This window comes from Photobacterium frigidiphilum (genome assembly GCF_003025615.1).
Taxonomy (GTDB): Bacteria; Pseudomonadota; Gammaproteobacteria; order Enterobacterales; family Vibrionaceae; genus Photobacterium; species Photobacterium frigidiphilum.
Map to the genome: position 1 here is coordinate 1 of NZ_PYMJ01000039.1, position 49,095 is coordinate 49,095.

General features: G+C 40.9%; 39 protein-coding genes and 1 tRNA gene. 22 read left to right on the plus strand and 18 right to left on the minus strand.

All coding sequences use genetic code 11. The annotated features are described in order from the left end of the window. Positions 1-60 precede the first annotated feature (60 nt). Together malE (C9J12_RS24955) and C9J12_RS24960 are read left to right on the plus strand one after the other, a co-directional pair. Positions 61-1,245: a maltose/maltodextrin ABC transporter substrate-binding protein MalE gene (gene malE / locus C9J12_RS24955; protein ID WP_107245174.1), complete on the plus strand. Its 1,185-nt coding sequence runs from the start codon at positions 61-63 to the stop codon at positions 1,243-1,245. 138 nt (positions 1,246-1,383) lie between these two features. Next, positions 1,384-4,179 carry an amylo-alpha-1,6-glucosidase gene (locus tag C9J12_RS24960; RefSeq protein WP_107245175.1) on the plus strand — a complete coding sequence of 932 codons (2,796 nt, stop codon included), beginning with the start codon at positions 1,384-1,386 and terminating at the stop codon, positions 4,177-4,179. A 118-nt stretch (positions 4,180-4,297) separates the two neighbouring features. Here C9J12_RS24960 and C9J12_RS24965 read toward each other — a convergent pair whose 3' ends face one another. Both C9J12_RS24965 and C9J12_RS31645 read right to left on the minus strand, forming a co-directional pair. Beyond that, positions 4,298-4,477: a hypothetical protein gene (locus C9J12_RS24965; protein ID WP_107245176.1), complete on the minus strand. Its 180-nt coding sequence runs from the start codon at positions 4,475-4,477 to the stop codon at positions 4,298-4,300. A gap of 417 nt (positions 4,478-4,894) precedes the next feature. Beyond that, positions 4,895-5,011, minus strand: a complete 117-nt coding sequence (locus tag C9J12_RS31645) for a hypothetical protein (RefSeq protein ID WP_407675701.1) — start codon at positions 5,009-5,011, stop codon at positions 4,895-4,897. A 449-nt stretch (positions 5,012-5,460) separates the two neighbouring features. Between C9J12_RS31645 and C9J12_RS24975 the strand changes: the two genes are divergently transcribed. Both C9J12_RS24975 and C9J12_RS24980 read left to right on the plus strand, forming a co-directional pair. Continuing rightward, complete coding sequence (locus C9J12_RS24975; protein WP_227876454.1) at positions 5,461-6,534, plus strand: efflux RND transporter periplasmic adaptor subunit; 1,074 nt, start codon at positions 5,461-5,463, stop codon at positions 6,532-6,534. Further along, complete coding sequence (locus C9J12_RS24980; protein WP_107245178.1) at positions 6,534-9,656, plus strand: efflux RND transporter permease subunit; 3,123 nt, start codon at positions 6,534-6,536, stop codon at positions 9,654-9,656. The genes C9J12_RS24975 and C9J12_RS24980 overlap by 1 nt, the downstream gene beginning before the upstream one ends. 410 nt (positions 9,657-10,066) lie before the next feature. Here C9J12_RS24980 and malK read toward each other — a convergent pair whose 3' ends face one another. Further along, the gene (malK, locus tag C9J12_RS24985) at positions 10,067-11,176 is read right to left on the minus strand and encodes a maltose/maltodextrin ABC transporter ATP-binding protein MalK (RefSeq protein WP_107245179.1); all 1,110 of its coding nucleotides are present in this window, start codon (positions 11,174-11,176) and stop codon (positions 10,067-10,069) included. 624 nt (positions 11,177-11,800) lie between these two features. Between malK and malE (C9J12_RS24990) the strand changes: the two genes are divergently transcribed. The 3 genes from malE (C9J12_RS24990) to malG all read left to right on the plus strand — a co-directional run bounded on the left by malE (C9J12_RS24990) (position 11,801) and on the right by malG (position 15,524). Beyond that, positions 11,801-12,982, plus strand: a complete 1,182-nt coding sequence (malE, locus tag C9J12_RS24990; protein ID WP_107245180.1) for a maltose/maltodextrin ABC transporter substrate-binding protein MalE — start codon at positions 11,801-11,803, stop codon at positions 12,980-12,982. Between the two features lie 65 nt (positions 12,983-13,047). Continuing rightward, a complete protein-coding gene (gene malF, locus C9J12_RS24995; RefSeq protein WP_107245181.1) occupies positions 13,048-14,622 on the plus strand; it encodes a maltose ABC transporter permease MalF in 1,575 nt (524 codons plus the stop codon). A gap of 11 nt (positions 14,623-14,633) precedes the next feature. Further along, on the plus strand, positions 14,634-15,524 hold the full coding sequence (gene malG / locus C9J12_RS25000; RefSeq protein ID WP_011220507.1) for a maltose ABC transporter permease MalG: 891 nt from the start codon (positions 14,634-14,636) through the stop codon (positions 15,522-15,524). Positions 15,525-16,214: 690 nt separating this feature from the next. On the opposite strand, the gene C9J12_RS25005 is transcribed toward malG, so the two are convergent. The 3 genes from C9J12_RS25005 to C9J12_RS25015 form a co-directional block, all read right to left on the minus strand. Beyond that, positions 16,215-17,456 carry a GGDEF domain-containing protein gene (locus tag C9J12_RS25005; RefSeq protein ID WP_107245182.1) on the minus strand — a complete coding sequence of 414 codons (1,242 nt, stop codon included), beginning with the start codon at positions 17,454-17,456 and terminating at the stop codon, positions 16,215-16,217. 236 nt (positions 17,457-17,692) lie between these two features. After that, entirely contained in the window at positions 17,693-18,235 is a 543-nt protein-coding gene (locus C9J12_RS25010) for a DUF1415 domain-containing protein (protein ID WP_107245183.1), read from the minus strand. A gap of 146 nt (positions 18,236-18,381) precedes the next feature. Continuing rightward, positions 18,382-20,388, minus strand: a complete 2,007-nt coding sequence (locus C9J12_RS25015) for an exoribonuclease II (RefSeq protein WP_107245184.1) — start codon at positions 20,386-20,388, stop codon at positions 18,382-18,384. Positions 20,389-21,003: 615 nt separating this feature from the next. On the opposite strand from C9J12_RS25015, the gene C9J12_RS25020 reads away from it, so the two are divergent. Next, positions 21,004-22,905: a DEAD/DEAH box helicase gene (locus C9J12_RS25020; RefSeq protein WP_107245185.1), complete on the plus strand. Its 1,902-nt coding sequence runs from the start codon at positions 21,004-21,006 to the stop codon at positions 22,903-22,905. Positions 22,906-23,452: 547 nt separating this feature from the next. On the opposite strand, the gene C9J12_RS25025 is transcribed toward C9J12_RS25020, so the two are convergent. Both C9J12_RS25025 and C9J12_RS25030 read right to left on the minus strand, forming a co-directional pair. Beyond that, positions 23,453-24,235 carry a nucleotidyltransferase family protein gene (locus C9J12_RS25025; protein WP_107245186.1) on the minus strand — a complete coding sequence of 261 codons (783 nt, stop codon included), beginning with the start codon at positions 24,233-24,235 and terminating at the stop codon, positions 23,453-23,455. Positions 24,236-24,488: 253 nt separating this feature from the next. After that, positions 24,489-25,271 (minus strand): nucleotidyltransferase family protein, encoded by a 783-nt coding sequence (locus C9J12_RS25030; protein ID WP_107245187.1) that lies wholly within the window; start codon positions 25,269-25,271, stop codon positions 24,489-24,491. 314 nt (positions 25,272-25,585) lie between these two features. Here C9J12_RS25030 and C9J12_RS25035 point away from each other — a divergent pair, with 314 nt between their 5' ends. Continuing rightward, positions 25,586-25,915, plus strand: coding sequence for a hypothetical protein (locus tag C9J12_RS25035; protein WP_107245188.1), 330 nt, complete (start codon positions 25,586-25,588; stop codon positions 25,913-25,915). Between the two features lie 113 nt (positions 25,916-26,028). On the opposite strand, the gene C9J12_RS25040 is transcribed toward C9J12_RS25035, so the two are convergent. The 3 genes from C9J12_RS25040 to C9J12_RS25050 all read right to left on the minus strand — a co-directional run bounded on the left by C9J12_RS25040 (position 26,029) and on the right by C9J12_RS25050 (position 28,121). Then, the gene (locus C9J12_RS25040; protein WP_107245189.1) at positions 26,029-26,385 is read right to left on the minus strand and encodes a HopJ type III effector protein; all 357 of its coding nucleotides are present in this window, start codon (positions 26,383-26,385) and stop codon (positions 26,029-26,031) included. Between the two features lie 128 nt (positions 26,386-26,513). After that, on the minus strand, positions 26,514-26,906 hold the full coding sequence (locus tag C9J12_RS25045) for a DUF2750 domain-containing protein (RefSeq protein WP_107245190.1): 393 nt from the start codon (positions 26,904-26,906) through the stop codon (positions 26,514-26,516). Positions 26,907-27,107: 201 nt separating this feature from the next. Further along, positions 27,108-28,121, minus strand: coding sequence for a transporter (locus tag C9J12_RS25050; protein WP_107245191.1), 1,014 nt, complete (start codon positions 28,119-28,121; stop codon positions 27,108-27,110). 376 nt (positions 28,122-28,497) lie between these two features. Between C9J12_RS25050 and C9J12_RS25055 the strand changes: the two genes are divergently transcribed. The 6 genes from C9J12_RS25055 (at position 28,498) to C9J12_RS25080 (ending at position 33,446) form a co-directional block, all read left to right on the plus strand. Beyond that, entirely contained in the window at positions 28,498-29,193 is a 696-nt protein-coding gene (locus tag C9J12_RS25055) for a hypothetical protein (protein WP_107245192.1), read from the plus strand. Positions 29,194-29,237: 44 nt separating this feature from the next. Further along, a complete protein-coding gene (locus C9J12_RS25060; RefSeq protein WP_011220519.1) occupies positions 29,238-29,570 on the plus strand; it encodes a hypothetical protein in 333 nt (110 codons plus the stop codon). Between the two features lie 204 nt (positions 29,571-29,774). Further along, positions 29,775-30,404: a hypothetical protein gene (locus C9J12_RS25065; protein ID WP_107245193.1), complete on the plus strand. Its 630-nt coding sequence runs from the start codon at positions 29,775-29,777 to the stop codon at positions 30,402-30,404. A 170-nt stretch (positions 30,405-30,574) separates the two neighbouring features. Continuing rightward, positions 30,575-31,249: a C39 family peptidase gene (locus C9J12_RS25070; RefSeq protein ID WP_011220521.1), complete on the plus strand. Its 675-nt coding sequence runs from the start codon at positions 30,575-30,577 to the stop codon at positions 31,247-31,249. Positions 31,250-31,257: 8 nt separating this feature from the next. Further along, a complete protein-coding gene (locus tag C9J12_RS25075) occupies positions 31,258-31,761 on the plus strand; it encodes a hypothetical protein (RefSeq protein WP_011220522.1) in 504 nt (167 codons plus the stop codon). A gap of 335 nt (positions 31,762-32,096) precedes the next feature. Continuing rightward, a complete protein-coding gene (locus tag C9J12_RS25080) occupies positions 32,097-33,446 on the plus strand; it encodes a sigma-54-dependent transcriptional regulator (protein WP_041394953.1) in 1,350 nt (449 codons plus the stop codon). 66 nt (positions 33,447-33,512) lie between these two features. Here C9J12_RS25080 and C9J12_RS31470 read toward each other — a convergent pair whose 3' ends face one another. From C9J12_RS31470 to C9J12_RS25090, 3 genes are all read right to left on the minus strand, one after another. Next, positions 33,513-33,644 (minus strand): hypothetical protein, encoded by a 132-nt coding sequence (locus C9J12_RS31470; RefSeq protein WP_265416165.1) that lies wholly within the window; start codon positions 33,642-33,644, stop codon positions 33,513-33,515. 300 nt (positions 33,645-33,944) lie between these two features. Continuing rightward, positions 33,945-35,387: an MltF family protein gene (locus C9J12_RS25085; protein ID WP_107245194.1), complete on the minus strand. Its 1,443-nt coding sequence runs from the start codon at positions 35,385-35,387 to the stop codon at positions 33,945-33,947. 66 nt (positions 35,388-35,453) lie between these two features. Beyond that, positions 35,454-36,560 (minus strand): GGDEF domain-containing protein, encoded by a 1,107-nt coding sequence (locus tag C9J12_RS25090; RefSeq protein WP_107245195.1) that lies wholly within the window; start codon positions 36,558-36,560, stop codon positions 35,454-35,456. A gap of 317 nt (positions 36,561-36,877) precedes the next feature. On the opposite strand from C9J12_RS25090, the gene nrdD reads away from it, so the two are divergent. The 3 genes from nrdD (at position 36,878) to C9J12_RS25105 (ending at position 40,177) form a co-directional block, all read left to right on the plus strand. Beyond that, on the plus strand, positions 36,878-39,013 hold the full coding sequence (gene nrdD, locus C9J12_RS25095) for an anaerobic ribonucleoside-triphosphate reductase (protein ID WP_107245196.1): 2,136 nt from the start codon (positions 36,878-36,880) through the stop codon (positions 39,011-39,013). A gap of 100 nt (positions 39,014-39,113) precedes the next feature. Then, positions 39,114-39,587, plus strand: coding sequence for an anaerobic ribonucleoside-triphosphate reductase-activating protein (nrdG, locus tag C9J12_RS25100; protein WP_107245197.1), 474 nt, complete (start codon positions 39,114-39,116; stop codon positions 39,585-39,587). 326 nt (positions 39,588-39,913) lie between these two features. Then, positions 39,914-40,177 carry a DUF2960 domain-containing protein gene (locus C9J12_RS25105; RefSeq protein ID WP_107245198.1) on the plus strand — a complete coding sequence of 88 codons (264 nt, stop codon included), beginning with the start codon at positions 39,914-39,916 and terminating at the stop codon, positions 40,175-40,177. 86 nt (positions 40,178-40,263) lie between these two features. Here the strand turns inward: C9J12_RS25105 and C9J12_RS25110 are convergent, their stop codons facing one another. Both C9J12_RS25110 and C9J12_RS25115 read right to left on the minus strand, forming a co-directional pair. Further along, entirely contained in the window at positions 40,264-41,058 is a 795-nt protein-coding gene (locus tag C9J12_RS25110) for a ceramidase domain-containing protein (protein ID WP_107245199.1), read from the minus strand. 8 nt (positions 41,059-41,066) lie between these two features. Next, positions 41,067-41,468 carry a globin gene (locus tag C9J12_RS25115; protein WP_107245200.1) on the minus strand — a complete coding sequence of 134 codons (402 nt, stop codon included), beginning with the start codon at positions 41,466-41,468 and terminating at the stop codon, positions 41,067-41,069. A 287-nt stretch (positions 41,469-41,755) separates the two neighbouring features. Between C9J12_RS25115 and C9J12_RS25120 the strand changes: the two genes are divergently transcribed. Continuing rightward, positions 41,756-41,846 (plus strand) — tRNA-Ser (locus tag C9J12_RS25120). A gap of 242 nt (positions 41,847-42,088) precedes the next feature. On the opposite strand, the gene C9J12_RS25125 is transcribed toward C9J12_RS25120, so the two are convergent. Continuing rightward, positions 42,089-42,769: a response regulator gene (locus tag C9J12_RS25125; protein WP_193944701.1), complete on the minus strand. Its 681-nt coding sequence runs from the start codon at positions 42,767-42,769 to the stop codon at positions 42,089-42,091. After that, on the minus strand, positions 42,762-44,366 hold the full coding sequence (locus C9J12_RS25130) for an ATP-binding protein (RefSeq protein ID WP_107245201.1): 1,605 nt from the start codon (positions 44,364-44,366) through the stop codon (positions 42,762-42,764). The genes C9J12_RS25125 and C9J12_RS25130 overlap by 8 nt, the downstream gene beginning before the upstream one ends. Before the next feature lie 247 nt (positions 44,367-44,613). On the opposite strand from C9J12_RS25130, the gene C9J12_RS25135 reads away from it, so the two are divergent. From C9J12_RS25135 to frdA, 3 genes are all read left to right on the plus strand, one after another. Continuing rightward, on the plus strand, positions 44,614-45,915 hold the full coding sequence (locus C9J12_RS25135; RefSeq protein WP_107245202.1) for a 2-hydroxycarboxylate transporter family protein: 1,302 nt from the start codon (positions 44,614-44,616) through the stop codon (positions 45,913-45,915). A 9-nt stretch (positions 45,916-45,924) separates the two neighbouring features. Then, positions 45,925-47,514, plus strand: coding sequence for an oxaloacetate-decarboxylating malate dehydrogenase (maeA, locus tag C9J12_RS25140; RefSeq protein ID WP_107245203.1), 1,590 nt, complete (start codon positions 45,925-45,927; stop codon positions 47,512-47,514). 113 nt (positions 47,515-47,627) lie between these two features. Then, the coding region (frdA, locus tag C9J12_RS25145; protein WP_107245204.1) for a fumarate reductase (quinol) flavoprotein subunit at positions 47,628-49,095 on the plus strand (1,468 nt) is incomplete at its 3' end.

The window sequence follows — 49,095 nt, forward strand, 5'->3', positions numbered from 1 at the left end:
TCATTATACTGAGGGGGGGCAGAATGCATCCATTAATAAGAATAACAACGGAAATCAATTATGAAACGTGTTCTTAAAACTCTGACTCTTTGTTCTATAACAATGGCACTGGCTTTTCCTATGGCTGCTTCGGCTATGCAGGAAGGCGAAATTCTTATTTGGATTAATGGTGATAAAGGTTATGACGGTCTAGCTGAAGTTGGTCGTCAGTTTGAAGAAGATACCGGTATTAAGGTAAACGTTCAGTACCCTGATTCGCTAGAATCAAAATTCCAGCAGGTTGCTGCGACGGGGGGCGGTCCGGATATTATTTTCTGGGCGCATGACCGTTTTGGTGGTTACGCAAAATCAGGTCTACTTGCAGAAGTTAAACCGTCTGCAGAATTCAAGGACAAGTTAGTTGATTTCAGCTGGGATGCTGTGACTTATGACGGTAAGTTAGTGGGTTACCCTGTTGCTGTTGAATCGCCATCGCTTATCTATAATAAAGACCTATTGGCTGAAGCTCCTGCAACTTGGGAAGAGTTGGTTGCCATCGAAAAAGAAATGAAGGCGAAAGGCAAGAAAGCCATCATGTGGGATGTGAAGAATGCTTATTTCACATGGCCAATGATTTCGGCAAATGGCGGTTACGCTTTCAAGAAAACTGAAAATGGTTTTGATGGCAAACAAGTGGGTGTTAACAGCGAAGCAGGTATTGCTGGTTTAAGCTTCCTGGTTGATTTAGCGAAAAAAGGTGTTATCTCTCCTGACATGGATTACGCCGTTGCAGAATCAGAATTTAACAAGGGCAACGTGGCGATGACCATCAACGGTCCATGGTCGTGGGGTAACCTTGAAAAATCTAAAATTAACTATGGTGTTGCTGTTCTGCCAACATTGAATGGTGGTAAATCAAACCCATTCGTTGGTGTATTAAGTGCGGGTATTAATGCTGCGAGCCCGAACCAAGATTTGTCGGTTGAATTCCTTGAGAATTATCTACTGACTAATGAAGGCCTTAAGACTGTTAATGATGATAAACCATTAGGTGCAGTTACGTTGAAGTCATACCAACACATTTTGTCTAAAGACAGCCGAATTGCCGCTACGATGATCAATGCTGAAAACGGTGAAATCATGCCTAACATTCCTGAAATGACGGCATATTGGTTTGCTGAAGGCGCTGCGATTGAAAATGCACTGCTAGGTCGTCAAACCGTGAAAGAAGCACTTGATACAGCGGCTTCTCAAATAAAAAAATAAGTCGATTCTTAGTCTGTAGCAGGCTGTAATCATCAATTCAATGCGCAGGCCTAGTCTGCGCATTTTGCTTTCTGAATGACCTATTTCGACAATGAATATAAAGCAGATAGCTGTATCTATTACTGATAAGGAAAACAAGTGAACAGGTTAGCACAAGCACCATATAACGAGCAGCTGTACGTTAAAGGCACATTTAATGGTTGGGGTGATGACACTCCGATGTCTTACCTTGATGAAGGCTGCTATCAGGCTGTAATTTGCCTTTCGGCGGATCAGCATAGTTTCAAAATTTCCGATCAGCAGGGCAGTGAGTTGCTGACTTTTTCTGCTGATAAATACAAAGCAGTAGCGTGTGCTGTCGATCAGGTTCAGCCTTTAATGACTGCGAAGGGGATTGGCAATGATCTGACGTTTCTAGCACCTAGTACTGGATTGTATACGGTTACTTTGACAGTGATAGATACGCAGCCATCATTATTGATTTCATTCGGTGGTGAGAATAACGATGCCGAACCTGATCGTGAACTTATTCAAGCTGAGTTTGTTATCCAATCAAAAACTGACACGTTACTCGCCAAAGCAAAGCCAGTTCTAAAGCCACAAGATCTATTTGAGCAGTTGGCTATTCAGGTGAGTGAAAGTGCACCGTTTGTGTTTGGCGACAATGTCGATGGTTATTATGAAGGTGCAACTCATGGTTTTGTTGCCGCAGGTAAATATCGTCATAAGCAGGGTTGGTATCTAGGGACGTTTGCATCGTTTGTTGATGGTGTTATTAATGATAAAAATGATGCCCAGAGCGCAGAAATTCTACCTTACGGTGTGACACATTATTATCAAAACCAAGCGTTAGATACGATGATGCTATTTTCGCAGCAACGCGCATCAGCATTAACGGTTTCTTCGGAAAATGCAGCGACCTTGGCTATTGCTCCACAGCTTAATCTTGCGATTAATACTTCGTCGGTAAAAGTTTTCGATAACGGAATGGTGTATGCACTTGATTCATCTTTGCGTCAGGAAAATACACCATCCTTTATAGCTATTTGTGCGAATAAGTCTTTCCGATTTAGGGAGGCAACGTTCACCGAGATGCCTGCTCTGAAAGAGGTGATGCACCTAAGTGGCAGTCATGTTAAACCTGTGATTGAAACCAGCCAAAAAGAAACCAGCTTCACCGTTTATCTGGCCTTTGCTGAGACAGAAGAGCTGGCTATTGAGCAAGCTAATGCGCTGCTGGATCAAGATGGCTACACACTGCATCAGCAACAAACCTATGACATGTTGACACAGTCTTACCTATGGACCTCAGATCTTGAATACAACCGCGCATTAATGTGGGCAAAGGCATCGGGTAAAGTTTTTGTCTCTAATGAATTTGGTAAAGGGATTTGGGCGGGCTTACCTTGGTTCAAAGATTGCTGGGGACGTGACTCTTTCATCGCCTTGCCGGGTATTACATTGGTTAATGGTGACTTCGATGATGCTAAGACCATCATTGATAACTTCGCCTCTATGCAGTTAACCGATGATCAAAGCTTAAATTATGGTCGGATCCCGAACCGTGTTACCAGCTTGACCAACATTATCTATAACACGACGGATGGCACGCCGTGGATGGTGCGGGAAGTATGGGATTACTTGCGCTATAGCGGTGATCTTGATTATGCGAAAACGATCTACCCGATCGTGCAGACATACATTGATGGGATCGAGAAGAATTATCTGGATCAACACGGCTTGATGACTCACCGTGATCCTGATACTTGGATGGACGCTAAGTTAGAAGGCAAAGTACCTTGGTCGGCAAGGGGTAACCGCGCTAATGATATTCAGGCGTTGTGGTATACCAGCCTGAAGGTGGCGATTGAACTGGCTCGGTTGAATCAGGATCAGGCATCTGCTTTGCGCTATCGTGCAATGGCAGATAAGGTGCAATTCAGTTTCCAAAAGATGTTCTGGGATGAACAGACTGAAATGCTGGCCGATCGCCTGAAGGAAGATGACAGCCGTGATTTGCAGGTACGCCCGAACCAGCTAATGACCTTAACGGTACCTTTTGATGGTGGCTTGGTTGATAAGTTGATTGGTGCGAAGGTGGTGAAAAATGCAGTAAGTGAATTATTGTACCCTTGGGGAATCACGTCGCTATCGCAGTATGATCCTGATTTCCACCCGTTCCATGCCAATCGAGATGAATACCATAAAGATGCGGCTTACCATAACGGAACGATTTGGGGCTGGAACGCAGGCTTTACTGTCTCAAGCTTGGTGAAGTATGGCTATGCTGATTTTGCTTATGAGCTAACAAAAAAACTATCTCAGCAGATTCTATCTATTGGTCATCGTGGGGCAATGAGCGAAAACCTAGATGCTTTCCTGAGCACCGAAGGAGGATTGACGACGACGGGAACCTATGCACAAGCATGGTCTGTGTCAGAATTTACTCGTAATGGCTATCAGGATTATATGGGCTTTTCGCCGAACCTCTTGGCCGATAAGGTAACACTGGCTCCTTGTCTACCTTCATCGTGGCAGTCTGCACAGGCGGTATTGCGTTTTGGTAACAATAATGCCTTGAATGTCAGTTTTGAACGCTCTGCAAACGGCGCAGAAAACTATCAGCTGAGTTACCGACATGTATCTGGGGAGCAGCTTGAGTTAGTATTGTTTGCGGATGATAAAGCCAAATATCAACTCGATCTTGAACTTGGGGAGCAGGTTGTGACGGTCAGCTTTGATCCAGTGAAAGCAGTTGCTGAAGTGAACGGTAAACGTGTGGGTCTTATTTGTGTTCAACCGGGTTATCAGGCTCAAATTGGTGAGTTGCAATTTGCACAACCGGATTTGGATCTTGATTTCAGAGTGCTAAAAAACCAACATGTTTTACAGCAACAGGTAGAATCGAGCGGTTTTGCTAAGGCAACAGATTAAGTGAATTAACGCGATGCTTTTATAAAGATAGAATTTTATAAATATAGAAACGCTGCCCAATGGGCAGCGTTTCTGTATTTATGACCATATCACTCTGTTGTTACTCATGGATAAAGTGTTACTCATCGATAAAGATTTTTCCTTCTATCGAGTAGGGTTCATTTTCATCATAAAGGTTGTCTTTGCCTCTAAGCTGCTTCATTTGGGTTTCAAGCGCATTTGCTTCCTGATAGTTACCTTCTTGATAAGCCATATAGATTAGCTGTTCGATATCTTCGATTCTGTCGTGGCGGCTCATGTCATGATCCTCTATCAAAGAGACTGCTGATTATCTCTATCTGTTTAGTTACACCATTGGTGGTGTCACTAATCCCTTACCAGTATAAGTTTAGGTGTGTGGCCGTTTAACGGCAATAAAGTTGTTCAATCATGGCCGGGAAGCGTCTTGCCCATCATGCATATAGATAACCGGATAGTGCTTTTTACTGCTGTAATAATCAGAGCTGGAAGATAAACGGTTGTATAGAAAAGTTATGCAGAAGTACAAAAGAACTGATTGCAGACACAACTAGGCTGCGGTTCTGTCGTACCGAGGACAGAATTTATTAGAAGCTCTTGGAGCTTTTCTGCCTCACCACTTAGTTCTTTACGTAATTGCGAATCAGCTAAAATCGGCATTGTTGCAACACTAAAACTTTGTGGTCTTTTGATACGGTTAGGCAACCCGGTAGCTATTGGGCATCCCGAGCTTCATCAGTAAGTTTTCAATCAATCCCTGAGCTTGAAGTAGATGAAGCTTATACACCAATCTGATGTAGAGGCAGGCTTCGATGGTGCTGTCAGGATACTTAACGGAAGAGCCGTTATCATCATTAACACGGTCGTCGTGTTACCAATTAATGATGATCTATTCAGATATCCAAATGTCGAACCGGCCGCGTTGCTTGAGAGCCTGGTTGTACTCACAATAGTTATTTAAGGCGTAGGTATGCTTCTTGAAATGATGGCGTTATTGTATTTGTAAGGCATTTGTTAAACAGCCAACCTGTATAAATAGGTTGGCCATGATAACTGAACTCAGTGTTAATGGAATAATTGAGCATTATCTGAGCGCTTCAACAACGCCATGCTTTATCTACCTAAGGCCATCAGCTTTCAATCACATATCTTTGATATTCGGCAGAACTATACTTAGAAACAAGCTGGCTATCTTTTATTGTTAGATAAATAGATTGATGCAGCACCACTGGCAATACTATAACCACTACTAAGGTAGGGATAATGAAAGCGAGCGTGATCACAGGCATCGTTTTGTTGGCGGGTCTGGCCGCCGGAGTCTGGTACAAAGAGCAGAGCCGCGATGAAGGTGCTCAGGTACGGCGAGGGGGTACGCCCAGCGTCATTGTCAGCACGGTGGTGTTGCAAAATGTGCGCAGGGAAGTGGAGGCACTGGGAACCGTTAAGGCCCGTGAATCAGTCGTATTATCAGCCAAGGTGACAGAAAAAGTTGAGCAGGTCCATTTTTCAGACGGGCAACAAGTTAAAGCCGGTGATTTGCTGGTGACCTTACGCTCTGGAGAACAAAAAGCCAAAGTTCGCGCAGCAAAAGCTAACCTCAAAGAGCAGCAACGGGAATATAAACGTATTGAAGGGCTGGTAAAACGCAATACGATTGCAAGTTCAGAGCTGGATAAACTGTTAACCAGCATTGAAGTTGCCCGGGCCATTTTGGCCCAGAATCAGGCGGAGCTGGATGCAAGATTTATTCATGCGCCGTTTTCCGGTTTGCTTGGTTTTCGCCAGATCAGTCCGGGTGCCTTGCTCACCCCCGGGATTGTTGTTACGACATTAGATGCGCTGGAGCAAGTAAAACTCGATTTCACTATTCCGGAGCAGTTTGTCGGTGAGTTGAAGCTGGGATCCAATATCGAAGGAGAAGCCGCTGCCTTCCCCCTGCAGCCATTTGTTGGGGTTGTGACAGGTATTGATAGCAGGGTGAATCCGCAAACCCGGGCGATTGTCGTTCGCGCTGAAATTGAAAATCCTCAGCTGAAACTGCGACCCGGCATGCTGATGACATTAAGGCTTATTGTCGAGCAGCGTAACGGATTGGTTGTGCCTGAAGAAGCGATAGTACCGCGGCAACGAGACAGCTTCCTTTTTGTGGTTAACAACAATAATGTGGTGGAGCAGCGCAAAGTTGAAGTCGGATTCCGTAACCGGGGAGAAGTTGAAATCCTCAACGGTGTCGTTGAGGGAGAGCAGATCATTACCCGGGGAACACAGAAAGTACGTCCGGGGCAAAAGGTCGAAACTCGACCGAGTGAGCGTTTTAGCCATCAGGAGGCGAGCTGATGCTGCTGACGGATCTCTCTGTTAAGCGTCCTGTTTTTGGTTCTGTGATCAGCCTGTTGTTGATAGCTTTCGGCTTGATCGCCTATGACAAACTGCCGCTGCGTGAATACCCGAATATTGACCCGCCCATTGTGACCGTGTCTACTAATTACCGTGGCGCGTCAGCGGCGATTGTTGAAAGCCGTATTACCCAGCTGGTTGAAGACCGGATTTCCGGCCTGGAAGGGATCCGCAATATCAGCTCACAAAGCCGCGATGGCCGTTCATCCGTTACTCTGGAATTTGGTATCGGCCGGGATATTGATGCCGCAGCCAACGATGTCCGTGATCGGATCTCCGGGATCTTAAATAATTTACCCGATGAAGCCGAGCCGCCGGAAGTACAAAAGGCGGCAGGCAGTTCAGAAGTGATTATGTGGTTGAATCTAGTGTCGGATCGCTTGGATACGCTGGAGCTAACCGATTATGCCAGCCGTTATCTGGTTGACCGTTTTTCGGTTATTGATGGTGTCGCTAATATCCGTATCGGCGGGGGGAAAACGTATGCATTAAGGATCTGGATAGACAGACAGAAACTCGCCGCAAGGGGGTTAACCGTCACCGACATTGAAGATGCGTTGCGTGCCGATAATGTAGAGCTGCCTGCGGGATCCCTTGAATCAGAAAGCCGCCAGTTTTCAATCCGTACTCAACGTAGCTTTATTGAGCCCGACGATTTTTCCCAGCTTGTGGTTAGTTCCGGGTCGGATGGCTACCTTATCCGTTTGGGCGATGTGGCCAGGGTGGCGCTGGCAGCAGAAGAGGAGCGGATTTCGTTTCGTGGTAATACCCAGGATATGATTGGTTTGGGGATCAATCGTCAGTCGACCGCAAATACGTTGGCAGTAGCCCGGGCCGTCAACGCGCTGGTTGATAAATTAAATCCCACCTTGCCTGAGGGGATGGAGATCAAACGTTCCTACGATTCCTCGGTCTTTATTCAGGCTTCAATTAATGAAGTGTTTAAAACACTTTTCATTGCGCTGGTGCTGGTTGTTATTGTTATCTACCTATTCCTTGGCAGCGTCCGCGCCATGCTTATTCCGGCACTGACCGTTCCTGTCTCGCTGATCGGAACCTTTATTGTGCTCTACACCTTGGGTTATACCATCAACTTATTGACCTTGCTGGCTCTGATCCTGGCGATTGGTATCGTGGTTGATGATGCGATTGTTATGCTGGAGAACATTCAGCGGCGCATAGAGCTGGGTGAGCCACCGTTGAAAGCCGCATTTCTCGGGGCGCGTCAGGTCGGTTTTGCCATTGTGGCAACCACGGTAGTGCTGGTTTCAGTGTTCTTGCCGATAGGTTTTCTTGAGGGGGATTTAGGCAAATTGTTCCGGGAATTCTCCATCACTATCAGTACTGCGGTTATTTTATCCTCTTTGGTGGCACTCACCCTGAGCCCCATGATGGGATCAAAGGTGATGAGGCCGGTTGAGTACGAGCCCTGGCTGGTACAAAAAATTGGCGGTATTTTAGCCTTCGTCACCCGATTTTATCGTTCCTCGTTGGATAACTGGCTGAAAAGACCCTATCTGGTCGCTGCTATTGTGGTTGTGGCGCTTATTGGCAGCGGCTGGCTTGCAAGCAGAATACCTTCGGAATTTGCCCCGAGAGAAGATCGGGGGGCGATGTTTATTATTATCAATGGACCTCAAGGGGCGAGCTATGAGTTTATGCAGCCTTATATTAATGAAGTTGAGTACAGGCTGCTGCCACTGGTGGAAGCCGGTGAGGTAAAGCGTTTATTGATCCGCGCCCCGCGAGGCTGGGGGCGGATTGAAGATTTCTCGGGTGGTTTCGCTATTGTCGTGCTGGAAGACTGGGCAAAACGAAGGAATGCGTTTGCAATCATTGGCGATATCCAACGAAAATTGTCCGATCTGGCTGGTGTCAGGGCCTTCCCAGTTATGCGTCAGCCTTTCGGGCGCGGGGTGGGTAAACCGGTACAATTTGTGATTGGTGGCGGGAGTTATGAAGAGCTTGCCCAGTGGCGGGATATTATTATCGATGAAACCGATAATAATCCCGGATTAGAAGGAGTCGATCACGACTATAAGGAAACCAAACCCCAGCTACGTGTTGTTATCGATAGAAACCGGGCCGGCGATTTAGGTGTCTCCATTCGGGATATAGGTCAAACGCTAGAATCAATGCTGGGCTCGCGATTAGTGACGACGTTTGAGCAGCGTGGCGAGGAGTATGATGTCGTTATTGAGGGTCAGCGGGAGAGGCAAAATACCGCAGCAGATCTCAGCAATCTCTATGTCCGCTCTGACAGGACCAATGCACTTATTCCACTTTCAAGCCTGGTGACGGTAGAAGAATTTGCGGATGCGCCTCAGCTAAACCGTTATAACCGGGTTCGGGCCATTACCATTGAGGCTAACCTTGCTGATAATTATACCCTGGGCCAGGGGCTGGATTACTTAAATGAGCTGGTGAGAAAACATCTGCCGGCAGATGCGGTGGTTAATTACAAAGGTGCGTCACAGGACCATCAGGATTCAAGCCATTCCGTCCTCTTTGTCTTTACCCTGGCCCTTGTGGTTGTGTTCCTGGTACTGGCTGCCCAGTTTGAGAGTTACATTCACCCTCTGGTTATTATGCTTACCGTACCACTGGCAACGTTTGGTGCCTTGCTGGGCCTGTATTTTACAGACCAAAGCTTAAATATATATTCGCAGATCGGTATCATCATGCTTGTGGGGTTGGCAGCAAAAAACGGTATATTAATTGTTGAGTTTGCCAATCAACTTCGCGATCAGGGTGTTGTCTTTGAGCAGGCTATCATTGATGCTTCAGCGGCACGCTTAAGGCCGATACTCATGACAGCAATTACCACGGCGGTAGGTGCCGTCCCGCTGATATTAGCAACCGGAGCCGGGGCCGAAACCCGCATAGTTATTGGTATTGTGGTATTAACCGGGATACTGGTCGCCACATTTTTCACCTTGCTGGTGATCCCCGTGGTTTACCGCCTGCTGGCACGCCATACCAACAGCCCGGAATTTGTCTCTCGCAAACTGGAAAAACAGTTGGCAGAAGATAATACCGTGCTGATGAAGAAAGTGAGTTGAATCCGGCGTGTACCTCTTAGCCCGTTTACGGCAAATGTCCTCTTGAGGTTACTTGGGTATAGAGGGGTTTTCATTCTCCGTGATTGCGCTAGAATCTGCAGCCTGTTTGTAACCATAAGCAAACAGAGACATTATCAAGGATGAAATGCAGCAGCTATCATGAAGATGATATCAATGCTGTTTTCAATTGGCCAAAGGTTGATTCAAGGCACCAGTTGGGATGAAGCCGTTCTGGCAAACGGCTATTACTCCGATGAAGCATCCTTCAGAAGCAAAAAGTATTACACGGAAGTTTGATCGTAAAAAAGACATCTACTTTATGTGGTTAAGAAAGAACCTAATTCAGACACAAAAAAAGCGCTGTCGTATGAATGAGCAGCGCTTTTTGTTATAGAGAGAAACAGAAGGGCTTATATGCCAGTTTCTTGGTATAGACGACGGCAGGCACGACCATCGCTATGGAATAGATGACAACGGTGTGCAGGTATGCCCACTTTAAAGCTATCACCAGCTTCTATTTGTAGTGTATCCGGACGACGATAGATGAAATCTGCATCCACGTGATCTAGGTGGATATAGGCTTGAGTTTCGTAGCCTAGCTTCTCGACAACTTGTACTGTACCTTCGATGCTTGTATCACCTTCTTCAGCTGATACAAGGTGTTCAGGGCGAATACCCAGTGACATACGGTCGCCTTTCGTGACTGTTGTGCCATCAACAGGGATCCAGAATGCTTTTCCATCAGCCGTTTGTACCATAACGCGCTCATCTTCAACTTGTTCGATAAACACACTCATGAAGTTCATCTTTGGTGAGCCGATGAAGCCAGCAACAAAGCGATTCTGTGGATAATGGTATAACTCTAATGGTTTACCTACCTGAGAAACATAACCACCATCAAGAACCACAATTTTTTCAGCCATGGTCATTGCTTCTATTTGATCATGCGTTACGTAGATCATGGTACAGCCGAGCTGTTTGTGCAGCTTAGCAATTTCGATGCGCATTTGAACACGAAGCGCGGCATCTAGATTCGATAGTGGTTCATCAAGTAGGAATACATTGGGCTGAGACACAATGGTACGACCAATCGCAACACGTTGACGTTGACCACCAGAAAGCGATTTAGGCTGACGTTCCAGTAAGTGACCAAGCTGAAGAATATCAGCTGCGTTATTAACGCGTTTTTTGATCTCGCTCTTATCTGCTTTGGCTAATTTCATACCGAAAGACATGTTGTCGAAGAGATTTAAGTGCGGATAAAGAGCATATGATTGGAATACCATACCAACCCCACGATCAGAAGGCGGAACGTCATTCATGCGTTCTTTGCCGAAGTATAAATCGCCCGACGTGATATCTTCCAAACCAGCGATGCAACGAAGAAGAGTTGATTTACCACAGCCTGATGGACCAACAAATACTACAAATTCCCCTTCAGCGATCTCGAGATCGACATTTTTGGAAATCAGGTTATCTCCATATGCTTTACATACATTTCGTAAAGTGACACTCGTCATCGAGCCTTTTCCTCTAAGTTGTGTTACCTGCAAAACGTTATCAATAAGGCATAGTATTCATGCTTAGTCTTGCGGGTAAAGAATTTTTAGGTGTAGTGAAGAAAAAAATGGGTAGCGTAAGTATCATCCAGGCAGTGGAAGAATGGCTACCCTGACCAAATTCCTACTACTTACTTCCCCAAGAAGTAATAGGATGCTGTCGTTTTCAATAAAGTGTTATTAAAAATTAAAATCTGCATAAAGCAGAACAGTTAAAGCTTCTTCATCTACCCCATGGGGTATGTTGCTCATCTTACGCAACTATCATTATGAAACATCATCCTTGAAAAGAATTTAAAAGGGGGATAAAGGGGGGAGGAGTGTTTGGATCACACTTTGATATACCGGTTACTGATGTGCCCTTTTAATCCAAGTACTATGTGCGTTGTATCACAATCAGGCCACGTTTTTAGATCTGCGTCACGAATTGAAATGACGGAGATCACGCTTTTAAATCTTAGGGATGGGGGCGTAGGGCTCAGGATGATGCCGAGGGTTCATTACTGGTGGATGATACAGACTGCAAATTGTGCTGCAGAGGATTTTCTGGAGTACAACATATAACAATCATGAAGGATGTTAGCAATGAAGAAAGTCCTCAGTACTGTCGCATTTTGTACCCTTGCTGCTTTAGGTTCTGTCTCTGCACATGCAGCGATTGAAGAAGGCCAATTGACCATTTGGATTAATGGTGACAAAGGTTACAACGGCTTGGCAGAAGTAGGTAAACAGTTTGAAGAAGACACAGGCATAAAAGTGACAGTTGCTTTTCCTGATGGTCTATCTGAGAAATTTCCTCAGGTAGCGGCTGCTGGTGATGGTCCAGATATCGTATTTTGGGCGCACGATCGCTTTGGTGGCTACGCCAAATCTGGTTTGTTAGCTGAAGTTAAGCCATCTAAAGAACTAAAAGATAAAATCATCGATTTTACTTGGGATGCTGTGCAGTACGAAGGTAAATACATCGGCTACCCAGTTGCAGTTGAAGCACTTTCTTTAATTTATAACAAGGATCTTGTTCCAAACCCACCTAAGAACTGGGAAGACGTTGAAGCACTAGACAAGAAGCTTCAGAAAGATGGTAAGAAAGCCATCATGTGGAACCTAAAAGAACCGTACTTCACATGGCCACTACTGTCTGCTGACGGTGGCTACGCGTTCAAGTTTACTGCTGACGGCTACGATGTGAAAGATGTGGGTGTTAACAATGCTGGCGCGAAGCGTGGCATGACGTTCATCAAGAACCTTATTGACAAAAAAGTGATCTCTGCCGATATGGACTACAGCATCTCAGATGCTGAGTTTAACAAAGGTAACGTAGCAATGACTATTAACGGCCCATGGGCATGGGGTAACGCTGATAAGTCAGGCATTAACTACGGTGTTGCTCTGCTTCCTAAACTAAATGGTAGCCCATCTAAGCCATTCGTCGGTATCCTGACTGCGGGTATTAGCTCTGCGTCACCAAACCAAGATTTAGCTGTTGAGTTTATCGAAAACTACCTACTGACTGATGAAGGTCTAGGTAAGGTTAACGATGATAAGCCACTAGGTGCTGTTGCGCTGAAATCATTCCAGAAGAAGCTAAACAAAGATCCCCGTATTGCTGCCACTATGGATAACGCAATGAACGGCGAAATCATGCCTAACGTTCCGCAGATGGCTGCATTCTGGTATGCCCAGGGTAATGCAATTAAGAACATTGTTGATGGTCGTCAGGACATTAATGGTGCGCTAGATGAAGCCGCTGGTCACATGCTTAAGTAATTCTTTTTGCGGGGAGGGGTAACCTTCCCCATTTTATTGTCATTTTTTGCTAGCAAGGAGCTGAGATGCAGTCGGTTCAAGGTGCAGGGCTTTTGGATTCAAAACAAGAACGCCCTAAATTAAATTATCGTAAGTGGCTTAAATGGTCGCTATTAGGCATGATCGGTGTTGTTAATGGTTATGCTACCGTATTGATGTATGCTCAAGGTGAAATACCTTTTGCTCTTCTTACCGTTGTTCTAACCGCACTTGCTCTTTATATTTTTGGAAGCAACAAAACATACGCTCATCGTTATATCTTCCCTGGTGTTGCAGGGATGCTTGTTTTTATTATTTTCCCATTGATTTACACCATAGGACTGGCGTTTACCAACTACAGCGCATCAAACCAGTTAACATTGGAAAGAACACAATCAGTCTTGGAACAGCGTAGTTTCCAGTCTGGTGAAAGTTATGGCTTTGATCTCTATAAAGTAGAGAATGGTCATCAGCTGGTTATTAAAGCTGATGGTGAGCTATTGGTTTCTGATGTCTTCGAACTCGCCAATACAACTTCTGAAGCGATGACTCTTCGTCAAGTTGATAGTGTTCAGGGTGAAAAAGAGAAGATCAAATCAATCGTTAAAAACCGCGCTAACTTAACAAAAGTTGAGCTAGTGATGCCTGATGGTCATGAGATTCGTATGAGTGGCTTACGTAAGTTTGCTGCCGATACAGATCTCTTTACGCTTCAGGAAGATGGTCTGAGCATGCTGAATAATAAAACTCAGCAAATGTATCAGCCAAATATGGAAATTGGTTTTTATCAGCCTATTGACGCAGACGGTAAATTTGTAGATAAGCCTATCTCTCCTGGATTTGTTGTAACGGTGGGTGGTGCCAATTTCGAGCGAGTGATGACGGATGATGGTATTAAAGAACCTTTTATTGATATCTTTATCTGGACTGTGGTTTTTGCTTTTTTAGCGGTCGCGTTAACACTGGCTTTAGGTATGGTACTAGCGTGTCTCGTTCAGTGGGAGCCATTACAAGGTAGCAGTATTTATCGCGTACTTCTTATTCTCCCTTACGCGGTGCCAGCGTTTATTTCAATATTGATATTTAAAGGCTTGTTTAACCAGAGCTTTGGTGAAATCAACTTGTTCCTTGAAGCCATATTTGGGATTAAACCATCTTGGTTCTCTGATCCAATTATGGCTCGATTGATGGTTGTGTTAGTGAACACTTGGCTTGGCTTCCCATATATGATGATTTTATGTATGGGTCTGTTGAAGTCGATTCCTGATGACCTATATGAAGCGTCTGCTATTGATGGTGCGGGTCCTATTCAGAACTTTTTCACAATCACACTTCCGATGATGATTAAGCCTTTGACACCACTGCTTATTGCTAGCTTTGCATTTAACTTCAATAACTTTGTTATGATTCAGCTATTGACGGCTGGTGGCCCTAATATGGTGGGTACTTCAGAGCCTGCTGGTTACACTGACTTGCTAGTAAGCTATACCTACCGTATTGCCTTTGAAGGTGGCGGTGGTCAAGACTTTGGTCTTGCAGGTGCAATCGCAACAATTATTTTCTTACTGGTGGGTGGTATGGCACTACTTAATCTTCGATTCACTAAGCTTTCACAAGACTAAGGAGAGACGTTATGGCTATGGTTCCATCAAGATCATTGAAATATAGAGTTTGGGCTACACATATAGGCTTGTGTATTTTCTTATCAATGATTATCTTTCCGTTGTTGATGATAATTGCAATTTCATTCCGTGAAGGTAACTTTGCAGGTGGTGAGATAATCCCAACTAACCCAACATTGGATCACTGGCGCTTAGCTCTCGGATTCGCTGTGACTAATAATGATGGCAGTATAACGCCACCACCATTCCCTGTTTTACTATGGTTATGGAATACAGTAAAAGTTGCAGGTATTACATCAGTTATCATTGTTGCATTATCGACAACAAGTGCTTATGCATTTGCTCGTATGCGTTTTAAAGGCAAGAACACAATCCTTAAAGGGATGATGATTTTCCAAATGTTCCCTGCAGTACTTGCATTGGTTGCTCTATATGCATTGTTTGACCGTTTAGGCCAGTATATTCCATTCATGGGACTGAATACGCATGGTGGTTTGATCTTTGCCTACTTAGGAGGGATCGCACTTCACGTATGGACTATTAAAGGTTACTTTGAAACAATTGATGTTTCGCTGGAAGAAGCTGCAGCACTTGATGGTGCAACGCCGTGGCAAGCATTCCGCTATGTTCTGCTCCCATTATCAGTGCCAATTCTAGCGGTTGTTTTCATCCTGTCGTTCATCGGCTTGGTTGGAGAAGTACCTGTGGCATCATTGCTATTAACGGATGTGAATAATTACACGTTAGCAGTCGGTATGCAGCAATATCTATACCCACAGAATTACCTATGGGGTGATTTCGCAGCGGCTGCTGTACTATCAGCAATACCTATTACTATTGTGTTTTTGCTTGCTCAGAAATTCCTAGTCGGTGGTTTAACTGCGGGTGGTGTGAAGGGTTAATCACAGCCAGCAAAAAATAGAAAGCTTGCCTAAATGGCAGGCTTTTTTTTTGCTTTTATTTGGTGCTGAAAATGGTTCAGAAACACACGTGATTACGCTATTAAAGGAAATGAAATATTCTCTTAAGGATGAACGTTAGGGTTTTAAAGCGACGCTATGACTGCTAGTATCATACTTGTAGGGAATTATCTCTTGAGTGAAGACTTAATGGTCAAACTTGTTTTCTTCAGTCAGATATAACAAGAAGCCTACATTAAAAGAGCTTCTTGGTTAAAGGATAACAATAATAATAAGGCTCATTCCTTTTCACTTAGGGGTGAGTCACTCCTAAGTGTAGAGCTTAACTAATGGTTTGGTCGCCGATCTGTTAAGAATTCTACGCTTAACTTAATATTGGCGTTGCTGCATAGCTGGACTTACCTTTTGTTAGATAAGTTTTATTAGTAACCAGAACCCGGTGCTTTCACCGGGTTTTTTGTATCTGGTATTCTGAATGGTCAGATAATTAGTGGAATTGGTATTAGTTTTAATCACCGTTAAATCCACTTAACACCGCTCTAGCCCGTTTAGTTTACTACTCGAATACTAACCCTCACATATACAATTATTGTCTATCATGATGCCTTTTGGGAGTGATTCTGGCTATTTGATATTTCTATGAGGTATCCTTGGTGAGATGCTTAGGCGGGGTTAATGGGAAAGACGGTTACGACCAGACTCTTTGGCTCTATATAATGCGTCATCAGCCGCTTTTAATACTATGTCTGGATTAGAGGTTGGTTCGCTATCTGCAATTCCAATACTTACTGTTACATGAATATAGCGATGTATAACGTTATTTTTTCGCGTCATACTGCCTTGTTTATCATTGTCTGGACGTTCAGCATAATTTCGAAGTACTAAATTATATTCTGCAATAGCGATCCGTAATTTGTCTAAACATTCTTCACATTGTTCGCTTTTCTTACCTTTAAATAAAATGGTAAATTCTTCGCCACCATATCGGAATATTTGTGCACCTCCTCCTACCTTCGCTATTAACTGAGCCACTAACGTTAAAACGTTGTCACCCGTTTTATGACCATATAAATCATTGAATTTTTTGAAATGATCTATATCTAGCATGGCTAAAGTATAGGTTTTCCCGAGATTCTTTAATTCTGTTTCTAGTGCTCGTCGTCCTGGAATATTGGTGAGTTGATCGATAAAGGCTTGTTCGTGGCTACAAATAATGAGGTTAAACATGTGCAGTAGGGCAGCTAACGTAAAGGCTGAGCAAGAGACTAAGCCATATTGAAAAAAAATGAAGGTTAAGCTGGAGAATAGTACTCCTATAAATACTGCTTGGTCAGAGCCATAATTACGAAATAAAATCATAAACGTGCTAGTGCCAGCGACCACGACTCCCCAGAAAATGAATAAAAGAGGAAGAGGAGAAAAGTGTAATTGTGTTAGTAATCCTGAATTCCACAGCGATGAAAGATCCGATTTTTCAATATATTGAATGAGGATAGTTGACCAAATGATTTGTATTGCAATAAATAAACAAAAGTAGCCTCCAAATAAAGACCATAACCGTTTATCTGGCAGTTTATGCACGAGTAATAAATTGAGCGGTAATAGAGTCGCCAATAAATAATAAATGAGTTTTGTCGTATTATTGGTCAGTGGGGCTTGTAAGTAATTTTGTACAATGTAGTACGCAATTATCATCAATAATGCGACAAGGCTCGTACGCCCTTGATTAAATGGCTGGCTAAGAATAATGATAAGAGCAAAAAGGATATAAGGCAGTGTTAACAGTAAATTTTGATAAACAAGCAACGTTTCACGACCTTCTTTTAATGAGATAACCATTAAGAAAGAGAGTAATGATGGTATTCCAAAGCGAAATCCAGGGTTTCTGAAAATGGAAAATGATAGTAGCTGCACTTAAAGCAATTCCTTTGTCATTGAGTCTATACCCAAGTTACCTCTGAATCTTGCATCTTTAGTTGACTTGGGTATATATGAATTTCAAGGCACATACATATACAATAGACGACATTGAGATGTTAGCTCAGTTGTCTTAATGCATTAGCATTTTATTCTACAAATATTTGAGGGTTTTATTGGCATGATAATGCAGAAGGAGCCTTAAGGCCCCTAGCTGGTAACGCTGTAGGTATTTACTTAATAAGGTAAGGAAATAGCTTTCTTTTCTGTGCGTCTGTTAGATTCTCTACACATTCAACATTGCGCTCAGGAATACCATCAGGATCAGGGTAGTGTTTTAGCACTTTTTCCATGCTTTCTTCTCTAATCAGGTGAAAGATAGGGTAAGGCGAACGATTAGTGAGGTTTTCTGCATCTTCTGGCTCGGCACCATAAAAACAGTAATCAGGGTGGAAGCTGGCAATTTGATAGATGCCACTTTTGTTCATTTGAATGACAAGCCCTTCAACCAAATCAAGAAACTGATTATAGTCATCGAATTCTTTAAATAAGTTGGGTGCAACCACCAAGGTTGTTTCTAATTCTTCTACTGGTGTTTGATCCAATGTTTGCAATTCTTGATAGATAGTTTCCAATAAAACATCTTCTGAAGCGTCTTCGCAAACGTGTATTTTTATTTGTTTATTACGATTAGGTTTTGCGGCAAAAGGACATAAATTCAGGCCAATAACGACGTCTTCTAACCATTGCTGAACATCTTTTTCTACTTGTGACATAGCTGACTCTGCATTTGTTGTAATTATGAAATGAATTGTATCAATCGAGAGATATAATTTTTGTTTTATTTGTTCAATTCATCTGTATTGAAAATAAAAAGGCCAGCTTCTTATGGCTGACCTTTCATTTTAAAAAGAGAAAGTGATTATGCTTTCTCTTCTTCTTTCTCTGCTGTATCCGAATCAACTTCAGGTGCAGGAAACTGCTGTACAGGTTTAGCAACAAGTTGACGTGTTGCTGTTCGAATTTCCGCTAGCTTCACTTCAAAAGTATCACCTAGTTGATATTCTTGTACTGTATCAATAGAAACTGTACCTAAATCACCGCTACAAACAATACGTTGCTTATTATCAACAATTAATGAGCCCGGAATAAATGCCGAAGCACCAATCTCAAGTAAACGAATTCGAATACCAGCACGATTAATATCGAAGATTTCAGCAGTAAAGACAGCTTCATCCTTCACTGCATTTTTTAGCAAGCGAATGTAAAGCCAATCAGCAACGCCACGCTCTGCCATACGGTGTGTACGACGGTGTAATGCAATCTCTTCACCGACAGTATCGTCAGGTTTCTGAGACGGCTCGTTACCTGTAATAACAGCTTTAAGAAGGCGGTGGTTAATCATATCGCCATACTTACGAATAGGAGATGTCCATGTCGCGTAAGCATCTAATCCCATAGCGTAATGCGGAGCTGGTTGATTACCAACCTCACTGTAAGCTTGGAATTTACGTAGGCGGTTATCTAAATACGTTGAATCAAGTGTATTTAACCAACGGCGAAGCGCACTGAAACCTTCTAGGGTTTTCAGTTCTTCTTTTTCAAATGGCGCTTCAACTTTTTGCAAAAATTCCATCGCGGTATCAAGCTTTTCAGGATGGAAACCATTATGAATATTGAAAACACCCGTACCGAATTTATCTCTTAATACTCGACCCGCACAAATGTTCGCTGTAATCATTGCTTCTTCGATCATGCGATTTGAAGTACGGCGAGGATCTGTATGAATTGCGACAACATCGTTGTCGTCACTGAGTTCGAAACGGTAGTCTGGACGATCAGGGAATACTACTGCGTTATTTGAACGCCACTTGCTACGTACATTAGCAAATTGGTGAAGCGCATCGATTTGTTCTGCAATAACGTCGTTAGCCATTAACTTTTCTGACTGACCTTTTTCAATAAGATCAGATACATCGTCATACGCCAAACGAGCCTGAGATTTAATCCATGCAGCAAAGAACGTGATGTCGTCTTGAATATCACCTTCGCTATCAACCGTTACACGGCAACAAATAACAGGGCGTTTCTCGTTTTCAATCAATGAACATAGTTCATCGCTTAATTCACGAGGAAGCATTGGGATATTACGACCAGGTAGATAAACGGTGAATCCGCGCTTACGTGCTTCATCATCCATTTTATCGCCAACAGAGATGTAAGATGTTGGATCGGCAATCGCAATCGTGATTTCGAAGTTACCATCATCTTTCTTAACCGTATGAATCGCATCATCCATATCTTTGGTTGACTCACCATCGATAGTAATGAACGGAATATCGGTTAAATCTTGGCGCTCTAAACCTTCGTCTAGCATATTCCAGCTATCTTGCGGTGCAGGTTCTGCGTTAGGCAGTTCATAGCGGGCAAGTGTTACCCACCATGGTGCAATTTTATCGTTACTGTCTGTGATTTTTTCATTAATCACACAAGTAAACGGTTTGTTTGCATTTGTTAGCGGGTGGCTATTTAGATTTGCTACAACCCAGTCGCCTTCTTTCAGCTCTTCTGGATTCAACCCTTTTATAGCGCGTGCTTTTATTGCGTCTTTTAGCTGTGGGTGATCAGGCACAACGTTTAATCGGTTGTGGATCATCTTCACGCGGCCAATAAAGCGTGTCAGGTTCTGCTCTACCAGCTCCTGAGGTTCAGCAACTTCACGCTCTTTTTCTGTACGAAGCACAGCAATTACGCGGTCACCGTGCATTACGTTTTTCATATAATTAGGCGGAATAAAAAAGCTTTCTTTATTATCAGTTTCTAGAAAGCCAAAGCCACGGTCAGTCGCTTTTACGTTACCTTCTTTTTTAGGAAGGGTTTCTTGAATTTGTTTTTTAAGCTGGGCTAGCAGCGGATTATCTTGAAACATTATGCTCGGTCTCAGAATATTAACCCAGACACTATACGTATTTGGGGCGCTAAAACCAAGATTGTGGAATGTATATTTTGCGAAGATTTGTGCCATTGTCGCTAAACGGTGGCTTTCTATCTAAATATAGGGTCAAGAGCAGTTAATAAATGACACTCAAAATGAAATGATTTCAGCAATACAGTGCAATAACGCTATCCTTATACAATCACCAAAATGGTGATTGTTCTCTTCCTATATACAGAATACGGATACGGTGTTTTTCGGGTCGTAGCCTGTTCTCTGACAATAAAGTGAGAAATAAAATGCCATTCCCACATTTATAGTATGTATTTCTAGAAGAGTAAATAAGGTGAAGAAGTGCTTTTATGCTGCGGGATAGTGCCAATAAGAAGTAATGCTCATAATTGTAATGACCAAGACACATACTTTTTGCCTAAATAGTAAGTGTTTGGAAGTTATTTTGTGACAGCCTTCAATTTTTTCTGGCCTTTTATCGAGTATTGAAGCAGAATATGCGCCTCATATCGTCGAGGCCCATGCTTGTGGTTGCTATTGCAGAACTTGTAAAGCAGAAGGGGCCCCGTTTACGTTAGATTATTTATTGGGATCCCAATGCTAGAATCTGTTACAGAATTTCGCCAATTAGAATTGGCTGACACACTTTTATCTGCTCTTGACTCAATGGGCTTCGTTTCACCAACGCCTATTCAGGCAGCATCAATTCCTCTACTTCTTACTGGTGTGGATGCACTTGGTAAGGCACAGACTGGTACTGGTAAAACGGCTGCGTTTTCACTACCTGTTCTTAATAAAGTAGACCTTTCTCAGCATAAGCCTCAGGCTATCGTGATGGCTCCTACACGTGAGCTTGCGATTCAGGTTGCTGCAGAAATCAAAGTACTTGGTCAGAACATCAAGGGACTTAAAGTTTTAGAGATCTACGGTGGCGCTTCTATCGTTGATCAAATGCGTGGACTTAAAAATGGTGCCCACATTGTTGTTGGTACACCAGGTCGTGTTAAAGACCTTATCTCACGTGATCGTCTGCATCTTGATGAAGTTAGTACGTTTGTACTAGATGAAGCTGACGAAATGTTGAAAATGGGCTTTGTTGATGATGTTACTTGGATCATGGAACAAGCACCATCATCAGCACAACGCGTATTGTTCTCGGCTACTATGCCTCCAATCGTAAAGCAAATTGTTGACCGTTTCCTACGTAACCCAGAGCGCATTGACGTAGCTGGCGAAAACCGTACTGTATCTCAAGTTTCACAGCAGTTCTGGATCGTTAAAGGCGTAGAAAAAGACGAAGCAATGATTCGTATGCTTGAAACTGAAGAGAACATCGATGCGTCAATCGTATTCGTTCGTACTCGTCAAGATACTGAGCGTCTAGCTGATTGGTTATCTGCACGTGGTTGTAAAGCAGCAGCTCTACACGGTGATATTCCTCAGTCTTTACGTGAGCGTACTGTTGACCATATTAAACGTGGTGTAATCGACGTTCTTGTTGCAACTGACGTTGTTGCTCGTGGTCTTGATGTTCAGCGTATTACCCACGTATTTAACTACGACATTCCGTTCGATGTAGAATCTTACATCCACCGTATCGGTCGTACTGGTCGTGCTGGCCGTTCTGGTAAAGCGATCCTATTGGTTCGTACAAACCAAATTCGTATGCTACGCACTATCGAGCGTGTAACTAAATCTCGTATGGAAGAAATTCAACTTCCTAACCGTGATGCAGTTGCCGCTGCTCGCTTGACTCGTTTAGGTCAAGAACTAGAATCACAGAAAGAACAAGCAACGCTTGAAGCTTTTGTTGAACTAGTGGGTAAATTACAAGAAACAATCGATGTTGATGCACCAACGCTTGCAGCGATGCTTCTTCAGCGTCAACAAGGTAACCGTCCTTTATTCTATAAAGGTCCGGATCCAATGATTGCAGCTATTGATCGTGAACAGCAACGTCGTGAGCGTCGTGGTAACGATGACCGTGGTGATCGTGGTACTCGCAACGAACGTGGCGGTGAGCGCGGCGGTGAACGTCGTTCAAACAACAGCGCTGATTGGGATACTTACCAATTACAAGTTGGCCGTGAGCAAGGCATTCAGGTTAAAGATATCGTTGGCGCAATTGCAAACGAACTTGGCCTAAGCAAAGAGTTCATTGGTGCTATTAAACTAGCTCCTTCACATACTTTTGTTCAGCTTCCGAAGAAGATGTCTGCAGAAGTTTCAGCACAACTTAAGAAGCTACGCATTCGTCAAAACGATGTAAAAGCTGTTGTTGTTGAAGGTGAAGTTCTTCGCGAACACCGTCCACGTAACAGTGGTAGCCGTGATGGCGGCCGTGGTGGATACCGTGGTAACCGTGATAGCAATGGTGGCAATGGTGGCGAGCGTCGTTTCGACCGCAATCGTGGTAGCGACAACCGTGGTGGAAACCGTGGTAGCGCGAACAGCGACCGTCCACGTCGTCCAAGCGGTGAGCGTAGTAACAACGCTTAATCTGCTATAAGTCACGTACTAAAATACGTTGATAAGTAAAAAAGCCGCTATATATTAGCGGCTTTTTTGTGTCTGAATTTTAAACTCGCCCAAAGGGAACCACTCTTCTATCAACCGCGATCCTTGAACTCGACTCCCAGTAGTGTTCTGAATGGTCAGATAATTAATGGAATTGGTATAAGTCAGTGATCATAAATTTGCGCAGGTAGAATGGGTAAGAACAAGGCACCTAGTGGTTATACCTTGAAAATAAGTAACACAGCATAGAGCCCAACAAAATTAGCCCTTCGGGAGTCGTTCAGCGTGTCTACTTCTGTGTCAAATGTGCTTGAAAGGGAATGCTATTCCTACATGCATTTTCTTTGAGTTCAACATGCTGAGATCGGCTCTGAATCCGATCTCTACACATTTCCCTTGAATTAAATATGTTGAGAATACTCTGAAACTGACATGTTGAGGAAGGTTGGGTATATGGGGGATTTACATGAAAAGTATATCTAGATATGGAAGCTACACCCTATGTCTAGCTTCCATTGTATGAGGGGGATTACACAGCCATGGCTTCAGGCTGTAAATACTGCTGCCATGCAGTTTGGTATAGATTTAATGACTCAGCTCTAAGTCTCGCTATCTGTGCTAATTCAAACTCAGAGATGTTACGTTCTTCTGTCATGCTTGCACGTTCGATACGTTGGATTTCTTCGTATATCTTGTGTTCAGCACCATTTTTTACCGTAGATATGGCTTCTAAGTGAAGTTGAACTTCTGCAATCACTTGGCTTTTTGGTAAGCGTACTAATAATTTAAAATCACGGTAGCCAGAAGCTGTCGGGCTTTTAAAGCGATTTTTAACCGCAACAACAGAGACTTCTTTATTTAGTAATTCTAATGACTGCATCAAACTCGGTATATCACTTGCTACTAATGAGCATCGTGCCAAATCGGTAATACGATGAGTTTCACCTTGTAACTCTGTCTTGATTTTTTCTTTAGCGCGTTCTTCTGATTTAACTGCTGGCACTAAAGCTTGAGTATTGGAATGCAATGCGATCTCACGAACAAGAGTGTCTAATTCTTGCTGGGCATGTGTTGCTGCATGAAACAGTTGGCTAAAATTACTGTAAGGCTGGGTAATATTCTGTTCTGTCCAGCTATTGACGTTATAAAGGCCACTTAGGCTACGCTGAAAAGACTTTTTACCTTCTTGTGTTTGGTAAGGGGAAACTTCATAGTCAGAATCTGAATATTGAGGTAGTGGTGCAGCGATCGAAGTACGACCGAAGACGATAAGGAGAACGAAGAAAGTACGAAGTACAGATTTCATGTGCATAAAACAACTCCTGTGAAACCCCTAATAGGGCTTTCCATCAAAAACATACATATAAACGGTGACGTAAAAAGTGTGTATGTGTTCTGCTGATTTGTTCTAATAATATTCCTCATGTCTTTTGAATTAATACATATAATAGCGGGTATACCTGAACATAAGATGAATTTAGGTCTACGATAAAAAATACGATGTTTTTTTGTGATAAAGGCCACACTTTAGTAGCCTTAATGATAGTGAATATAAGATGTGGGAATTAACTTACGGCCAATTTAGGCTGTAAATACTCTTGCCAAGCAGAACTATAAAGATACTGTGATTGATTACGTAACTGTCTTATTTTTGCTAATTCAATATCATTTAACTGACGATTATTAGCTTTAGCTATACGTTCAATTGTTTGAATTTGTTCATATAATTGGTGTTCTTTACCATTTTTTATATCAGAAATCCCCTCTAAATGAAGCTGTATCTCTGCAATATGCTGGCTGTTTGGGAGACGGACCAACATTTTCAAATCTCGATAGCCTGATTTTGCAGGTTGTTTGAAACGGTTTTTTACTTCAACAATCGTGACTTCTTTACTCAGAAGTTCAAAAGTTTGCACTAAACTATTTATGTCATTGGCAACTAAAGACCCTCGTGCTAGGTCTGTTAATTTATGTACACTTCCATTCAATTCTGTTGCTATTTTATATTCAGCTCTGTCTCGTGATTTAATGCCCGGTGATGAAGCGCTTGTACCAGTAATCATCGATGTTTGTTGAATAAGTTGCTCTAATTCATTTTGAGCAATCTGGGCTTGTAGATAAAGAGAGCCGAAATCATTCTGAGGTTGTGTAATGTGTGGCAGCCTCCAGGTTGGAATCGCATAGAGACCACTTAACGATCCTTGGAAAGATTTTTTGGACTCCTGTGATGATGAGGGAAGTTCGGATTCTGAATCAATGTAATTGGGCAAACTGGCTGTAGCGATAGGGCTACGGCCTAATACAAATAAAAGAACAAAGCAGGTGCGAAGTATAGATTTGGTACCCATTAAAGCTCCTATATGCACATAACTTAGAAATTAAAACTGCCAAAGTGTGCTGGTTCGGATGAACAACATATCCGTGTACATAAGATATCTGTCTTCATTATCTTGTTTCAATGGGTGAATTGATAAAATGAGAGGTGGTAATATTCAGGTTGTGACGTGCTTCCCATTGTGTACATTTTGAATGATTCATATCAGCTGAAACTCCTATTAAGGTGTAACGAAATATGTATCAGTTCGTGATGTGCATAATTTAGCTGTTACCATTGCTTAGTGGTAAACTAGCTTTGTTTCTTATTTCAATAAATGGATGAATTGTGCAGCAGGATCTAGCGATTGTATTTGTAGTTATTTGGTTGGGATTAACCGTTGGCAGTGTAATGCTGTTTCAACGTGGTTCAGATGTAAAGCGTAAGCGTAAACTATGGCCAATTTATACCATTTTCACTAACACTGTGATTGGTGGGTTTATTATTTATATGCAGCCGCCGATTGTACTCATGTTTAGTTTGTTGGTTTTGCTTATTCCAGTGACTTTCTTAACTATTCGTTCTACTAAATTTTGTGAAGCATGCGGTCAAGTTACACGGACGCCATTTTTCTTAAAGCCAGCAACGAAGTGCAGTCATTGTCAAAAGCCTCTGTAACATTAGCTAGCGACAACATTAGTTAACGGTAGCATTAGCTAACAACGTGAATGTGTTGGTTTCGAAAGTAAACTTGGTTTAGGTTTGTAGCTGAAACCAAGTTTACCGTCCAGTTATGCACTTTTTGTAATAAGTGGATCGACACTAAAATTGATACCCACCCAACCATATTTCATAAAATTGCGAATATTCATGTGATCGACGTTGTCAGGGTTTTGTAATACATCAATACGATAATAGTTACCAAAACACGCTAGGGTTTCTGCTTCAGATAATGCATGCGTTTTAGCAAAAGAGAAGATACGGCAAGAACCTTCATTAGTGCCTATTGCATTAGTGAGTGTTTCATTACCTAAACCATTTGTAAAAGCTGCAGGTGAAAAATCATAATGCTTATTAATGGTCTCTATGACTTTTTCAAATGCGATCGATTCAGGGCTAGTTTTTAATCTATGAATAAGCGCTTCCATGGCTTTATCTCTCCAAAATTTATAGTGCTTGGTTTTTAACCATACTGGTTAGTTTATTAAAGAATAAAAAGGGCTATAAAAGCCCTTTAAACGTATTTTTATGATACTACTTAGCGTTTTTAAGAGGCTTATTTACTTTTTTTAGCTTGTTGCTTTAGCTCAAAATCAAGCTCATCTGGGAATATGACTAAGCCATCTTCATTTTCATTAGGGAAAATAACAATAGCAAGTCCATCATCTTCTAGTCCATGCGTCCAGCGGCTGTGCCATTTGTTTATTGAGATAGCTTCTGCTTTGCATGTATCCCATTCGCCCGTCGCCCAAGCTTCTGCGAATTCTTTGTTTGGCCATACTGGAACACAATCTTCGTCATCTGTATTTAGCATAACGCAGCCATGTTCATCGATCAGGATCCAAATTTCACGATTAGTGACAACTTCTTTAACTAGGTATTTGAAACGTTTTTCTGCATCATAACCTTTTATCGTTTCGACCATCGTTGGCTCTAAAGGTGTAGACATGATTTTGTTCCTGTTGCATCTGAGTATAAGGCTAATATGATAAATCAAAATTACACTTTAGTCTTATATTGCATCTGGAAACTTTATGACAAGTTTATACCCGAGGTCCTTAAGGTGCTTGCAAAGCTCACTTTGAACATAAAAAACCGCTATGTAAGCGGTTTTTTTAGGGCTTGAACCCGGGCCATATAAAGATCGTGACTATTTTAGGGTGTAAGGAATACGAACAGTAAGTTGGAAGTCAGGGGCATCTGCTGTTAATCCTGCTGATGCACCAACATTGATGGTGGTATCACGGCTAACAGCATAGTTAGCACCTACAGAAAGGGAATCTAACTGTAAAACTTTTGCATTAAAGTTTTCCACACCACTGACCTTTGATTTAAAGATTGTCTTGTGATTCAAGCCAAGGCTGAATGAGAACTTAGGGTTAACAGCAAAGCCCATACCGGCACCAAAAGAAATGGTATCTCCAAGATCAATGGATGCTTTTGTTCCCGCTAAATCCACATCATCTTCAATATTCCAGATATAGCTCGTATTCATGTAAATTACAGCAGGATCGATTGGCATTATCATCGTTAAGCCTGGCTCTATGCTTGGAAAGCCTGAGCCAGTTGGCAAATCATCAGGCGAACCTTCATAAGGTGAGTCGCCTGTTGTACTTTTGAAGCGTAAACTACCTATCCAATAAGGGGCGGTATTCATATTGAGTTGGTATTTAAACCCCGCCTCAATATCACCTAAACCATTTCCATCTAAATCAATTAATTTATCTTCTTCTTGTCCTATACCAGCAGAACGCTCAGAAATTGAATCACTCCTATATACCCAAGGGATTCGCACTTCTACTTCTAATCGGTTTGTTATGCCGTAACGACCAGATAGACCAAATGTTATTGTTGTTCTATCAATGTCACTCGCTTGTATTAACCCCACAATTAAAGAGGGTAGTACCGAGTAACCAACAACAGAGATAGTATTTGATGAATTTTGCGTATAAGACAGTGAGGAATCAATAACAAATGATCCCCTTGGTGTTAATACTCCTGGCTGTTCAAAAATATCTGCAACAGTTTGAACTCTTTTAGGTTTTTCTTCTTTAGTCTTTTTATTCGGTTCTGCATCCTTTGCTGGATCCTCAGCCGCTACTACAGCAGTACTAAAACATAAAGCAAGAAGCGCAATTAGGCTTTTATATTTGAATTCTTTCACGATTTCCCCACTTCGATACAAGGTAGTCCATAAAAAAATGTAAGTTGGTAACAAAAAAATACCAAGCAATAGAAAAAGAGTAGTAGATGATAAGTTAAGCTGTTAGTTATTTGTCTCAGAATAATGTCTTATATTTAAGATGGCGATGAAGCAGTCTTATAAATAATAAATGTAATATTTATGAGTTGCTGTATTTTTATTTGGAAATGTGAGTATATAAATTGTCGGAATTAAAATTAAGTTTTTATATTTAAAAAACTTTGAAGTTATCAAAAATAATACAAGGCAGTGATTTTACAACACTACTATTAAGTTATCTCGCAGCACATTGCGGGTAACTATAAAAAAAACAACACAACATATTTGGAGTAACACTATGCGTAAAACTAATCTCGCACTTCTTGTGGCAGTTGTTGTTAGTTCACCAATAGCTCTGGCAAATTATTACCCACCTGCACCCGTGAATTCAGGGAACGATAATACGGATATATACAAAAATGATGTTGGTAATAAGGATGTTGATATTGATAAAACAGATAGTCATGATCTTTATGTCGATGTTGATGATTCATTTAATCATGAATCGAATTACGACACCACAACAGATACTGAGACAAATTATACCAAAAACATTAGCCGTGATTATGATAATGACACATTAACAATGAAGAATGTCAATAATGATGAGAGTTACTATAACCAAGACAACAGCGATAATAGTACAGTTTGGAAAGATACTCTTAATGTAACTGAAGATATTAGCTGGGATATTAATTTAGAAGAGAACCATTATGTATCTACTTCTTATTTAAGTGGTTATGTTACTGACAACGAAGTGAAATATGGTGGTGCATGTTGTGACGGTGATGGTGGCAGTGGAGGTTATGGCCATGGTGGCGGTTATAATGATGATGATGGTGGCATGGGGGGTGACTTCTTTGTTGACCAGTCTAACTCTATGATGGACTCATTTAACGGTTCTTCCGGTATCAGCATGGCTGGTCAAAATGCGGGTAATAACTCAATGCTTCAGCAAAGTGCTAGCACAAATGCTGTTCTTGTTGGCTATTAAGATAATTACTGGGGATTACTAAGTGTAATTCTCAGGAGGATGTTATGAAATATTTAACACTGATAGTTGCAGTATTAATTACTTGTAGTGCTGCTGCAGATGAGTTGGATATTCTAGCAAGTTCTGAAATGCTAAGCGATACATCAATGAATCAATCTCGTGGCGGTCAATATGAGTTGAACATAGATGTAATGCATGCTGAATCAGACATGTACGGTGATGTTCAAGGAAATGGTGCCTACAATAATACGACAGGTGCCAATATGATAACTGAGGGTGCATTTGGTGAGTCATCTGGTATTTTTAATGTAGTTCAAAATACTGGTAATAATGTTCTTATCCAAAATGCAACTGTAGTGAACTTGACGTTGAAGTAAGCTGTTAGTGTATCTAAGCTGACATATAAAGAATATGTCAGCGACGACTCTACAGACCATTAATTAGGGGTTGTTTTATAGGGACTAACATCATTACTTAATACATGATTGCTTTTTATAATTAGCATTGTGTCGAAAAGATATAAATAATAAACCCTATGTTTAAGTTATTACAATAATAAATGACATATTCGGAGTAATATCATGCGTAAATCAAATATCGCACTATTAGTAGCAGTTGTATTCGCATCACCATTTGCATTAGCTGTTACACAAGACAGTGGTAATACCGTTAAAGTAATAGAAGAATCTTATAATACGGATGTTGATGTTGATAAGGTAGATAGCCATGACAAAGACATCTATGTGACTAATGTTGGCAACACTGAATACAATGATACGGTCGATTATACAGACGAAACTAATACTGAAATCGATAAATCAAGTACTTATGATAACGATACATTAACCTTAAAAAATATTGGTAATGATAGAAGCGTTTGGAAACAAGATAACAGTGATAATTCGATGAATTCAACTTATGACACTACAATGGACTACACAGAAAGTTGGGATGTCAACATAGAGATCGATACGTATATGTCGGCTGCAGAATTAGATGGCGCAGTTATGGGCTCAAAAGTGACATATGGTGGTGCATGTTGCGATAGTGGGGGCAGTGGAGAAGGTGGTGATTTTACAGTTAATCAAACGAACTCTATGTCTAGCTCCTTTGGTGATTCTTCGGGTATCAATATTGCGGGTCAGAACGTAGGTAATAACGCGTTGGTACAGCAAACTACAAGTACAAATGCGGCTTTGGTTTCCCCTTAGTCAATATCGTTATTTGTTAAGGGCCTTAGGGCCCTTATTAGTTTCTTAAGATTGTTATAAATGAGACAAAAATTTTAATCAATTAGTTAATACTTAAGATATAAATACATTAAATAAATTGTATGTTAAAAACTACGATTTGTTTGAGCATATAACATAATGGTATGTTTATGAAAACGTCTCTGCTTATTATTGCTGGTTTTTTTCTTAGTTCATCAGTTTTTGCTCTCGATTATTTTCCGAGTAGAGGAGCATATAATGTCAAAGTTAAGAGCTACCAAGAGAAAGTTTTTGGCGATGTGCAAAGGCAACAATATGACTTTAGTTGCGGTTCTGCGGCTGTTGCATCGTTATTAACTTATCATTATGGTTTAGAAACATCCGAAAATTCTGTATTTGAATATATGTTCAAATACGGAGATAAAGAAAAAATAGAGCAACAGGGTTTTTCCATGTTAGATATGAAAAAATATCTGGAAGCTCAAGGGCTAACGGCAAATGGATATAAGTTACCGTTAATGAAGTTAAAGAAATTAGGCGTTCCAGGAATTACAATAGTAAACTTTGATGGCTATATGCATTTTGTTGTAATAAAAGGTATGAATAGCAGTCAAGTTATACTCGGAGACCCCTCTCGGGGCACACTAACAATGGACATCGATGATTTCGAAGCAGGTTACAAAGGATTAGTATTATTAGTTAAAAATAACGTTAAAGTTGGCAAAGAAAGTTTCATAAAACAAGAAAATTATAGTATATACACGCCCTCTCCTGTTTCAGAGGCTGTAATTAGAGAATCACTTGCAACCTTTAGTATTACTCTACCTGGGGCAAATGATTATTAGAGGCTAGTATGAAAAAAACATCAAAATGGTTTTTTGCATCTGTAATAGGAGGTGCGGCCTTTTGGGCTAGCGCATCAATAAATCACGAGACTATAGATGATTTTGGTTTACTTACAATGAGTGAAACTGAAATGTCATCGATAAGAGGTGGTTTTGTATCCATTAATGATACATTGATTAATATTGGATTATCTATCTCGACAGCGCTAAATGGTGAAAAGGTATTTACCTCCTATATCGCAGATCTAACGATAGATAATGGGGTGCTAACATCCTCCTCATCATCATCTGTTAAACCTGTAAGTGTAGTCCAAAATGGTGAAGGCAATACAGCACCAGAAATGATAAGTATTGATACTGGTAGTATCGCGAGTATTATTCAAAATACAAATGATAATACAACGATACGAGTAGAAACGCAGTTAGATATACAGGCTGATGTGAATAGCTTTATTGAAAGACAAGTTATTTACAATAGGATAGAGAATTCTATTTTGTATTCTTCTTATTGATTGAAATTATTATGGTTCGTACATTTACAATAAGGCATGGTGATTTATTACTGTGCCTTTTTTTTGTTTTTATTACTGTGCTTTTTTTGTTATTTTTTATTATGTAGTAGTGTTGTTGATGAAAATATTCATAATTTATTATAAATTAGAGGAACTTTTCAAATTGAATAAGTCTCTGATTTAGTAGGTCTATTTTTAATATTGATTTAAATGTCACATAAATAGGCTGTTTAAGAGTCACTTTCTTACTTCTGATACCCTACATACGTGTCATTTATTGCCTATATTCTTAATACATTAAAAATAATATGTACATTGATAGTGTGGTGATTTCGATGGTGACTCAATCTAAAAATAAATCAATAAATGGTCGTCTTGTTGCAATTGGTTGTAATTATGAACCTTGGATTGCGCTTCTTGAACAATCAGGATGGAAAACGCATTGTTGTTATGACCTTAGGACAGCAGATGCAATACTAGAAGAGTACAGCCCATGCATATGCATTGTTGATTTAAGCAATAACGATTTTAGCTTAAATAGTATTTCTTTGAGGGCAAATAAAACTAAGCAAGTACGTTGGATTGCACTAATTAAAAAAGAGCAGCTAGAAACGGATGTTATCTGTCAGTTTATTAATAATTATTGTGTCGATTACTTTTCAATGCCGATCCCTAGCACCTTACTCTTAGACACTGTCGGACATCAACTTGGTATGCTTGAGATAGAAGCAAGAACTTGGGTTGAGGTAACGTCACAGCACGATATGGGACTGTATGGTGACTCTAAATCGGTGAAGCAACTTCGTGATATGGTTAGACGTGTAGCATCAACAGAAGTGAATGTTTTTCTTACTGGTGAAAATGGTACAGGGAAAGAACTTATCGCGAAATCAATTCATAATTTGTCTAAGCGTAAAAATGCACCTTTTATTAATGTTAATTGCGGTTCACTAACATCAGATGAAGAGAAAATTGCTTTTTTAAATTCGGCAACAAAACTTCATGATGATGAAAAGCCCAAATTTAATGGTACTATTTTACTCGATAATGTTGAAGAATTGTCAAAAGAACTACAAGATGAATTGCTAAGATATTTACAGGCACCTGCAGGGGAGTCTATAAATGAAGACGTAAATTGCGATATACGTATTGTCGTTTCATCAAGTGCAGATCTTGAAACTGCAGTTGCTAACGGTGAATTTAGTAAAGAGCTCTACTATCGCTTGAATGTGTTCCATATTAAAGTGCCGACTCTTAGAGAGCGTGGTTCTGATATTTATCTTTTAGCAGAAAAATTTTTAGGTCAATTTTCTAATGAATATAATACATTAGCATCGAGTTTCTCTGAAGACTCTAAGCAGTTACTCTTACGCTATAGTTGGCCTGGTAATGTAAGAGAGTTAATGAATCAAGTAAAGCGTGCAGCATTGCTTGCTGAGGGTAGCGAAGTAAAAGCTGAGCATTTTGATTTGCCAAGTAAATCTAACCTTAAGCAAAGCTTGCGTAATATTAAAGATGAAGCGGAAAAAGATGTATTAGTCGCTGTACTTGAAACACACCGTGGTCAAGTCGCTTCAGCGGCCAAAGATCTGGGTGTATCTCGCGCTACAATGTATCGTCTATTAAATAAACACAATATAGTTCCTGATGTTCGATATTATAATAATGGGCAAATGGGTGAATAGTTTTATTCCGATTCAATGAAAAAAAGCTCGATTAATCGAGCTTTTTTTATGAATATTCAACGACAATTAATTTAAAATAATAATATCGTCATCATATTCGTTGTATTCATCTTGCATCAGATATAAATCATTCGGCTGAATAACTAAGAGTTCATCTTCAGTCGGCACTACCAAAGTGTTTTTGTTTAAAGCATCCATAATCTTCTTCCTTTTTATTTATGTTTCTTCCATTAATTATAAGATGTCGTCATCGAATCATATGAAATGTTGATTCAACATCTATATGCTCAATAGTCGTGATTGAAAATGACAGCATTGTGAAAGGTTGATTGTGATCTCACAATCGGTTTGATTTTGATTGTTTTATAAACAAATTATGATTGTTACTCTATTTTTAACGTCTTCTTTTTTTATTAATACAGTGTGGCTGTAAGTGACGTAGAAGGGTTTTTTATGGCATATTGAGTTTATTCTGAATCTTGAGGGCGCTTATAGAAGCTAGTGGCTGGGTATGAATAAGTAGTCCTTATGTCTTAATGCTGCTTGTTGACTTGTCACATTTTGTAGAGAAAATATTTGTTTGTAAACAGTATAATAGCGGTTAATGTTACCCACGTAAGTAATGGGCTCAAGTCCGACATGTTTACGTGTTATTACTTCAACATTGTTAAACCATTTTGTACTGTCATAGCCTTGCTCTTTTGCAAGTTTACGCATTCTATTTATACGTCCTGGTCCTGCGTTATAGCTCGCTAAAGCAAAAAACATTTTATTCATGTCGTCAATGTCATCTGTGTCATAATATCTGTTCAATATGAAATCCATATATTTCACACCAGCATGAATGTTGTTATCAATGTTATAAATATTTGAAATATTGATATAAGGTTCTTTTGCTGTTTGAGGTAGAATTTGCATAATACCTACAGCGCCAGCATGTGAGCGTTTAGTCTGATCAAATTGAGACTCTTGAAAAGCTTGTGCTGCAATTAATAACCAATTCATATCATACATATTGCTGTAACGAACAAATCGTTTTTCAAGTTTTTTGAATTTAGCTATATTGGTAGCACTTACCACTTTTTGAAACCATGCTTTGCTGTTTAAATAACGATTGAAGATAATATTACCATTTAGAGTTCCGTATCGATTTTTTTCAATAAAGTTGTTAACTAATTCTGCTAATTCTGGACTGTCTTTCCTAAAAGCCCAACCAATTGCTCCCCCTTTTCTGATGGGAAACTCAGTATGCATTTTTAAATCGTCAGTCACTAAATCCCAAAACTCTGCTTTATGATTATCCAGCACTGTCATTGGGATAATTTTCTGCTGGATCATCTGTAATAATTCATAGTCTTGAAGCGTTTCTTCAATGAAGTGTATGTACATTGTTTCAAGGCCTTGTTTCGCGAGTTTTTTGTTAATGCGGTTTACACTTCGGTAGTAACTAGAACTTGCCCTGATCCAGACATTTTTTTTAGATAAATCTTTTAATTGAGTGATAGGACTTTTATCTGTATGGGTAATAAAAATTTCATTGATATTACTAAGAATAGGAGAGCTGAAATCAACGGTTTTTTTTCGTTGACGTGTAATGGTCAAATTTGCTGCAACGATGTCACCGACACCGGCCTGAAGTGCAGGAAGTAATTGATCTCGGTTGATGGGAATAACTTGTAAATGCAACTTTTGTTTCGTGCTGTTCAGTACATGTTGTTCAAACAACAGCAGCATTTCAGAGGTTATACCTTTTGGATGACCTTTATCTAGGTAGTAAAAACCAAGGTCGGCAGATACAAGTATTCTGATTACACCATGCTCGCTTATTTGAGTCAGATCACCAGTAAATTTAGTATTGTTAATGGGAAAGACTTCGAGTGCGAACGATGTCGAAATGAAAGCATTAAAGCATAGTAATGCAATGACAAATCTTTTTAGCATGAACGATAACTCAATAAGGTAATGTTATTGAGTATAGTCAATTCATCTTTTTAAGTGATTAGGTGTCTATGCTGCTTTGTATTGATTGCGTCCAGCTTCTTTCGCTTTGTAGAGTTGGTCGTCAGCTTCTTGCACTAGTTGCTCTGGTCCCTTTTGAGTTTTCCATGTCGTTATACCTTGGCTAAGTGTAACGAAATTATTCACGCTAGAAGATGGATGGGGTATTGCTTCTTGTTGTAGGGTGCGATGAATACGTTCGGCGACTTTTTTTGCACCTTCTAAATGGGTATTGGGTAGAATAATAATAAATTCCTCACCACCATAGCGAGAAACAGAGTCTGATGTACGTAATAGGCTTTTTTGTAAGGTGCGGGCAACACGTTTTAAGCATAAATCACCAGCAGGGTGACCAAGGTTATCGTTGTAATGTTTAAAATGGTCGATATCAATTAAGATAACAGACAGCGGTAAATGATTACGTTTTGCTAAATGGCAATGCTTATCTATTTCATATTCGAAAAATCGTCTGTTGTAAAGGTTAGTTAACTGATCTTTGGTTGCTAGGTCAGAAAGCTTTTTTACCAATCTTTGATTTTCATGATCTTTTTCAACACTGTTATAAAACCAACGGTATAGCGTTCTACGGCCTGTCTCTACAATAATACAGATAGCCAGCACTTTTTCTATCGGCAATAACAACAGATGTCCAGCCTCAATGTAGTTTGCCCAAGTACTTACCAATAAGACGGGAAATATTGCAGCGTAAACGGCTTGACGAAGTGCATAGAATCCTAATAAAGAAGTCATCATGATCAAATCTGCCGCTATTTCAGCACTGGGCCACATTTGCCCAATGAAAGCGATGTGGTAAATAGCTAATGCCCAACTAATGCCAAACAGTAAGGCGTAGAGTGTGGCTGTTTTGCGCCACTGTTGAGGGGGGAATTGCGAGTGGTAGAGAGCAATTCCTATCAAATAGACAATTGCTTGAAATGAGTATTGAGTCCAAGAACGATCTAAATACAGAGCGTTTTCTTTAATACCATTAAGCCAAATAGGGCCAATTATCATTAGTAAAATAATAAGAGAGATTGTTGCCGCCCATCGAAAACCAATCCGTATGTTTCTATAAGTTACGTCGTCTAACTGTTTAGCTAATGTTTGCTCATCCATGGCACATTCTTCTATCAATTTATTATCAAGTTGAGTGTACTTTATAAAGGAAAAGGCAAGGAATTTATTTTCATAAATGGGAGGAGATTACACAATAAAATTGTTGACAAAAATGATTGTAAAAAACGTTACATGCAAAAATTTGGCACTGTTCAAATTCATTGCTTGTTCACTGTACTACGATCAAAATAAACTGATTTAGATCAATGTTTGTTTCTCTGAAATCTCGCCTAATACACCACATATTGTATTTGCTCTCTCACTAAAGCCTATATTTTGTGTTTTAAGTGACAGTGTCATGTTAGTAGGAGCTTTGTGTGAAACCTGTAGTGATTAAGCGTGATGGATGCCGTGTACCGTTCAATACTCAACGTATTAAAGAGGCTATATTAGGTGCAGCCCAATCAGTTGATGAAGTAGACGTAGAAGCAATGAATGAAGCCTACGCAGCTTCTGTTGCTGATGGTGTACTGTCTCAATTTATGTCAGTTGAAGAAGTTGAAATTCACGCTATTCAAGATGCAGTTGAAAACCATTTGATGGTTGGCCCACACAAAGCGGTTGCGCGTGCTTATATTGAATATCGACACGATCGTGATATTGCGCGTGATAAGAAAAGCCTACTCAATAATGAAATTCGAGGGTTGATCGAGCAGAGCAATGCATCGTTATTAAATGAGAACGCAAACAAAGACAGTAAAGTGATTCCTACTCAGCGTGATTTGCTGGCGGGTATTGTAGCAAAGCATTATGCCAAGCAACATTTGCTGCCACGTGACATAGTTATGGCACACGAGCAGGGCGATATTCACTATCATGATCTAGATTATTCACCGTTTTTCCCTATGTTCAACTGTATGTTAATCGATCTTGATGGCATGTTGACGCATGGCTTTAAAATGGGTAACGCTGAAATTGATACTCCTAAATCAATTTCAACGGCTACAGCGGTTACCGCACAAATTATTGCTCAAGTTGCTAGCCATATTTATGGCGGTACAACTATAAACCGTATTGATGAAGTACTAGCACCTTATGTAACAGTGAGCTACGAGAAGCATTTGAGCGTTGCGACAGAGTGGGGAATTGCTGATCCAGAAGCGTTTGCTCGCTCTCGTACCGACAAAGAGTGTTATGACGCATTCCAATCTTTAGAGTATGAAGTCAATACGCTGCATACCGCTAATGGGCAAACGCCGTTTGTGACATTTGGCTTTGGTTTGGGCACTTCTTGGGAATCACGTTTAATCCAACAATCTATCCTAAGTAATCGTATTGCAGGATTGGGTAAGAATCGTAAAACAGCGGTATTCCCTAAGCTTGTATTTGCCATTAAAGATGGTTTAAACCATAAGCAAGATGATCCAAACTACGATATTAAAACGCTTGCACTAGAGTGTGCATCGAAGCGTATGTACCCTGACATTCTTAATTACGACAAGGTAGTTGAGATCACGGGCTCATTTAAAACCCCAATGGGTTGTCGTAGTTTCTTAGGCACTTATGAAGAAAATGGTAAGTTGATTCATGAAGGTCGTAATAACATTGGTGTTGTTAGCCTTAACTTACCGCGTATTGCCTTACAAGCTGAAGGTAGTGAAGCGCGTTTCTATGCATTATTAGACGACCGCCTAGTTCTAGCTCGTCGTGCTCTTGAAACACGTATTGCACGCCTAGATGGTGTTAAAGCACGTGTTGCACCTATTCTTTATATGGAAGGGGCGTGTGGTGTTCGTTTGAATGCTGATGATGATGTGTCAGAAATTTTCAAAAATGGTCGAGCGTCTATTTCGCTTGGTTATATTGGAATTCACGAAACAATCAATGCTATTTTCGGCACTGAAGCACATGTCTACGATGACGAGACACTACGTCAAAAAGCCGTTGATATTGTTAAGTACTTAAAAGCTGCGACAGATAAGTGGCAAGCAGAAACAGGTTACGGCTTCAGTTTATACAGTACGCCAAGTGAAAATCTATGTAGCCGCTTTTGTGCGATTGACGCGAAAGAGTTTGGTGTAGTAGAAGGCGTAACTGACAAAGGTTATTACACGAACAGTTTCCACCTTGATGTAGAAAAGCAAGTAAACCCATACGATAAGATTGATTTTGAAATGCCATACCCAGAAGTCACGAGTGGCGGCTTCATTTGCTATGGCGAATACCCAAATATTCAACACAACGTCGAAGCATTAGAGAACGTATGGGATTACAGCTACACGCGTGTACCATATTACGGAACAAATACGCCGATTGATGAATGCTACGAATGTGGCTTTATGGGTGAGTTTGATTGTACGAGTAAAGGTTTCACGTGCCCTAAATGTGGTAACCATGAACCGTCGAAAGTGTCTGTAACGCGTCGCGTGTGTGGTTACTTAGGCAGCCCAGATGCCCGCCCGTTTAACTTCGGCAAGCAAGAAGAAGTGAAACGTCGCGTTAAGCACATGTAATGTAAATATTTATATAGATTCATTAAAAAGAATGTTTAGAAGTGCCTGTTTGGCACTTCTTGCATTTTGTTTATTTGTTCCAAGGTTGAGGAAACAAAACATGCACTACAACAATTACTATCCAGTTGATGTGGTTAATGGTCCAGGTACGCGATGTACATTATTCGTATCGGGATGTGAGCATCAATGTCGTGGGTGTTATAACAAAAGCACTTGGCGACTAGATAACGGGCATGCGTTTACTCAAGAAATGGAAGACAACATCATTAATGATTTAAATGATACGCGTATCAAGCGCCGTGGATTGTCATTATCTGGTGGTGATCCCCTTCATCCTGCTAATCTCGCTTCTGTATTAAAGCTTGTCATGAGAGTTAAAACGGAATGTGTAGGAAAAGATATTTGGCTGTGGTCTGGTTATGTTTTGGCTGAACTGACTGAGCAACAACAGCAAATTGTTGACTTAATTGATGTGCTGGTCGATGGTAAGTTTGAGCAAGATAAGCGAGACCCATCCCTTGTGTGGAAGGGGAGCGAGAACCAAGTTATCCACTATTTTAATGAGATTGAATAAATTAAGCTCATAATGAACGTTATTGAGTAAAGTGTTTGTTTGTAAAGCATTGCGTTGTGTGAAAATCACTCTAACGTTAATTTTTTGTGAATATTTCATGTTGGTATACTGAGTTATCCACTGTTTCTGTGTATAACTGTGGGAGAAGAAGGTGTATGAAATTGGCTTGCACCTTTTTGGTGGGAATATTGCACAATATTGACGCGCCTTTGTTATGCTCAAAACAGTCAATGGAAGCGCTTTTTATGGGGTTTCATACTACTTTTCTTTCATCTTTTGCTCATCTAAGGTACATTCCCACCTTTCCTGATCCGTAGGAGCCCATCATGGCACGTACAATCCTTTATACTTATAAAGATGAAGAAAAAGAGCTTACTTTTTCATACCAAGAATACCATTCAATTCAAGAGGCCGTTGCTGCTGCTGAAGGAATTGATATTACTGCATACTTAAAAATGGAACAGCAAATTGAAGCTGTGACTCGCGACAAAAAAGCAGTAAGAGACTACCGTGATAACCATTTCAGAAAGTTAGGTTTTGGTCGTATTACCCTAGCTCAAAAAGAAAACCGTGGTGTCGGTAAGAAATAACTAACGTATTTTACTGTTTTTACAACGCGTAAAATGGGTACTCATTGAGTATCCTTTTTTTGACTATCGACTTAACTCAAATGATATTACTTTCTTTGAGATGTTTTACTGCTATATCTCTTTCGATCCCTGAATCCTATATAAATAAAGTAAGCCCCCATTGCTGCAATAACGTGTTTGACAGAGTGTCCGCTCATTCCCCCCAACAATGCATATATTTCATCGTCGTTAGATTCTGCCCATTTTGATAGTACATAGGCAATGAGCGCGTATAAATAGTACTGCCTGTGAGTAAACCGAGAGCAAAAAAAATAAAGAATAATAGGGATGTGTATAATAGGAATGACTTGAATTAACACATAAGCAGACATATCCCCGCGTCCATTTTGTAACGTTGTTATATACCAATAAACAACAGATAAAAAACCATACACAATCATGGGAAAAAATAACCAACGACCAGCATCTCGCGATACAAATTCCGTTAACATAATGCAATAGAGAGCGATAAAAGCGAGGGTGATAGGTATTCTGTCGAACATTAAGGTGAAATCGTTAGGGGTTAAGTGGTAATAACTTGATGCAAAGAAAGCGAGCATGAGTGCGAAGAAAAAAAAGGGGTATTGCAGTGCGATATTTGGCTCAATGGCCACCGAACGTTGTCTAAATAATTGTAATCCTTTAAGTCCGACATATAAAAATGGGAGGTTAGAGATGACATTCCAAAAATTCGGAATCGAAAAAAACATGCGTTGATCGGCGTAGTTATAAAAGTTGCCACTTTGCTTGATAGGAGAGAAAATAATAGCGGCAAGAGTAAGAACAGCAGCAATAACAATAAGCCCTGTGACTTTCTTATGATAAGAAGATAGCTTCGCCATTATTCACCTCATGATTTACACTCAGCTTTCATAATAGCAATACCTTCGTTAAAACATTGCCGCCATGCTTGTTCTACTGACTGATTATAAGCAGGATCGCATTCTTTAATTGTATCGATTAAGCATTCAAACCAAAGGTCAATATCTAAAGGTTTTATCCCTAAGCCATCGGGTCCATGGCGTTTACCAAACTTTTTTACTGTTGCTCTTGCTTGTTCTGATGTTGCAGCGAGCATAATGATTAGCAATGATGCCTTAATCATTTTCATCTGATTTTCCATATCAACATGGGTAAACATAGAACGAAATGTTTCATCTTTTTCAAGAAAACGCTCATAAAAAAGAGGCATGAAATGAGGGTTTCCATTACATCTGGCATAACTGTCGTTAAAAACTTCATGAATATCCATATTCATCCTTTTTTCGTTAATTGATACATTATTGAATTGAGCTCTTATTGAAAGCTATCAGTTTAATTAGTATATCAGGCATATTTATTAATCGTTGAGCAATAGCTGAGATATTGATTTAACCCATATAATAAACGCGACGACTCATCTTTTGATTGATTTATAGTCGTTATCTTGATTTGTTTCTCCTCTATATGCTTGGTTTTTTAGCTTTATGTTCGGATAGCGAACGCTTGACTCTAAAAGGGTTTACAGCAACGCATTAGAACCGTAATATTCACCGCGTTGGAGAGATGGCTGAGTGGTCGAAAGCACCGGTCTTGAAAACCGGCAAGGGTTTATAGCCCTTCTAGGGTTCAAATCCCTATCTCTCCGCCACATTTAGAAAAGGGCGCTGATTTATCAGCGCCCTTTTTGCATTTAGTGCTGTGGCTAGAGGGATTTGTTCCAAATCCGCCTTTCCCAGAGCACTCCGCCATATTCAAAGAAACCGCTACTCTGTTAGCGGTTTTTTTACGTCTGAAGTTTGCTAATAAGATAGGGATGCAGAATCCTAGACAGGGAGTCCATATAAGCGAAGCGAAATCACATTGATCGAACTTAAGGGCTTATTTAAGGTTTTACTCAATCATTTGATACAAACGGCGAGGTCGGCCACCCGTTTTGTAGTTTAGAGTTAAGCGGATCACGCCTTCTGATTCTAAAAATTCCAGATAGCGCCTTGCCGTAATGCGGCTGACATTCATGCGCTCACCAATTTTCTCGGCAGAAAAATCGTGTAGCTTCTCTTCATACAGAATCGATTTTAATGAAGCAAGTGTTGTTGCATCAATCCCTTTTGGTGTCTGGCGTAATTGCTTTATCGGCGCTTTACGTAAGATCTGATCTATTTCGCCCTGATCTACTATTGATGTACGGGCTAGCTTTTGTTTGTACTGCTTGTAGTCATCAAGAGCTTGGTGAACACGAGACATACGAATTGGTTTGACTAAATAATCAATCACACCAAGTTGGACGGCTTTTTCAACCGTTGCTGTTTCTCGCTCGGCGGTTGTCATAATAAAATCACAATCCGCATTTTGTTCACGTAGTTGACGGATAATATCAATACCATTGCCGTCGGGTAGCGTGATATCGACAAAGATTAACGTTGGCTTATATACCTCGAATTGAGTAAGAGCTTCTGAGCAGCTTTCACTGACAGCAACAACAGTAAAATCAGAATGTTGGTTGATAGTGGATTCGAGGGTGTAACTGGCCCGACTATCATCTTCAATGAGCATTACAGTAGTTTTAGTCATAATTAGTGATTTCATTTTTATCTAAGTAAATACTGAATAGCGTTGTGTGCTGCTCTGTGCGCTCCCAATCAATACTTCCGTGAAAGTAATCGACTAGTTGTTTGACTAAGTACAAGCCAATGCCGCTCTGGTCATCATCAATCTTAGAGCTTACACCGAACTCTAAAATGTGCTCGGTAATATCTTCGGGTACACCCGCACCGCTGTCTTGAGTTTCTAAAATGATGTGGTTACTACGATCGCTAAGATACACATGCACTTCAGGCTTTGCGTTTTCTCTATTTTGCCATGAAGCGAGTAAGGCATTATCAATTAAGTTACCGATCATTGTAACGAGTTTTTCTGAGATGTTTTTCTCGTAACTCGACAAATTAGTATCTATATCGATTGTGAATTTCACACCAATATCTGCTGCTTTATTGAATTTTCCGAGCAATAAACCTGCAACAGAACTGTCTGTAACCGACAGTACAATGTGGCGAATTACTGATTGGTAGAGGTCAGTTTCCTGTTGGATGAAATCAACGGCCTCATCATATTTTCCGATTTGTAACATGCCTGAAAGTACATTGAGTTTATTGGAATATTCGTGTGTTTTACTGCGAAGTAACTCTGCGTAATTCTTCAGGTAGGTAACTTCGTGTTCAAGTTCGTTGTGGTTTAGATTTGGGAAGAAAACAATTGAGTGACCCAGCAAACCTTTAAAGGTGTTGATGGGATAGACATTGGCTCTGTATTTCAACTTGCCAATATTAAATTCCCCCTGATGGAATACTCCTTGGTTAGCGAGAACAAGATGGCTTAATGGCGTGGAATAAAGTGATAACGGGTGATTCACATAGTCATATCGATCGAGTATACCCATAGAAAGCATCTTGATTGCACTATTGTTAATTGTGGCTATATTCATGTTGCTATCTACCGCAATAATGGCGTCACGAATACTGTCTAGTACCATTTCATGCTCGCGAAATTTATTCACAATAAATTCCGGTTCATAGTCCAGAAAAGTACGCTTTATCTTAAAGACAAAGGCAATTATCGTGCTAATACCAAGCAAGTAGACGACGCTGATAAGCACACCAATATGACCATATTGCTGCAACAAAAGATCAGAGGTTTTTTCGGATAAATACCCGATGCAGATTGCACCAATGACTTTCCCATCTAAATAAATAGGGGAAAAATTACGGATAGCTTTGCCCAGTGAGCCTGATGCCGTATTACTGTATTCGGAGCCTTGCTCCAGTGCCGGAAATATATCATTACCAATGAAATGCTTGCCGACTTTATCGGAATCAGGATGGGTTAGACGCATGGCATTTTTATCGACTACCACAATAAAGGATGCATCGGTACGTGTTCTGATATCTTCAATATAGCTTTGCAGATTGTAACTCTGTTGCTTATTTTTGGCATTAATAGCCTGAATAACCACTGGGTCATGGGCGATCACGCGAGCAAGTTCTAATCCCCTTGCTTCAATGCCTTCCTGATGTGAATTTTGCAATAAGAAAAAGATCGCAGTGGTTACGACGATAACAATAGAAGAGGTGGTAGCAACAGTGGTTAAGGCCAGATAGCTCTTAAGTTTCATAATCGGCCTAGGGTAGCAAGGTTAATTAAGGGCAGTATAACGGGCTCTCAGCAGATATTAATGTGTGCTGAGTCAGAAATAATATGATTAGGCCGCTCTATGTTACTAAACATTTTCATCACACTCCCGTGTACAAAAGTTACAAAAGGTAAAGATAGTTACATAAATGGGGTGCTCAATATTTCTGTTTATAAGTGTTGTTAGACTTCAGACATAATTTTAATAACCCTACAAAGAAAGGTGGAATATGTTTACCAACGACGTGATTACCATAAATGACAAGCGGATGATTAATATTATTTTTGCATTATCTGCTGCAATCATACTTTTTGCTACCATTCAAAATAAAATGCCTACGGGAATTATCGGCGCAATCGGCGTGATGGCTGTTGTCGGTTATATATTAAATGTGCTCGGTAACAAAACACCTATTGTTAACCAATTCTTTGGTGGCGGTGCCATTGTTATTATTTTTGGTTCTTCATACATTTTCCACAGTGGCATCATTCCTCATGAAACGGCTGATACGATCACTACGTTCGTAAAAGGTGGTGGCTTCTTATCTTTCTTTATCGCGAGTTTGGTGACAGGTTCGATTTTGGGCATGGATACCAACGTGCTGAAGAAAGCTGCATTGAAGTATATTCCGGTTATCTTTGGCGGTGTGGCATGCGCATTCTTGTTCGCCGGTCTTGTCGGAAGCTTCCTAGGGGAAGGCTTTTTTGAATCAGTCATGCTGATTGCACTGCCGATCATGGGCGGGGGTATGGGCGCAGGTGCTGTACCTTTGGTTGAAATCATGTCTGGCAACTCCAATATGTCAGCTGAAATGTTGATGTCGAAAATGGTACCGGCGTTGGCTATTGGTAATGCGATTGCCATTGTGATGGCTGGTCTATTAGACAAGCTGGGTAAGTTTTACCCCTCTCTTACGGGTAACGGTCAGCTTATGCGTAGTACTGGTGAGGTACAGAGTGAAGATGAAGAAAAACAAGAACAAGAACAAGAACAACCAATATCAATAAATATCCTAGGTGTTGGCGCATTGCTTGCCATAACGATGTATTTCGTTGGCACGATGCTAAGCAGTGTTATTAACATGCATACATATGCACTAATGATCATCTTTGTTGCGTTAGTGAAAGTCATGGGTTTTATTCCCCGCGAATTAGAAAAAGCTGCGCATGGGTGGTACCAATTTGTTGTTGATAATCTAACTCCTGCACTGCTTGTTGGTATTGGTGTCGCTTATACCGATTTAAACCAAATCATCGCCTCTTTAAACCTAGTGTATTTCCTTATGGTATTCGCGACAGTACTTGGTGCCATTATTGGTACCGCCATTGTTGGGCGTTTGATGGGCTTCCACCCCATTGAAGCAGCGCTTACCGCTGGTTTGTGTATGGCTAACATGGGGGGGACCGGTGATGTTGCAGTACTTGCTGCGAGTAAGCGCATGGAACTCATGCCTTTTGCTCAAATATCATCACGAATCGGCGGCGCTTTCATGCTGATTCTCGCGACTTTTATTCTTGAAATGCTGAAGTAAGGTAAAACTATGTCATACATACAACCGCATCTTTCAAGTGCTGAGACAGTACCCACCAACCATTCGGCACTTCATGCATCATTAGGAAATATTAATAGTCAGACGGCGCAGATCCGTTTTTCGATTGATGTCGCTGGAAATGATTTATCGAAGTATCTGATGCTAAGGCATGTTCAAGACCAAAATGAACGTCTGTTTTACCACTATATCCGTAATAATATTAAAGACAGCTTACCGTATATCTATACGCCATCAGTGGGGGATGCGTGTGAGAAATACAGTTATCTTAACTTTGCACCGCGTGGTTTGTATTTTTCTTATCGTGGCGATGAACAAGTAAAAGCAACCATTGACAGCATTACAAATGATGTTGACATCATAGTGGTAACAGATGGTTCTCGTGTGCTTGGTTTAGGTGATTTAGGTATCGGTGGAATGGGTATCTCGATTGGTAAACTTTCGTTGTACACCGCTGTAGGCGGTATTCCACCAGAGCGTACGCTACCTGTCTGTATTGATATCGGCACCAACAACCCTGCGCTAAAGCAAGACCCACAGTATCTAGGTGATAAAGGTGATCGCATCGATGATGATGCTTTTTATCTCTATCTTGATGAGATCATGCAAGCCCTTGTTACCCGCTGGCCCAAGGCAATTATTCAATTTGAAGACTTCAGCAATAATCATGCTTATCCGTTATTGGAAAAGTATCGAGATCGATATCGTTGTTTTAACGATGATATTCAAGGAACAGCAACAGTGAGTGCTGCGACAATTAAACGAGCATTGCTGAAAATTGGAAAAGAGCCGTCAACCTCCCGTGTATTCGTGGTTGGTGGTGGTTCGGCTGGTTGTGGTATTGCTCGGCTTATAGAAGATAGCTTTGAATTTGAGACGAATCATGGTGTTTGCATTATCGATCGCGAAGGCCTGTTGTTTGAAGATTCTAAGAACCTATCAGCTATGCAAAAAAGCTTAGCACGCCCTTGTTCTGAACGTCCGGAAGAAAAATCTACGCTGACCCTGATTGAAGCTATCAAGTATTACAAACCTGATGTGTTGGTTGGTGTGACAGGAGTGGCTGGCTTGTTCAATGAAGCGACAATCAAGGTCTTAGCCGCAAACACCCAAACGCCAATTATTATGCCATTGTCTAATCCTGTTAGTGCTTGTGAAGTAACGCCGCAACAGGTGTTCGACTGGATCGGAAATGATGTCATTGTTGCAACGGGCAGTCCATTTAAGCCTGCTCAGTATGGAAATCAGAGCTATACCATTTCTCAGTGCAATAACGTGTATGTTTTCCCTGGCATAGGGCTTGGTGCCAAAGTAGTGAATGCGATGGCAGTATCTGATCGTATGTTGCTGAAGGCGGTAGATGCATTGGCAAACTTCAATTGTACGCGATGTACGAATGATGAAGTACTGCCAGCCATCGAGTCGACGTTGGAAGTATCAAAATCGATCGCGATTGCTGTTGCGAAGCAAGCCATTGAAGAAGGTTTATCAGAAAATATGACTTCACAATATGACGCTGATATTACCGCAATGATCGAGAATGCTTTCTGGAATCCAGATATCGAAATTGTTACCTCATAGGATCAGTTGCCAATTTATCTCAATAGTAAAAGTGCAGAAATAGAGTGTTCAATAACGGCTCTCTATTCCTACATCTGAATCAAATTTTATCATATAACTTCCGGAGGATAACTGTGAAGACAATTACCACAGATATTGCTGTAATCGGCGCTGGTGGTGCTGGCCTACGTGCTGCCATCGCTGCTGCTGAAGCAAACCCAGACTTAGAAATTGCACTTATTTCTAAAGTTTACCCAATGCGCTCCCATACTGTAGCTGCAGAGGGTGGCTCCGCTGCTGTCATCAAGGATGAGGATAGCTTAGACAATCACTTCAACGATACCGTTGGTGGTGGTGACTGGCTATGTGAACAGGACGTTGTTGAATATTTCGTAGAAAACGCGACTCGCGAGATGACCCAACTAGAACAATGGGGTTGTCCTTGGAGCCGTAAAGAAAACGGTGACGTAAACGTTCGTCGTTTTGGCGGAATGAAGGTAGAGCGTACATGGTTTGCTGCGGATAAAACCGGCTTCCACATGCTACACACGCTTTTCCAAACATCTATCAAATACAAGCAAATTAACCGTTTTGACGAATACTTCGTTGTTGACCTACTGGTTGAAGATGGTCAAGCACAAGGTCTTGTCGCTATTCACATGTCTGAAGGCGAATTGATCTGTATTAAAGCTAAATCTGTTGTACTAGCAACAGGTGGCGCGGGTCGTGTTTACAACTGTAATACGAACGGCGGCATCGTAACTGGTGATGGTATGGCTATGGCGTTCCGCCACGGTGTGCCACTACGTGATATGGAATTCGTTCAGTATCACCCAACAGGTCTACCTGGTACTGGCATCTTGATGACGGAAGGTTGTCGTGGTGAAGGCGGTATCATGCTAAACAAAAATGGCTACCGTTACCTACAAGATTACGGTATGGGTCCTGAAACCCCTATCGGTGAGCCTAAGAACAAATACATGGAACTTGGTCCACGTGACAAAGTTTCTCAAGCATTCTGGCACGAGCAGCAAAAAGGCAACACCATTAAGCACCCATTGGGCGACGTGGTTCACCTTGATTTGCGCCACCTAGGTAAAGAATATTTACATGAACGCCTACCGTTCATCTGTGAATTATCTAAAGCATACGTAAACGTGGACCCTGCGGAAGAGCCAATTCCAATTCGTCCAACGGTTCACTACACCATGGGTGGTATTGAAACAGACAAGAACAACGAAACACGTATTGCAGGTTTGTTTGCAGTGGGTGAATGTTCATCTGTTGGTCTTCACGGTGCTAACCGTCTAGGTTCTAACTCTCTAGCTGAGCTTGTTGTATTCGGTCGCCTTGCGGGTGAAGGCGCAGCGAAGCGCGCAGTAGAATTCAAGGGTTGGAATGAAGCATCTATCACTAAGCAGATTCAAGCCGTTCAAGATCGTATTGATGCGCTAATGTCTCAAGAAGGTGATGAAAATTGGTCTGATATCCGTACTGAAATGGGTCACTCCATGGAAGCGGGTTGTGGTATCTACCGCGAAGAATCTCTAATGCAAGCGACTGTTGATAAACTAGCAGAGCTTCGTGAGCGTTATAAGAAGA

What these genes read in the sequence shown, in the direction of transcription:
- C9J12_RS25085 (WP_107245194.1), bottom strand. Translation starts at nt 35,387, where the DNA reads ATGCTAAAAAGATTTGTCATTGCATTACTATGCTTTAATGCTTTCATT.
- malE (WP_107245180.1), top strand. Translation starts at nt 11,801, where the DNA reads ATGAAGAAAGTCCTCAGTACTGTCGCATTTTGTACCCTTGCTGCTTTA.
- C9J12_RS25060 (WP_011220519.1), top strand. Translation starts at nt 29,238, where the DNA reads ATGAAATATTTAACACTGATAGTTGCAGTATTAATTACTTGTAGTGCT.
- C9J12_RS25030 (WP_107245187.1), bottom strand. Translation starts at nt 25,271, where the DNA reads ATGGGTACCAAATCTATACTTCGCACCTGCTTTGTTCTTTTATTTGTA.
- malF (WP_107245181.1), top strand. Translation starts at nt 13,048, where the DNA reads ATGCAGTCGGTTCAAGGTGCAGGGCTTTTGGATTCAAAACAAGAACGC.
- C9J12_RS25105 (WP_107245198.1), top strand. Translation starts at nt 39,914, where the DNA reads ATGGCACGTACAATCCTTTATACTTATAAAGATGAAGAAAAAGAGCTT.
- C9J12_RS25090 (WP_107245195.1), bottom strand. Translation starts at nt 36,560, where the DNA reads ATGGATGAGCAAACATTAGCTAAACAGTTAGACGACGTAACTTATAGA.
- C9J12_RS31470 (WP_265416165.1), bottom strand. Translation starts at nt 33,644, where the DNA reads ATGGATGCTTTAAACAAAAACACTTTGGTAGTGCCGACTGAAGATGAA.
- C9J12_RS25070 (WP_011220521.1), top strand. Translation starts at nt 30,575, where the DNA reads ATGAAAACGTCTCTGCTTATTATTGCTGGTTTTTTTCTTAGTTCATCA.
- C9J12_RS25130 (WP_107245201.1), bottom strand. Translation starts at nt 44,366, where the DNA reads ATGAAACTTAAGAGCTATCTGGCCTTAACCACTGTTGCTACCACCTCT.
- C9J12_RS25055 (WP_107245192.1), top strand. Translation starts at nt 28,498, where the DNA reads ATGCGTAAAACTAATCTCGCACTTCTTGTGGCAGTTGTTGTTAGTTCA.
- C9J12_RS25125 (WP_193944701.1), bottom strand. Translation starts at nt 42,769, where the DNA reads ATGACTAAAACTACTGTAATGCTCATTGAAGATGATAGTCGGGCCAGT.
- C9J12_RS24965 (WP_107245176.1), bottom strand. Translation starts at nt 4,477, where the DNA reads ATGAGCCGCCACGACAGAATCGAAGATATCGAACAGCTAATCTATATG.
- C9J12_RS25080 (WP_041394953.1), top strand. Translation starts at nt 32,097, where the DNA reads ATGGTGACTCAATCTAAAAATAAATCAATAAATGGTCGTCTTGTTGCA.
- C9J12_RS25110 (WP_107245199.1), bottom strand. Translation starts at nt 41,058, where the DNA reads ATGGCGAAGCTATCTTCTTATCATAAGAAAGTCACAGGGCTTATTGTT.
- C9J12_RS25010 (WP_107245183.1), bottom strand. Translation starts at nt 18,235, where the DNA reads ATGTCACAAGTAGAAAAAGATGTTCAGCAATGGTTAGAAGACGTCGTT.
- C9J12_RS24975 (WP_227876454.1), top strand. Translation starts at nt 5,461, where the DNA reads ATGAAAGCGAGCGTGATCACAGGCATCGTTTTGTTGGCGGGTCTGGCC.
- malE (WP_107245174.1), top strand. Translation starts at nt 61, where the DNA reads ATGAAACGTGTTCTTAAAACTCTGACTCTTTGTTCTATAACAATGGCA.
- C9J12_RS25075 (WP_011220522.1), top strand. Translation starts at nt 31,258, where the DNA reads ATGAAAAAAACATCAAAATGGTTTTTTGCATCTGTAATAGGAGGTGCG.
- C9J12_RS24980 (WP_107245178.1), top strand. Translation starts at nt 6,534, where the DNA reads ATGCTGCTGACGGATCTCTCTGTTAAGCGTCCTGTTTTTGGTTCTGTG.
- C9J12_RS25135 (WP_107245202.1), top strand. Translation starts at nt 44,614, where the DNA reads ATGTTTACCAACGACGTGATTACCATAAATGACAAGCGGATGATTAAT.
- malK (WP_107245179.1), bottom strand. Translation starts at nt 11,176, where the DNA reads ATGACGAGTGTCACTTTACGAAATGTATGTAAAGCATATGGAGATAAC.
- malG (WP_011220507.1), top strand. Translation starts at nt 14,634, where the DNA reads ATGGCTATGGTTCCATCAAGATCATTGAAATATAGAGTTTGGGCTACA.
- C9J12_RS25045 (WP_107245190.1), bottom strand. Translation starts at nt 26,906, where the DNA reads ATGTCTACACCTTTAGAGCCAACGATGGTCGAAACGATAAAAGGTTAT.
- C9J12_RS25020 (WP_107245185.1), top strand. Translation starts at nt 21,004, where the DNA reads ATGCTAGAATCTGTTACAGAATTTCGCCAATTAGAATTGGCTGACACA.
- C9J12_RS25115 (WP_107245200.1), bottom strand. Translation starts at nt 41,468, where the DNA reads ATGGATATTCATGAAGTTTTTAACGACAGTTATGCCAGATGTAATGGA.
- nrdG (WP_107245197.1), top strand. Translation starts at nt 39,114, where the DNA reads ATGCACTACAACAATTACTATCCAGTTGATGTGGTTAATGGTCCAGGT.
- maeA (WP_107245203.1), top strand. Translation starts at nt 45,925, where the DNA reads ATGTCATACATACAACCGCATCTTTCAAGTGCTGAGACAGTACCCACC.
- C9J12_RS25040 (WP_107245189.1), bottom strand. Translation starts at nt 26,385, where the DNA reads ATGGAAGCGCTTATTCATAGATTAAAAACTAGCCCTGAATCGATCGCA.
- C9J12_RS25015 (WP_107245184.1), bottom strand. Translation starts at nt 20,388, where the DNA reads ATGTTTCAAGATAATCCGCTGCTAGCCCAGCTTAAAAAACAAATTCAA.
- C9J12_RS25065 (WP_107245193.1), top strand. Translation starts at nt 29,775, where the DNA reads ATGCGTAAATCAAATATCGCACTATTAGTAGCAGTTGTATTCGCATCA.
- C9J12_RS25025 (WP_107245186.1), bottom strand. Translation starts at nt 24,235, where the DNA reads ATGCACATGAAATCTGTACTTCGTACTTTCTTCGTTCTCCTTATCGTC.